The organism is Streptomyces sp. 3-6, from assembly GCF_056323165.1.
Genome location: NZ_JBWHZP010000005.1, coordinates 214,563 through 269,099, shown reverse-complemented (window position 1 = coordinate 269,099; position 54,537 = coordinate 214,563). Strand labels below are relative to the sequence as shown.

The window sequence follows — 54,537 nt, the reverse complement described above, 5'->3', positions numbered from 1 at the left end:
CCGGGCATGGAGCTCACGGGCGCCGATCCGGAGCGACCGTCCTCCGAGGTCATCACGGAGTACTTCGACCGCTACGAGCACACCTTCGGCCTGCGGGTGCGGCGCCCGGTGGACGTCCGGGCCGTGCGGGAGGGGCGGGACGGACGGCTGCTGGTCGAGACGTCGGACGGCACCTGGTCGACCCGGGCGCTGATCAACGCCACCGGGACCTGGGACCGCCCGTTCTGGCCACGCTACCCGGGCCAGGAGACGTTCCGGGGCCGCCAGTTGCACACGGCCCAGTACCCGGGGCCGGAGCCGTTCGCAGGGCTGCGGGTGGTGGTCGTCGGCGGGGGCGCTTCGGGCACCCAGCACCTGCTGGAGATCGCGCCCCTCGCGGCGGAGACCACCTGGGTGACGCGGCGGCCGCCGGTTTTCGTCGAGGGCCCCTTCGACGAGGAGGCGGGGCGTGCCGCCGTCGCCCTCGTGGAGGAGCGGGTGCGGCAGGGCCTGCCGCCGCGCAGCGTCGTCTCCGTGACGGGGCTCCCCCTGAACGACGCGATCCGCCGGGGCCTGGCCGACGGCGTGCTGGACCGGCAGCCCATGTTCGACCGGATCACCCCGGACGGGGTGGCCTGGACGGACGGGCGGCGGGTGGCGGCCGACGTCATCCTGTGGGCGACCGGGTTCCGTCCCGCGGTCGAGCACCTGACCCCCTTGCGGCTGCGGGAGCCGGGCGGCGGGATCCGCGTCGAGGGGACCCGGACGGTCGCCGACCCCCGTGTCCGCCTGGTCGGCTACGGCCCGTCCGCCAGCACCGTGGGCGCCAACCGGGCCGGGCGCGCGGCCGTGCGGGACATCCGGCGGCTGCTGGAACGGGAGCGGGCCGCCGCGTGACGCCCGTCGGGGGAACGTCGGAGCGGGAGCCGTTCACGGCCTGAAGGCCCGCCGGACAACCGTCGGACGACCGCCGGAAGCAGGAGCCGGTCCCGCCCTCACGACCGCACCGCCGGACACGCGCCGGACAACCGCCGGACAACCGCCGACCACCCACCGAACGACCGCCCGATGCCGGAGCCGGCCGTGGCCCGAGCGGCTCCGGCGGCCGGTCCGCTGCTCAGCTCTTCTTCTGCTCGGCCGCCTTCTTCTGCTCGGCGTTGAACTCCGCGACGTTGCGCTGGTGTTCCGCGTAGTCGGCGGTGAAGCGGGTCTCACCGGGCCGCACGGTGACGAAGTACAGCCAGTCCCCCGGCGTGGGATTGATCGCGGCGCGCACCGCCTCCTCCCCCGGGTTGTCGATCGGGGTGGGCGGCAGCCCCATGCGCTCGTAGGAGTTGTAGGGGCTGTCGATCTTGGTGTCGGTCGCCGTGGTGCGCAGTGAGGACCTGTTGAGGGCGTAGTTGATGGTGGAGTCCATCTGCAGCGGCATGCCGCGCTCCAGCCGGTTGAAGATCACCCGGGCCACCTTGCCCATGTCCGCCTCGGTGGCCGCCTCCGCCTGGACGATGCTGGCGATGGTGACCGCCTGGTAGACGTTCATCGCGTTGCGCTGGGCGCCGGCGGCGATGGGGGCGCCGTTGAACTTCTTGTTGGCCGTGTCGACCATCGTGGACAGCAGCTTCTCCGGGGTGGCCTTCTCGCCCAGCGGATAGGTGGCCGGGAAGAGGTAGCCCTCCGGATTTCCCTCGGCCTCCTCCGGGAGGCTGAGCTTCGCCTTCGGCAGGGCCTTGCGCGTCGTGCCGGCGGGGAGGGCGAGGGCCTTGTCGACGGCCGCGTACACCTGGCTCGCGCGCCGGCCCTCCGGGATCACCAGGGTCGTGGGCCGGGATTCCCCGTCGTCGCCCAGGGTCAGCAGCGGCACCGCCACGGCGGTGCCGGCCACGACGGCCCCGGTCACGACGAGGGCGAGACGGCCCCGGCGCGTCAGTCGGATCGTGCTCCGTGGCGGAGTGTTCGTCTGCATGCGGGCACGGTAACCCGCGAATCTCCGCAAACCTGGCATATCGTCATCTTGTCGGCTCCAGTTGGGCATCCCGGCGTACCAGGGCGGCGTAGCGCCCGTCCCGCTCCAGGAGTTCGCGGTGGGTCCCGCGTTCGACGACGCGTCCGGCGTCGAGCACCACGATCTGGTCGGCGCCCCGGACGGTGGACAGCCGGTGGGCGATCGTGAGCGTGGTGCGGTTGGCCGACAGCGCGTCGATGGCCTTCTGCACGGCGGCCTCGGTGCGGGTGTCGAGGGCGCTGGTGGCCTCGTCGAGGACCAGCACGGGCGGATCGCGCAGGATGGTGCGCGCGATCGCGAGGCGCTGCTTCTCACCGCCGGAGAACCGGTGGCCCCGTTCCCCGACGATCGTGTCGTACCCGTCGGGCAGGGCGGCGATGTGGTCGTGGATCTGGGCGGCCTCGGCGGCGGCGCGCAGTTCCTCGTCGGTGGCGTCCGGCTTGGCGAAGCGGAGGTTGTCGGCGACCGAGGCGTGGAAGAGGTACGTCTCCTGGGACACCACACCGACCGCGCGGGCCAGCGTGTCGAAGTCGAGGTCGCGGACGTCGACGCCGTCGAGGGTGACCCGGCCGCCGGTCACGTCGTACAGCCGGGGCACGAGATGGCCGAGTGTGGACTTGCCCGCCCCGGTGGAGCCGACGACCGCGAGGCCGGAGCCCGCGGGGACGGTGATGTCGACGCCGTCGAGCACCGGGCCGCCCTTGCCGTCGTAGCCGAAGGTGACGTTCTCGAAGCGGACCTCGCCCTTGACGCGGTCGAGGCGGACCGGGTCCTCGCGCTCGGTGATGTCGACGGGGAGGTCGAGGTACTCGAAGATGCGCTGGAACAGCGCGAGCGAGGTCTGGATCTGCACGCCGGTGGACAGCAGGCTGACGGCCGGCCGGAACAGGCCCTGCTGGAGCGAGACGAAGGCGACGATGGTGCCGATCGACACCTGCGGCCCCCCGGCCTGCAGGGCGATGCCCGCGGTCCAGTAGATGACGGCGGGCATGGCGGCCATGACGATGGTGATGACGGCCATGCGCCAGCGGCCGGCCATGTTCGACCGCACCTCCAGGTCCACCAGCCGCTCGGACTCGTCCGAGAAGGCCCGGGTCAGGGAGTCGGAGCGGCCCATGGTGCGGCCCAGCAGAATGCCGCTGACGGAGAGCGACTCGGTGACCGTGGCGGCCATCGCCGCCATCTGCTTCTGGCGCCGCGTGGTGATCTTCCGGCGTTCGTCGCCGACCCGGCGGCTGATCCACACGAACAGCGGCAGCAGCACCAGGGTGACCACGGTCAGCCGCCAGTCGAGGGCGAGCATCGCGACGACGGTGGCGACCACGCTGGTCACGTTGGACACCAGCGAGGTGGCGGTGGACGTCACGGTGGCCTGCATGCCGCCGATGTCGTTGGCGATGCGCGACTGCACCTCGCCGGTGCGGGTGCGGGTGAAGAAGGCGAGCGACATCCGCTGCAGCCGCCCGTAGACAGCCGTGCGCAGGTCGTGCATGACCCGCTGGCCGACCGTCGTGGAGATCAGCGTCTGCAGCACCCCGAAGACGCTGGTGAGGACGGCGCCGGCGATCATGCCGAGGGCGAGCAGGCTGAGCAGCCCGGTGCGGCCCTGCGGGAGGGCCACGTCGAGGATCGCCTTCAGCAGGAACGGGGTGGCGACCGAGACCAGCGACGCCGCCCCGACCAGCAGGCCGACGACGGCGAGACGGCCGCGGTAGGGCCGGAACAGCCGCAGGATGCGGCGCACCTGCCGGGGCTGCTGCCCGCCGTCGGCGGGTGGGGTCCAGGCGGGCTGGTGGTCGGGGTACATGGTCTCCTTTCCCCGTCTCTCTCCTCGGTGGTGGCCGTCCCGAGGCGCTTCCGCAGCCGCGTCACCGGGCCCGTTCATTGTTACCACGTTCATTGTTACCTGTATTCACAATGAACGACGTCCTGATAATGTTCCCGCATGACCACCCCCGACCCCGACGCCCGACTGGCCGAGCAGTTGCTGCGGCTCACCCGTCGGGTCCACCGCATCCAGAAACGCCATCTGGAGCGGCGCGAGGTCGGCGTCACGCCGGCCCAGTCCCGGTTGCTGCGGACGCTCGCCCACTACGACGCTCCGCCCCGGATGGCCGACCTGGCCGAGCGGCTGGAGGTGGTGCCCCGCGCGGTCACGACGCTGGTCGACGGGCTGGAGGCGGCCGGCAAGGCGCGACGGGTACCCGATCCGGCCAATCGCCGGGTGACCCGCATCGAACTCACCGACGCGGGCCGGGCCGCACTGCGCGAACTGCACGCGGCCCGCCGGGCCGCCGCCGAGGAGATCCTCGCGCCGCTGGACGACGGGCAGCGCGCGGTCCTCGGCCACCTGCTCGACGCCCTGGTCGACGGAGCCGTCACCCCACCCTGCCACGACACCGCGGGCTGACCGCCGCTCGCTGCCCCGAGGGAGACGGGCACGCGGCCCGCCGGTTCCGGACGGTGCCGCGCAAAACCGCTTGCCCCGCCGCACGCTGCGGGGTCAACCTGTCACGGTTTGCTGCCGCCCTTCCGGACGGCGGGCGCTCCTGTCCACCACGACCGACGCACGTCGTCCGGTTGCCTCACCCGCACCCTTCGTCCACCCGCACCCGCACCCGCACGGGTCCTTCACGCCGGTCGGCACCCGTGTGCCGCCTCGGCCAGGCCCCAGCGCCACGGCCCGACCCCGACCGCCTCCCCGCTACCCACCGCCACAACCCGACCGCGTCGACCGTCGGCTCCCGACCGTCGACCCCCTACCGCTGACCGCCGACCGCCCCGAGACGAGCCACTGACGACGTCATGCAGATCCACGACCTCCCCTATCGCGATCCCGGTGTGCCCGACGCACGCTCGGGTCCCCGTTTCCTGTGGTGGCTCTTCCGCAACCAACTGGCCGGGCAGGTGAAGGCCCTCGCCTGGGGGCTGATGCACTTCGCCGCCGTGGCCTCGCTGCCGTTCGGTGTCGGCCTCGCCGTCCAGGCCGCCGTCGACCGCTCGGGCACCGGGCTCGCACGAGCGGGCGGCCTGCTGGCGCTGGCCGGGATCGGACTGGCGGTCGGCGACACCTTCCTGCACCGCGCCGCCGTCACCAACTGGATCACCGCCGCCGCCCGTGTCCAGCAGCTGCTGGCCCGCAGGGCCGCGGACCTCGGCGCCGCTCTGACCCGGCGGGTCGCCGCCGGTGAAGTGGTCGCGGTGTCCACGGGCGACGTCGAGAAGATCGGCTGGTTCGTGGAGGCGCTGTCCCGGTTCACCGCGGCGGCCGTGACCATCGTGGCCGTCTGCGTCGGCCTGGTCGTCCACCAGCCGGCACTCGGCGTCGTCGTCGCCGTCGGACTGCCGGTCATGGCGCTGGCGGTGCTGCCGCTCCTGCCCCACGCCACCCGGCGGGCCGACGTCCAGCGGGAGAAGTCCGGCCGGGCCACCGAACTCGCCTCGGACACCGTGGCCGGACTGCGCGTGCTGCGCGGGATCGGCGGCGAGGAACTGTTCCTCGACCGGTACCGCCACGCCTCCCAGGAGGTCCGGCACGCCGCCGTGCGCAGCGCCCGGATGTGGTCGCTGATCGCCGCGGTCCAGGTCCTGCTGCCCGGGCTGCTGCTGATCGCCGTCGTCCTGTACGGCATCCACCTGGCCCGTCAGGGACGCCTCGCCGTCGGCGAACTGATCACCGTGTACAGCTCCGTGATGCTCCTGGCGTACCCGCTGCGCCACTTCGAGGAGATCGCCATGGCCTACTCCTTCTCCCGGCCGTCGGCCGACCGTGCGGCGCGGGTGCTGTCCCTCCGGCGGCCCACCGACACCGCGGGGACACGGCCGGCCGAGTCCCCGTCCGGCGACCTGTACGACCCGGAGACCGGGCTGCTCGCGCCCGAGGGCCTGCTGACGGCCGTGGTGTGCGGGGACCCGGACGCCGCGGGACGGCTGGCCGAACGGCTGGGCGGCCACGCCGCTCAGGACGGTGCCTCGGTGCTGCTGGGCGAGGTCCCTCTCGACGACCTGCCGCTGGACGCGGCGCGGGCCGCCGTCCTGGTCCAGGACAAGGACCCGGTGCTCCTCTCGGGGAGCCTGCGGGACCTCCTCGACGTGCCGGCGGGCGGCCGGGTCGCGCCGTCGGCGGCCCTGGACGCGGCGCAGTGCGCGGACGTCCTGGCGGCCCTGGCTCAGGGATCGCACGGCGTCGAGGATCCGTTGGAGACGCGGATCACCGAGCGCGGACGGTCTCTGTCGGGCGGCCAGCGGCAGCGGCTCGCGCTGGCCCGCTCCCTGGTCGCCGACCCGGAGGTGCTCGTGCTGGACGAGCCGACGTCGGCCGTGGACTCGCACACCGAGTCCCGGGTCGCCCGGGGCGTGCGCGGCCTGCGGTCCGGGCGCACCACGGTGGTGTTCGCCTCCTCCCCGCTGCTGCTGGACCGGGCGGACCGGGTGGTGTTCCTGCACGAGGGGGCCGTGATCGCCTCGGGCCGCCACCGCGAACTGCTCGGCGCCGAGCCCCGGTACCGGGCCGTGGTCACCCGGGAGACGGAGCACCAGGCGGGGGCCGGGGTGCAGCCCGGGACGCGGGGCCGGGACACGGCCGGCCTCCGGGCCTGCGACGCCGGGGAGGCCGGCCGTCCGGTGGGCCCGCGTGCGGAGACCGGCGGGGCCGGGGTGGCGCGTGCGGAAACCGTCCGGAGCGGGGACGCGGTGGCGCGTGCGGAAACCGCCCGGGGCGGGGGCGGGGGCGGGGGCGGGGACGTCGACGTCGAGCCGCCGCGGCCGGACCGGCTGCGCGAACCGCACGGGCCGGCAGAACGGGAAGAGGGGCCAGCAGAACGGGAAGAGATCGAGGAGACGGCATGATCGGCGTCGCACCCCCCGCCCACGACCCGGCGGCCCCCGCCACGGCGGGCACCCTGCCGGTGGGCGCCCCGGCCACCGTCCGCGCCTACGTGGGCGAGCTGCTGCGCCGGCACCGGCGGGCCTTCGTGGCACTGATCACCGTGAACACCGTCGCCGTGCTCGCCTCCATGGTGGGGCCCTACCTCCTGGGGCGGCTCGTCGAACGCGTCCCGGACCCGGCCCTCGATCTGCACCTGGAACGCACCGCCGCGCTGTTCGTGACGGCGCTGCTGGTGCAGGCGTTCTTCGTCCGGCAGGTGCGGTTGCGCGGGGCCGTGCTCGGCGAACGGATGCTGGCCGATCTGCGCGAGGACTTCCTGGTGCGGTCCGTCGGCCTGCCGCCCGGCGTGCTCGAACGGGCCGGCACCGGCGACCTGCTGTCCCGGATCACCACCGACATCGACCGGCTCGGCAACGCCATGCGCGAGGCCGTGCCGCAGCTGGCGATCGGCGTGGTGTGGGCGGTGCTGCTGGGCGGCCTGGTCGTCACGGCGCCCGAACTCGCGCCGGCCGTCCTGTTGGCCGTGCCGCTGCTGGTGGCGGGCTGCCGCTGGTACTTCCGGCGCGCACCGGCCGCGTACCGGTCCGAGGCCGCCGGGTACGCCGCCGTGGCCGCGGCGCTCACCGAGACGGTGGACGCGGGACGGACCGTCGAGGCGCACCGGCTCGGGGAGCGGCGGGTCGCGCTGTCGGACCAGCGGGTCAGGGAGTGGACCGCCTGGGAGCGCTACACCCTCTGGCTGCGGTCGGTGCTCTTCCCCGTGGTCAGTCTCACCCACGTGACCGTGCTCGCCTCGGTCCTGATGGTCGGCGGGGTGCTCGTCCTGTGGGGCTGGATCGGTGTGGGCCAGCTGACGACGGGCGCGCTCATCGCGCAGATGCTGGTGGATCCGGTCGGGCTGATCCTGCGGTGGTACGACGAGCTGCAGGTCGCGCAGGTGTCGCTGGCCCGGCTGGTCGGCGTGCGGGACATCGAGCCCGCCGCCGGCGACGCCGGGCTCGTTCCGGAGGGACGTCACGTCAGCGCGGACCGGGTGCATTTCGGGTACCGGGAAGGCGTCGACGTGCTGCGCGAGGTCTCCCTGGAGGTGCCGCCGGGCACGAGACTGGCGCTGGTCGGCCCGTCGGGCGCCGGCAAGTCCACCCTGGGCCGGCTGCTGGCCGGGGTCTACGCGCCCCGGGACGGTCGGGTCACTCTCGGCAGCGCCGAGCTGGCCGGCATGACCGCCGAGCGGGTCCGGACGCACGTGGCACTGGTCAACCAGGAGCACCACGTCTTCGTGGGGTCGCTGCGCGACAACCTGCGGCTGGCCCGCGCGGGTGCCGGGGACGCGGAGCTGTGGGCGGCGCTCGGCGCGGTGGACGCGGACGGCTGGGCCCGTGCGCTGGACGACGGCCTGGACACCGAGGTCGGCTCGGGCGGGTCGGCGCTCACGCCCGCCCAGGCCCAGCAGATCGCGCTGGCGCGGCTGGTGCTGGCGGATCCGCACACCCTGGTGCTGGACGAGGCGACGTCGCTGCTCGACCCGCGCGCGGCCCGACACCTGGAACGGTCCCTGGCCCGGGTCCTGGACGGCCGGACGGTGATCGCCATCGCGCACCGCCTGCACACCGCCCACGACGCGGACGTCATCGCCGTGGTGGAGGACGGCCGGATCAGCGAGCTGGGCAGCCATGACGAGCTGGTCGCGGCGGACGGCGCCTACGCGGCGCTGTGGCGGTCCTGGCACGGGTGACCGCCGGGGGCGGGGGCGATGCGGGACGGGGGGGGGCTACGGGGCGGGGGCCATCCGGGACGGGGAGGTTCCGGACCGGGTCGCTCCGGAGCCGGGGCAAGGGCACTCCGGGGCAGCGGTCCCGGAGTGCCCCTGGGGCCGGGACGGGAAGGCCGGTACGGGGAGGGGCCCTGGGCCGAGCACCCGGCCCGGCCGGGTGTGGGCGCTGTCCGGGGGCGGCCCGGCCCGGAGGTGGGCGGTGACCGGGAACGGCTCGGGCGGTGGGGCCCGCCGGCGCGTGCCGCTGTGCGCGCGGTCAGGGGCGGCGGCGCGGCCCCGCGGGCCGGGGGACGCTGCCGCCGGGCCTCGCGCGGTCCCGGATGACGATGCGGCAGGCGGGCTCGATGGCGGTGCCGAACCGGTGAGGCCACAGCCGACACGGCACGGTTCCGGAGCGGGGCAGGGCCGCCGCTGCCGTTGCGCGGTCCCGGAGCGGGGTGAAGGCTGGAGACAGGAGTCGGGCACCGGCTCGGGGAACACCCTGGATCCCGGCGGATCCGGGAAGGGTGGCACCGGTGTCCCGTACGAGGGCGGTCCGGTGCGGCCGCGGCGGGAACGCGGGCGGCCCGTCCCCACCCCTGGAGGTACCCGTGAGAAGCGCCGAAGGATGGGGAGACGACGTCTACCAGCCGGACGCGTCCGACATCCAGGACGACGCCGGACTCCTCGACGCCGAGGACACCCTGGTGGACGACGGTGTCGACGACCCCCTGGACCGTGGCTGGTCACCGCCCGAGCGGCCCTGGGCCGTGGAGCAGAACGGCGTGACGGCGGAGGAACGCCGCCGGGGCGAGACCCTCGACCAACGGCTCGCCGAGGAGCTGCCGGAACCGGCCCCGCCCGGCGGCGACGGTCTCGGTGACTGGGAGGACGGCGACGGGGAACTCCTGGACGACGAGGTCGGCGCGGTCCGCTCCGGCCGGCTGGTGGCCCCCGACGAAGGGGCCCACGAGGACGAGGAGGAGGCCCTGGTCGCCACGGACGTCGGCATCGACGGCGGGGCCGCGTCCGCCGAGGAGGCCGCCATGCACGTCGTGGACGAGGACGCCCTGCCCGGCTGATCCGTCCCCGGTTCCGGCCCTCCGCCGTCACCGACTGCCCACCGCACGTCGACCGCACGTCGACCGCTCGCTTCGTACCCGTACCTCTCTCCCGGACCGGCCGAGCGCCTGTCCGCGACGCCCGAGGAGCATCCATGCAGCAGGACAAGCACCCCGACTACCACCCCGTCGTCTTCCGCGACCGGGCCGCCGGGTACGCCTTCCTGACCCGGTCGACCGCGACCAGCGAGCAGACCATCGACTGGGACGACGGCCAGACCTATCCGGTGGTGGACGTGGAGATCTCCTCGGAGAGCCACCCCTTCTACACCGGCAAGGCCAGGACGGTGGACACGGAAGGGCGCGTCGCCGCCTTCGAACGCCGCTACGGCGGCGGCCAAGGCACCGGCTGAGCGGCGGCTCGCCACCCGGAACACCGCCCCGCCCGGGACAGCCAGGTGCCCCGCCCGGGACAGTGCCTCCTGCGGGCCCCTCCGCGCCCAGCACCCTCCGTGCGGGACCCCACGCGTTACGTCCCGCGTGGGTCCGGGCCGCCCGTCTGGTCCGGGCCGGGCGTGTGGTCCTGGCCGGGCGCCGTTCCGCGCGGGGCAGGTCCGGCCCGGGTGGTTGCCGTCCGTCGTGGGCCGCCGCCCACGACGAGTCCGTGGGGCCCGCGGGTTCCCGGAGGGCGGACGGACGGGCGGGCGGACGGGGAGCGTCGGATGACGGCGGCGGCGTCGGGAACGTCGGGGAGGTCAGATGAAGTTGAGTGCCGCCGCACCGCCCACGCCGCCGAGCAGCATGAACGCGGGCATCAGCACCTTCAGCTCCACCCAGCTGCCGGCCCGGAACCTGAGCGCCTTGGGCGGGCCGACCGGGTACCAGCGCTTGCGGCCCACGGGTATGGGCCACAGGATCGGGCAGCCCGAGACGGTGAGCGCGTCGCCGATGTCGTGCACGAGCGCGCCCAGCACGATCGGCAGGCCGAGCCACAGGTACTCCTGGCCGGGTGCCGTGAACAGCCAGGCGGCGCCGTTGCCCGGCTGGTCCAGGATGTCCGCGATGATCCACGCGCTGGTCCCGGCCAGCAGCCACACCAGGACGTCGCTGCTGGAGCCCCGGGTGGCCCGCCACAGCAGGCCCTCGATGGCCAGCACCATGTGCACGAACAGGATCGCCAGCACCGCCCAGCGGCCGCCGTAGATCGCCAGGGCCGAGGTGCCGGTGCCGATCAGGACGGCCCACAGCCAGGTGTGGGTGAGGGTCCGGTGTCCGCCGGTACGGCGGGGGTCGCCCTGTTTCTTCGTCGCTTTGTAGACGGCGAAGGACAGTTTGTCGACGATCTCGCAGAGCCATCGCGACAGCGGTCCGAACGCCCGCGAGATGGTGGCCGCCTTGTGGTCGAGGTCGGGGGCGAGTGCGGCTCCCGCGCAGATCAGCGCACCGGCCAGCAGCACCGGCCAGGGCATGGGCCTCCCGGCCGCGGCGGTGGCCGCGCCGACACCGAGCCAGGCAGCGGCGCCCGACAGTGAGTGTGCTGGTCCCATCATCGCCGTGGCCCGCCCCATTTCTTGTACTGTGCCGCCCCGTTGACCCGGTGCGTCGACGTCCCCTCGGCGGAACAGCGTAGCCTTCGCGATCTTCGGTCCCGCATCCGATTCCCGCATCGGGTGACCGGGCAGGCAAGATGGGTGCGTGACCCTCATCGATCAGCTGCCGACGACCGCCGACCCCGACGCCCTGTACGAAGCCTTCGAGTCGTGGGCCGTCGAGCGCGGTCTCACGCTCTATCCGCACCAGGAGGAGGCGCTGATCGAGGTGGTCTCCGGGGCGAACGTGATCGTCTCGACGCCCACCGGCTCCGGCAAGAGCATGATCGCGGCAGCCGCGCACTTCGCCGCTCTGGCGCGCGACGAGGTGACCTTCTACACGGCGCCGATCAAAGCGCTGGTGTCGGAGAAGTTCTTCGAACTGTGCAAGATCTTCGGCACGGAGAACGTGGGCATGCTGACCGGCGACGCGTCCGTGAACGCGGACGCCCCGGTCATCTGCTGCACCGCCGAGGTGCTGGCGTCCATCGCGCTGCGGGACGGCCGCCAGGCGGACGTGGGCCAGGTCGTCATGGACGAGTTCCACTTCTACGCGGAGCCGGACCGCGGCTGGGCCTGGCAGATCCCGCTGCTGGAACTGCCGCAGGCGCAGTTCGTGCTGATGTCGGCGACGCTCGGTGACGTCTCCTTCTTCGAGAAGGACCTCGCCCGGCGCACCGGCCGCCCGACCGCGGTGGTCAGGTCGGCGACCCGCCCGGTCCCGCTGTCGTACGAGTACCGCTACACACCCCTCACCGAGACGCTCACCGACCTGCTGGCGGCCCGGCAGGCACCGGTGTACATCGTGCACTTCACCCAGGCGCAGGCCGTGGAGCGGGCGCAGGCGCTGATGAGCATCAACATGTGCACCCGGGAGGAGAAGGACCGGATCGCCGAGCTGATCGGCAACTTCCGTTTCACCACCCGCTTCGGCCGCAACCTCTCGCGGTACGTCCGGCACGGCATCGGCGTCCACCACGCCGGGATGCTGCCCAAGTACCGGCGGCTGGTGGAGAAGCTGGCGCAGGCCGGCCTGCTGAAGGTGATCTGCGGTACCGACACGCTCGGCGTGGGGGTCAACGTGCCGATCCGCACGGTGCTGTTCACCGCGCTGACGAAGTACGACGGGAGCCGGGTGCGCACCCTGCGGGCCCGGGAGTTCCACCAGATCGCCGGGCGGGCCGGACGCGCCGGCTTCGACACGGAGGGTTTCGTCGTCGCCCAGGCGCCGGAGCACGTCGTGGAGAACGAGAAGGCGCTGGCCAAGGCGGGCGACGACCCGAAGAAGCGCCGCAAGGTGGTGCGCAAGAAAGCGCCCGAGGGTTTCGTGGGGTGGACGGAGCAGACCTTCGAGAAGCTGATCGCCTCTGAGCCGGAGCCGCTGACGTCCCGGTTCCGCGTGACGCACACGATGCTCCTGTCGGTGATCGCCCGCCCCGGCAACGCCTTCGAGGCGATGCGCCGGCTGCTGGAGGACAACCACGAGCCGCGCAAGCAGCAGGTGCGGCACATCCGGCGGGCCATCGCCATCTACCGCTCGCTGCTGGACGGCGGCATCGTCGAGAAGCTGGACACGCCGGACGCCGAGGGCCGGATCGTGCGCCTCACCGTGGACCTGCAGCAGGACTTCGCGCTGAACCAGCCGCTGTCCACGTTCGCCCTGGCGGCGTTCGAACTGCTGGACCCGGAGTCGCCGTCGTACGCCCTGGACATGGTGTCGGTGGTGGAGTCCACGCTGGACGACCCGCGTCAGATCCTGGCCGCCCAGCAGAACAAGGCGCGCGGTGAGGCCGTCGCCGCGATGAAGGCGGACGGCGTCGAGTACGAGGAGCGCATGGAGCGCCTCCAGGACATCACGTACCCGAAGCCGCTGGAGGAGTTGCTCTTCCACGCGTACAACACCTACCGCAAGAGTCACCCCTGGGTCGGCGACCACCCGCTCTCGCCGAAGTCCGTGGTACGGGACATGTACGAACGGGCCCTGTCCTTCACCGAGTTGGTGTCGCACTACGAGCTGGCCCGCACCGAGGGCATCGTGTTGCGCTACCTCGCCAGTGCCTACAAGGCGCTGGACCACACCGTGCCGGACGACCTCAAGTCGGAGGACCTGCAGGACCTGATCGCCTGGCTGGGCGAGATGGTGCGCCAGGTGGACTCCAGTCTGCTGGACGAGTGGGAGCAGCTGGCCAACCCGGAGACGATGACCGCCGAGGAGGCGCAGGAGAAGGCCGACCAGGTCAAGCCCGTCACGGCCAACGCGCGGGCCTTCCGGGTGCTGGTGCGCAACGCGATGTTCCGCCGGGTGGAGCTGGCGGCGCTGGACCGGGTGGACGAACTGGGCGAGCTGGACGCCGAGTCCGGCTGGGACGCCGACGCCTGGGGCGAGGCCATGGACGCCTACTGGGACGAGTACGAGGAGCTCGGCACCGGGCCCGACGCGCGCGGCCCCAAGCTGCTGCTGATCGAGGAGGAGCCGGAGCACGGGCTGTGGCGGGTCCGGCAGATCTTCGACGATCCCAACGGCGACCACGACTGGGGCATCAGCGCCGAGGTCGACCTGTCCGCCTCCGACGCGGAGGGCCGCGCGGTCGTGCGGGTCACCGCCGTCGGCCAGCTGTGAGCGCGGGGGCACACCACCGATGACGAATCCTGCCGACAGCCTCGTCGCCCTGCTCGACCTGGAGCGGATCGAGGTCGACATCTTCCGGGGCCGCAGTCCCGAGGAGTCGCTCCAGCGGGTCTTCGGCGGCCAGGTGGCGGGCCAGGCGCTGGTCGCCGCGGGCCGCACCACGGACGGCGACCGTCCGGTGCACTCGCTGCACGCGTACTTCCTGCGCCCGGGCCGTCCGGGGGTGCCGATCGTGTACCAGGTGGAACGGGTGCGGGACGGCCGGTCGTTCACCACCCGCCGGGTCACCGCGGTGCAGCAGGGCCGCACGATCTTCAATCTGACCGCCTCCTTCCACCGGCCGGAGCCGGCCGCCTTCGAGCATCAGGTGCCGCCCGCCCGGGAGCTTCCGGAGCCCGAGTCGTTGCCCACGCTGGCGGACGAGCTGCGCGAGCACCTGGGCGAACTGCCGGAGCAGTGGGAGCGCATGGCCCGCCGTCAGCCCTTCGACATCCGTTACGTGGACCGGCTGCGCTGGGACCCGGACGAGGTCAGGGACGCGGAGCCGCGCAGCGCCGTGTGGATGCGGGCGGTCGGCCCGCTCGGCGACGACCCGCTGGTGCACACCTGCGCCCTGACCTACGCCAGCGACATGACACTGCTGGACGCCGTGCGCATCCCGGTCGAGCCGCTGTGGGGGCCGCGCGGCTTCGACATGGCGTCGCTGGACCACGCCATGTGGTTCCACCGCCCGTTCCGCGCGGACGAGTGGTTCCTGTACGACCAGGAGTCACCGGTGGCCACGGGTGGACGCGGGCTGGCCCGCGGCCGGATCTACGACCGGCGGGGACAACTGCTGGTCTCGGTGGTGCAGGAGGGTCTGTTCCGCGCGGTGTAGGCCGACCGCGGGGCGACGGTCCCCGGTCCCGTCCGGTCCGGGCGTCGGGTGTCCGGCGTACGCCTCCGGTGCCGCGGCGGACGGTGCAGCGCAGCGGCCCGCCGGCCGGGGTCCGCCGGCACCGAGCGGCCGGTTCCGTGCGTGAGGCGCGGGGCGGGGCGCCGGCCGGTGGGCGCGAGCCTCGGCCACCAGCCGGGCCAGTTCGGCCCGCAGCCAGGCGATCTCGTCCGGGTCCTGCGCCGTCACCACCTCCCGCGCCAGGGCGGCGGACGGAGAGTCGGGGGCGCCGTGGACCGGCGATCCGGGCCGGGAGAGGATCACCCGCCATCGCTCGTGGGGGTCCGGGACGACCCTGGAGAGGTGGAGCGGGGCGAGCAGCGCCGCCACGGCCCCGGCCCGCACCCAGGGGTCGTTGCCCGCCCGGCGGAGCAGGAGGCCCAGATGCCGTTGGCGCCAGTTGCGGGGCCTCGGGTCGAGGCCGGCGTCGAGACGGCCGCGCGGTGCTCCGGCGGTCCGGCCGGTGAGCAGGTGGGCGTTGCGCGGATCGTCGGCGAACTGCCGCACCTCGTCGGCAGGGTAGAACCAGACCACGGTGCGGTGGCGGGTCGGGCGGAACGCCACCGGCACCAGCATCCCGAGCCGGGCGAGCCGGGTGAACCTCTCCTTCGGCACGCCCATCAGCGCGGCGCCTTCCGCGGTGTCCACGACGGACGTCCCGTCCGGCAAGATCCGAGGCCCGTCGGCCCGGGACCGGGGCAGGGGCGGCGTGTCGGGGCAGGCCCCGGGCAGGGGCGGCCCGTCGGGACAGGACCGGGGCAGGGGCGGCGCCGACCGGTCGGGACGCGGCCGTTCCGCCCGGCGCTCCCCTGCCCGGTGCGCTCCTCCCCGGTCCCGGTCCCCGATGCGATCGCGGTCCGCGTCTCCGCCTCGGTCGCGGTTTCGATCCCCGTCTCGGTCGCGGTCTCGGTTTCCGCCTCGGTCGCGGTCTCGAACGCGGCCTCGGTCGCGGTCGCCGCACGTCGGCAGGTCTGCTCCGGGTGACGTCCCCTCGTGGGCGAGGCCCCGGTGGTGTGCGGCGCGTCCGCCCTGGGTGTCCCGGCACGCCGCGGGTGGCGGGCCGGCACACGCACCCCCGTCACCGAAGCCCGTCGTGGGCGACGCGTCGGTGAGCGTGCCCGGGCGCGTGATGGCGGCGTGTGCGAGGTGCGTGGCGTGGCCGGCGTATGCGGTGTGCTCGGCGTATGCGGTGTGTTCGGCCTGCTCGGCGTATGCGGTGTGTGCGGTGTGTGCGGTCATGGCCGTCTCCCCCGTGAGGCGTGCGGCGGACGCCGAGTGCGCCCGCCAGGAAGACGGTATCCGCTCGGTGACTCTCCGTGGCGACCTTGTGGATAACTGCCACGTCGTCACCTGCCGTACGGGAACGCCCAGGTCAGAGCTGGGTGCCGGGATCGTTACCGGGACGCCGGGGGTCGACGCCGAGGTGTTCGCCCACCCGGCTGACGAGAAGGGTCATCTCGTAGCCGACGCGACCCAGGTCGGCTTCGGCACCGCTCAGGACGCAGAGGCAACTGCCGTCACCGGCGGCGGTGACGAAGAGGACCGCGTCGTCGAACTCGACGAGCGTCTGGCGCACCTCACCCGCACCGAAGTGCCGGCCCGAGCCCTTGGCGAGACTGTGCAGTCCGGAGGAGACGGCGGCGAGGTACTCGGCGTCCTCCCGGCGCAGCCCGGTGCTCGTCCCCGTCACCAGGCCGTCGTTGGACAGGACCAGCGCATGCCGTATGTGCTCGACGCGCTGGGTGAGATCGTCCAGCAGCCACTCGAGACCCTGGTTCTGCGCCATGTCGTGCCTCTCCCCCTGCACTTCGCTGTACTCCGCTGCACCTGGCCGTACTTCGCTGTACGTCGCTGTACTTCGCGGGGAACGTTCCCCGCCGCTTCCCCCATGCGGGCTTCCCCCCGGGTCAGCCTTCCCCACGATCGGACGCCGGGCAAGAAGAATGGGCATCATGGGACAGAAGATGACCGACGAGGAGTGGCGGGAATTCGTCTCGTACGGGACCCGCACCGGCAAGCTGTGCACCGTTCGCGCCGACGGGAGCCCTCATGTGGCGCCCGTCTGGTTCCTGATCGACGGTGACGAGGTGGTGTTCAACACCGGCAGCGGCACCGTCAAGGGGCGCAATCTGGCCCGGGACGGCCGGGTCGCCCTCTGTGTGGACGACGACCGCCCCCCGTTCCACTACGTCGTGTTGCAGGGCCGGGCCCGGCTGTCGGAGGATCCGGCCGAACTGCGGCACTGGGCCGCCCGGATCGGCGCGCGGTACATGGGTGAGGAGCGTGCCGAGGAGTTCGGCCGCCGCAACGGCGTGCCCGGCGAACTCCTCGTCCGGGTCGTCATCGACAAGGTGGTGGCGGAGAAGGGTGTCGCGGACTGAGCCCGGCGGGTGCGACGGAGCGGATACGGGACCATGCGTCCATGAGCGATCACCACAGCCACGTGCAGGAGTTCTTCGCGGCCCGGGCCGCGGACTGGGACCGCCGGTTCCCCGACGACGGCCCCGCCTACGCCGCGGCCGTCGCCGCGCTCGGGCTGCGCCGGGGAGACCGGGTGCTGGACGCCGGGTGCGGCACCGGGCGTGCCCTGCCGCCGCTCCGCGCGGCCGTGGGTGCCTCCGGGACGGTGATCGGCGCCGACCTGACTCCGGCCATGCTGCACGAGGCCGCACGGGCGGGCCGTGACCGGGACGCGGCGCTGCTGCTCACCGACGCGGCGGCGCTTCCGCTGCGCGCGGGTGTGCTGGACGCCGTGTTCGCCGCCGGTCTGATCGCCCATCTGCCACACCCCGCGCAGGCGTTGCGGGAGCTGGCCCGGGTGGTGCGGCCCGGCGGGACGCTCGCGCTCTTCCATCCCGTCGGTCGTGCTGCGCTCGCCGCGCGCCAGGGCCGCCGACTGACCGCGGACGATCTGCGCGCCGAACCCAACCTCCGCCCTCTGCTGGCCGGTTCGGGGTGGTGGATGACCTCGTACGCGGACGAGGACGCCCGGTTCCTGGTGCTGGCATCTCGTGTGCGCTGACGGCCGTCCGGAGGGCGGCGGCTTCCGGACGGCGTGAGCGCCCGGCCGTACGGCCCTCTTCTGCCGCCGGTCCGTCCGACCGTACGTTGAATGACAGGGGGCGAGGGGCTGGCAGGACGCGAACGGTCGGCGGCAGGAACCGTACGGGGGACGGTGGACCGTATGGGGGACAGGATCCGGGACGGGTTCGACGGGTTCGGCAGGCTCGTCGCTGGCGGACGCACCGCGGAGAGGACCGAGGCGGCACCGCGGGAACGTCCGCACAACCTCTTCGAGGCGGCCTCGGCCTACGTCACGGTCCGTGTCGAGGACGACCGGGACGGGATCGAGGAGGCGCGCCCGGCTGGGTGTCGCCCGAGGCGCTGCCCTTCGGGGTGAACGAGCCGGCCGGCCGGGCCGTCGTGGCGCCGGCCCGGGAACGCGGCGAGTCACCGGGGGGCCGTCGCGCGGGCGCTGCTGAGGCTCCCGGCGGCCCGACCTGCCTGCCCGGAGGGACGATTCGTCCCCGTCCGGCCGGAAAGCTGCAGCTCGGCAGGCTCCTGCCGGGTCGTGACAAGGCCCGCGGAGTCGGTCTAGTGTGCGCGCCGAAGGACGAACCGACGGGGAGGCTGGGATGGCCGGGACGGACGAGGAAGCCGTCGCCGCCGCGGAGGACGCGCTCTATGTGCTGACGGCCGTGCTGCTGACGCCGGCGAAGTTCCCGAGCGTGCTGGGCGACGACTATCCGGAAGCGTGCGCGGCGCTCGGTCTCGCGCCGGTCGCCGACGGGTACGGGCTGGTGCTCGGCCAGGACGGCGAGGGCGCCCGGTGGACCGTCGTCGTGGACGACGTGTCACTGGTCGCCGTGGCGATCGCCTCCTGGGACTGCGGCATGGAGCACGATCTCTCGCCGGACGAGCGCACGGTCGTCGCCGCGCTGCCCGGCTGGCCGCTGGCGGTCGCCGTGGCGGCGCCGAACGTCCCGGCGCCGCACGACCCCGACCCGGAGATCGCCGGGCCGGCGTTGACGCCGCCGGACACGAGCGTCTGGGGACCGGCACAGCGTCGCCTGGGTGCCGACGAGATCGCCCTCCAGTGGGCGACCTGGCGGGACCAGATCGACGACGCCGCGTTCGTCACCCCGGCCTCCGGAGCCACCGCCGGTGGCGACGGCAGCAGCACAGAAGCGGGCGCGAGCCCAGGCACGGACAGAGGCCCAGGCCCAACGGACACAGGCCAAGGCCCAGACGCAGACGCAGTCGCAGCCGCAGCCGCAGGTCAGCCTGACGCGAGTGGTTCCGGCGGAGGCACGGCCGGCGGCTCGGGTGCTGAGGGCGCGGCGGAGCAGCGGCACCTGGGTTCGGGAACGGACACGGATACGGCCCGCCGCTCCGGCGAGGCGCGGGACCTGAGCACCCCAGGCGGTCCACCCGCTTCGGGCGACTCGCGCACTGCGGACGTCGGGGACGGGCAGCCGAAGCACAGCGGTATCCGCCGCGTCCTGGCGGAGGCCCGCGCGTACGTCGACTCGCCGCCGCCGCTCGGCCGCGTGCGGTCGTCGTTCGCCTCCGGCGAGGCGCGCACGCTGCGCGCCGACGGCCCCGGCTGGTCGATGGTGGCACGGACCGACGACATCGCCTTCGTCCTGCTGGACGACGAACCCGGCGAGGTACTGCCGGTGGGCCGGGGTCCGGAACTCCCCGGCCTCCTCCAGGCCCTCGACGCGATGGCCGTGCGCCCGCTCTGACCCGCCGGCCGCTCCCTCCTCCGCCTCACGGGCGGCGGCCGGCAGCCGGGCGGGACCCGGTCATGGGCCTGGACGGGCGGGAACCGGTCCTGGGCCTGGACGGGCGGGATCCGGTCCTGGGCCTGGACGGGCGGGATCCGGTCCTGGGCAGGGAAGCGGCGCTCCCCTGCCCGCCCGGTGATGCGCCCGGTCACGCCCGGCAAGGGCAGCTCGGCGAGTCGGCCCGACGGCGCCCCTCCCTCGGTCGGGCGCGGGGAGTGTCCGGCCCGGCGCCGCCCCTCGGGTCGGTGTGACGATCGCGGTGTCAGCGGTTCAGCGGCCCAGCTCCTTACGGGAGACACGGCGCAGCCTGCGCCGCTGTGCGGGGTCCAGGGTGAGGTACGCGGCGGCCGGGACCCCCAGAATGATCAGCACCGCGGCCCACCAGGGCAGCCAGATGAGCAGGATGAGCCCGGCTGCCACACCCCCCGCGGCAATCTTGGCGTTGTTCGACATGAGTGTCGCCTCCTTCGCGGCCACTGCCGCTCTCTGTCGTGAAAACGGGCCCGCGCCACCGACGGTTCCTGACCGCGACCCTGAAACGACCCTGACGTGCGCCCCTTAGGGCCTGTCACCACCTTCCCGTCTCCGCCCGAAGGGCGGGCCGTGCGCGTCCCGAAGGCCAGGCCGTCGGCACCTCGGTGCGTGCACTGCCCCGCACGGCAGACGGGAACGTGACGACCAAGGCCCAGCGTCCTCCCCCAGCGGGCAGCGGGCCAGTGGTCGGGTCCGCCCCGTTGAACGCGACCCGGTACCGCCCCGGCGACACCCGTACCGTCCCCTACCCTCCGGACGCCCCGCACACCGACCGACCCGTACCGTCCCAGCCACCCGAAGACCGCCCCGCCTCGTCCCGGCGACCCGGCGACCCGGCGCCCTGCGGGCGACGCACCCCGAACGCCCCACATCACCATCACGGACCCCGCGCCGGCCGGGACCGCACCCCCGCCCCGGAGCGCGGTGTATCCTCGGCGACCCGGCTCCCACTAGTCAAACTTGAGGACTCACCATCACCGCAGACGCCGCACCGGTCTCCCCGTCGTCCTCCGGTCCTTTCGCACCCGCCTGTCATTCCGCCCTGTTCCTGCCCGGCACTCCCGCCCGCACCGGCCGGTTCGCCTTCTGGTGCCCGGGCTGTCACAGCTGCTCCGACGCCCCCGAGGGGTCTCAGGGACCGGAGGGGCCCCACGGCGTACCGGCGGCGTACGGAGCGACGGTCGAGGACATCACGGTCGCCGTTCCCCGGGACACCGGCATCATGCTGGTCCGTCTTCCTGCCGTACTGGTGCCCGTCCGCACGGCGCTGCCGATCCTCACCCGCGCGCGGACCGGCGGGGACGGGAACGGCTACCGGGACGGAGACGGGGCCCGGCTCCCGTCCCGGTCCACGCTGTTCTGGGGATCCGCCGCCGTGCACGCCCTGCACCTGGTGGCACGCGGTCTGCTGCTGCCCGGGCTGACCGCCGACGACGAGGATGCCTGGCGGATCGGCCCCCTGGGCGCGGACGATCTCGAGGCGCTGAGCCGGCTGGCAGCCGCGATGCCGCCCGAGGCGCACGCCGCGCCGCTGGACGGCGCCGCTCCTCCCCGCCTGCCCGAGCCCGGGCACCTGCTGCGCGCCTTCCTCGACGCGGTCGCCGACTCCCTGCCCCGCTCCCCCGCCGCTCGCCTGGTCACCGGCAGTCCCGCCTACGCCGTGCCGGAGCCCCAGCACCTGCCCGAGCTGCGCGCCTGGGCCGCCGATGTCGCCGCGGGGCACGACGCGGGCGTCCGGCTGTCGCTGCGGATCGAGCTCCGCCACCCGGCACCGGAGTCGCCGGACCTCGCGGTAAACACCGCCGCCCGCGCTCCCGGCGACGTCCCCGGCGGAGGTGCCGGCACCCACGGCGCCGACCCTGACGAGGCCCCCGACGACGTCACCGTCCGGGCCGTGCTCCAGGTGCACAGCGTGAGCGACCCGGCGCTCGTCGCCGACGCCGCCGACGTGTGGACCGGGGCGTCGTCCGGCGCCGCCGTCGGCCGCCGGGCCACGCACGACACGCTGCTCGCCCTGCGCCGCGCCTGCCGGGCCTGGCCACCGCTGTCGCCGCTGCTGTCGGCCGCCGTACCGGACGCGGTCGACCTGGCCGACGAGGACGTCACCGACCTGCTCGGGGACGGCGCCCGCGCGCTGGCCGGCGCGGGGGTCGAGGTGCACTGGCCGAAGGAGGTGACCCGCGGTCCGACCGCGCGGGCGCGGATCGGTCCCCCCGCCGGGGCCCCGGCGGCCGGCACCGGTGCGGGGCCGCCGCTCCTGTCGGCGGACATGCTGCTCTCCTTCGACTGGTGGATGGCCCCCGGTGACGAGCGGCGGCTCACCCGCGACGAGCTGGACCGGCTCGCCGAGGCGCGCCGGCCCGTCGTCCGGCTGCGCGACCGGTGGGTCCTGGTCGACCCCCGCTCCGTGCGGCGCGCCCGCGCGAGCCGGGACCGCGAGGTCGCTCCCCTCGACGCGCTCGGCGCGGCCCTCACCGGATCGATGGAGGTGGACGGCCGGCGGATCGAGGTGCGTCCCACCGGCCGGCTCGCGACACTCCGGGACCGGATCGCGGACCCGGCCGCCCATGACCCCGTGGAGCCGCCGGCCGCGCTCGCCGCCACCCTGCGTGACTACCAGCGGCGCGGCCTGACGTGGCTGGCGCGGACGACCTCACTGGGACTGGGCTGCTGCCTCGCCGACGACATGGGGCTGGGCAAGACGGTCACCCTGATCGCCCTGCACCTGCACCGGCAGACCGATCCCGAGAGCGCGGGCCCCACTCTCGTGGTCTGCCCGGCCTCGCTGACGGGCAACTGGCAGCGGGAGATCGAGCGGTTCGCGCCGGGCACCCCGGTGCGCCGCTTCCACGGCCCCCGGCGCGCCCTGGACGACCTCGCCGACGACGAATTCGTCCTCACCACGTACGGCACCATGCGCCTGGACGCGGAACGGCTGGCCGCCGTCGACTGGGGCCTGGTCGTGGCCGACGAGGCCCAGCACGTCAAGAACCCCCACGCGTCGACGGCACGCCGGCTGCGGACCATCGGGGCACGGGCCCGGGTCGCCCTCACCGGCACGCCGGTGGAGAACAACCTGTCCGAGCTGTGGGCCGTCCTCGACTGGACGACGCCCGGGCTGCTGGGCCCGCTCCCCGCGTTCCGCAGGCGGTACGCGGACGCCGTCGAGGGCGGGCAGGACCCGGCCGCGGCGGACCGGCTGGCCCGGCTGGTGCGGCCCTTCCTGCTGCGCCGCCGCAAGACGGACCCGGGCATCGCGCCGGAACTGCCGCCCAAGACGGAGACCGACCACGCCGTGTCGCTCACCGAGGAGCAGGCGGCCCTGTACGAAGCGGTGGTGCGCGAGGCCCTGGAGGAGATCTCCGGAGCGGACGGCATGGAGCGGCGCGGCATGATCGTGAAGCTGCTGACCGGGCTGAAGCAGATCTGCAACCACCCCGCGCAGTTCCTGAAGGAGGACCGTCCGGTGCTCACGGGCCGCTCCGGGAAGCTGGACCTGCTCGACGAACTCCTCTCCACCGTCCTCGCCGAGGGGGCGGGCGTCCTGGTCTTCACCCAGTACGTGCGGATGGCCCGGCTCCTGGAGCGGCATCTGGCCGCGCGGGGAGTGCCGACGCTGCTCCTGCACGGCGGCACGCCGGTCACCGCGCGCGACGCGCTGGTGCGGCGCTTCCAGGACGGCGAAGTGCCGGTGTTCCTGCTGTCGTTGAAGGCCGCGGGTACGGGACTGAACCTCACCCGGGCCGAGCACGTCGTGCACTACGACCGCTGGTGGAACCCGGCCGTCGAGGCCCAGGCGACCGACCGCGCGTACCGCATCGGGCAGACGCGGCCCGTGCAGGTGCACCGGATCGTCACCGAGGGGACGGTCGAGGACCGGATCGCCGCGTTGCTGCGGCGCAAGCAGGAGTTGGCCGACGCCGTGCTGGGCTCGGGCGAGGCCGCGCTGACGGAGCTGACGGACGCGGAGCTGACGGATCTGGTGGAACTGCGGGAGGAGCTGCGATGAGCCGGTACGACGGTAGCCGGTACGACGGTGCGGACACCGAACCGGTACGCACGTTCGCGGCGCTGCCGCCCGCGCACGGGCGGGCCTTCACCCGGTCGTGGTGGGGCCGGGCGTGGGTGTCCGCCCTGGAGGCGACGGCACTGGACGCCGGGCAGGTGAAGGCGGGGCGCCGGCTCGCACGGTCCGGGGCGGTCGGCGCGGTGTCGGTGCGACCGGGCCGGCTGACGGCCGTGGTCCGGGAGCGGGACGGAACCGCCCACCGCGCGGACGTGCTGGTACGGGAGCTGTCCGACGAGCAGTGGGACCGCTTCGTGTCGATGGCCGCGGCGCGGTCCGGGCACGTGGCCGCGCTGCTCGACCGGGAGGTGCCGACACATCTGGTGGAGGACGCCGAACTGGCGGGCGTGGACCTGCTGCCCGGACTCGGCGAGCTGGAGGCGGCGTGCGACTGCGGGGCGTGGGACCACTGCGGGCACACGGCGGCGCTGTGCTATCAGGTGGCGCGGCTGCTGGACGAGGATCCCTTCGTGCTGTTGCTGCTCCGGGGGCGAGACGAACCCACCCTGCTCGAAGCATTGCGGGCGGAGAACACCGCCCCCGCCGCGCGGGCCGACAGCGCACCGGAGGGGGTGGACGCGGCCGACGCGTACGCGACCGGGCACATCCTGCCGCCGCTCCCGGACCCGCCTGCGCTCCCCGACGCCCCGGGGTCACCGCCGTCCCTGGACACGGAGACCGCACCGGCGGCCGGCGTCGATCCACGGGCCCTGGAGTTCCTCGCGGCACGGACCGCCGCGCACGCCCACCGGCTGCTCGCGGAGGCGCTCCGGGGCGGGCACGCGCTTCGGCCGGCGCCTGCGGAACCGACGGCGGCCCAGGACGCGGTGCGCCTGGCGGCCGGGGACCCTCCGCCCCCGGTGGCGGCCCGTCTCGCCGAAGGGTCGGGGCGGGACCGGGCGGGGCTGGCGACGGCCGTGGCGGCCTGGCGGCTGGGCGGGGCGGAGGCCCTGGCCGTCCTGGAGGAGGAGTGGACCGTCGAGGGCGGGACGGCCGCCCGCGCGCGGGAGGCCCTCGACACGGCCTGGGAGGAGCACGAACGGCCCGTGCTGCGCGCCCGCGCGAACCGGTGGACGGTCGTCGGGTCGCCCCTCCAACTGCGCCTGGACCGGGCCGGGCGCTGGTGGCCGTACAGGGAGCAGGACGGCCGCTGGATCCCCGCGGGGGACGCCGACCGGGATCCGGCGACGGCCCTGGCCACCGCCGAGCGGGCGGCCGACGACGACCGGGAGGGCCGGACCTGACGCTCGGGCCTCCCGGCCCGGTCCCGATGGAATCAACGGACGGGGCTGGGTTACGGAATACGGAACCGGGAACAGGCATGGCCGCTACCGGGACCCCGGACCGGGGCTGGGCCGTACCGGGACCCAGGACCGGGGGCAGGGCGTACCGGGACCCGGGACCCGGGACCGGAAGCGGGACCCGAGACTGGTCCGGGGCCGTGACCGGGGCAGGCTGCTACTCCGGGGCGGGCAGCAGTGACTCCAGGCCGCTCGGGAGGTTGCTGGGCAGACCACTCGGCAGCTCCGTCGGGAAACCGGACGGCAGCTCGGTGGGCAGTTCCGACGGCAGTTCGGTGGGCAGCCCGGACGGCAGCCGGCTCTCCAGGCCGCTCGGCAGCTCGGACGGGATGCCGAGCGACGGGTCCGGGGAGCCCCGGGTGCCCGTGCTGCTCTCACCCGGCTCCCGCTCCGGACCGTCATCGCCGTCCGTGGCCATGAACACCAGCAGCGACACGGCGGCGACGCCCACCATGACGGCGAGCAGGATCAGCACGAGTCTGCGCCCTCCGCCGGGTCCTCGCCCGGGACCGCCGGAACCGTCGTCGTACGGCTGCTCCGGCGGACCGGGAGGACCAGGCGGGCCGGGCGGCGGGGCCCCGCCGTCGGAAGGCGGCCCGCCGTAGGAGGGAGGCCCGCCGTAGGAAGGAGGCCCGCCGTAGGAGGGCGGACCGCCCCGGGAAGGTGGCCCGGAGCCACCGCCCGGCGGGGGCGTGTCGTCCGGCGGGCCGGAGGGCGGCTGGGGCGGTACGGGAGGCATGGCCATACCTGTCATCGTCGCCGCCGCGACGCCCGGGAGCGAGGGTTTCGCACGGCGTGGACGGAGTTGACGGACACTCGGGGCGCGTGCGCCGGCTGCCCGGCCTGCCCGTGCCGACCCCACGTGCGCGGGCGCCGCCGGTAGGGCCGCGCGCGCCCTCTGCCCCGGCGCGGACACGGCCACCCCGCGCCGAGGACAACGTGAGAACAACAGGGTGTCGGTCCCGGACTGCTCGGCCGTTGCCTGGCGTTGATGCGCCGCCGTCCGGAAGCAGAGGGGAGCGGGCCGGAGCGGGGAGAACCTGACGGGATGATCGCTCCTGCCTGTGCGCCGATTCACGACCGCGGGGCCGGGTACCAGTTCCCGCCCGGGACCGGGCGGGGCCGACCCGAGCCGACCAAGCCGATCCTGTCCGGTCGGTCAAGCCCGGACCGGGCCGGATCACCCGCTCCCGGCAGGACCGGACCGGATCACCCGCCCCCGGCAGGACCCGACGCACCTCGACCGCGATCACCCGTCCCCGCGCCCGTCCCGGCCGAGCGGCCCACCGCACGTGTCCGTGGGTGACCGTGAGTGAGAAGCCGCACGGGGCGGTGGGCAAGCGCGGGACGGAGCCCTGAGCGGACCACCGCACGTGGCCGCGGACGCGTCGCCGTGGCCGCACGTGAACCGTGTACGGGGCGCCGCGCCGCCGCCGCGCGGCGCCCTCCGGGGGCTCAGCCCCGGGCGCCCAGCAGGTGGTCCATCGCCAGCTGGTCCAGACGCTCGAACGCCATGCCGCGCGCCCCCGCCGCCTCGGGGTCGAAGTCCTCGAAGGCGGACCGGTCGTCGAGCAGGGCCCGCAGCCCGTCGGCGGCGGTCGGTTCGGCCAGCTGGTCCAGGCGGGACGCGCGCAGCGCCTCCTGGACCTCCGGGTCGGCGCGGAAGGCGGCGGCGCGGTCCTTGAGGATCAGGTAGTTGCGCATGCAGCCGGCCGCGGACGCCCACACGCCGTCCAGGTCCTCGGTGCGCGGCGGCTTGAAGTCGAAGTGCCGCGGGCCGCTGTAGCCGGCCGACTCCAGCAGGTCCACCAGCCAGAACGCGGCCCGCAGGTCGCCGGCGCCGAAGCGGAGGTCCTGGTCGTACTTGATGCCGGACTGGCCGTTGAGGTCGATGTGGAACAGCTTGTCCGCCCACAGCGCCTGCGCGATGCCGTGCGGGAAGTTCAGCCCGGCCATCTGCTCGTGGCCGACCTCCGGGTTGACACCGAACAGCTCCGGGCGCTCCAGCTTCTCGATGAACGCCAGGGCGTGGCCGACGGTGGGCAGGAGGATGTCGCCGCGCGGCTCGTTGGGCTTGGGCTCCAGGGCGAAGCGGAGGTCGTAGCCCTGCTCGGTCACGTACTCGGCGAGCAGGTCGAAGGCCTCCTTCATGCGGTCCAGGGCGACCCGCACGTCCTTGGCGGCGCCCGACTCGGCGCCCTCGCGGCCGCCCCAGGCGACGTAGACCTGCGCGCCGAGCTCGACCGCGAGGTCGATGTTGCGGATGGTCTTGCGCAGCGCGTAGCGGCGTACGTCCCGGTCGTTGGCGGTGAAGGCGCCGTCCTTGAAGACCGGGTGGGTGAAGAGGTTGGTGGTGGCCATCGGCACCTTCATGCCGGTGGCGTCCAGCGCCTGCCGGAAGCGCTTGATGTGCCCCTCCCGCTCGCTGTCGCTCGCGCCGAACGGGATCAGGTCGTCGTCGTGGAAGGTGACGCCGTGGGCACCCAGTTCGGCCAGGCGCCGTACCGACTCGGCGGGGTCGAGGGCACGCCGGGTGGCGTCACCGAAGGGGTCCCGTCCCTGCCAGCCGACGGTCCACAGGCCGAAGGTGAACCTGTCCTCGGGGGTGGGCTGGTAGCTCATACCGCGGCTCCTTGCTCGCTGAGGCAACGCCGAGACTATTTCGTCATGGCGGTTTACAAATTAGTATGCGGGAGCATTCCTGGGAAGAGTCACCCGCCGAGCCGCGGAAGAGGGAGTTACCGATGTCAGCAGCCGAGGGTCCGCTCGTCGTCGGCGTGGACACGTCCACGCAGTCCACCAAGGCGCTGGTCGTCGACGTGGCCACCGGCAGGATCGTGGCGAGCGGCCAGGCCCCGCACACGGTGACCACGGGGGCCGGCCGGGAGAGCGACCCGCGTCAGTGGTGGGACGCCCTGGTCGAGGCGCTGAGCCAGTGCGGGCAGCCCGCGCACGAGGCCGCCGCGGTCTCCGTCGGCGGCCAGCAGCACGGTCTGGTGACCCTCGACGCCCACGGGGAGCCGGTGCGCCCGGCGCTGCTGTGGAACGACGTGCGGTCGGCGCCGCAGGCCCGGCGGCTCACCGAGGAGATGGGCGGCGCCGAGAACTGGGCGGAGCGCACGGGCAGCGTGCCCACCGCGTCCTTCACGGTCACCAAGTGGGCCTGGCTCGCCGAGCACGAGCCCGACGCGGTGCGGGCCACCAGGGCCGTGCGGCTGCCCCACGACTACCTCACCGAGCGGCTCACCGGGCAGGGCACGACCGACCGCGGCGACGCCTCCGGCACCGGCTGGTGGTCCTCCGGCAGCGAGGCGTACGACGAGGAGATCCTCGCCCACGTGGGGCTCGACCCGGCGCTGCTGCCCCGCGTGGTGCGGCCCGGCGAGGTGGCCGGAACCGTGCGCGACGGCCACGGCCTGCCGTTCTCCAAGGGCACCCTGGTCGCCTGCGGCACCGGCGACAACGCGGCCGCCGCCCTGGGGCTCGGCGTGCGGCCCGGGGTGCCGGTGATGAGTCTGGGCACCTCGGGCACCGTGTACGCGGTCTCGCGGCGGCGGACGGCGGACCCGACCGGCACGGTCGCCGGTTTCGCCGACGCACGGGGCGACTGGCTGCCGCTGGCCTGCACCCTCAACTGCACGCTCGCCGTGGACCGGGTCGCCGCGCTGCTGGGCTTGGACCGGGAGGCGGTGGAGCCCGGCCGGGGCGTGACGTTCCTGCCGTTCCTGGACGGTGAGCGGACCCCCAACCTCCCGAACGCCTCGGGGCTCCTGCACGGCCTGCGGCACGACACCACCGGCGGTCAACTGCTCCAGGCCGCCTACGACGGAGCCGTGCACTCCCTGCTGGGCGCCCTCGACCTGGTGCTGGAGGAGGACGCGGACCCGTCGGCGCCGCTGCTGCTGATCGGCGGCGGGGCCCGGGGCAGGGCCTGGCAGCAGACCGTACGGCGGCTGTCCGGGCGGCCGGTGCAGGTGCCGGAGGCCAAGGAACTGGTGGCGCTCGGTGCCGCGGCCCAGGCGGCCGGCCTGCTCACCGGGGAGGACCCGGCCGCGGTCGCCCGCCGTTGGAACACGACGGCGGGGCCGGTGCTGGAGGCCGTGGAACGGGACGAGGAGGCCCTGGCCCGGATCTCCGGGGTACTCTCCGACGCGGCCCCGCTCCTGGACGCCGACCACGGCAAGCGGACCGGCTGACGGACACGCTGGCCTGACGGACGTATGGGCCTGGCGACCACGTCACGCCGCGTCCGTCACCCGACGGCACGCCACGCGGGGCGCGTCACCCGTGGCACGCCGCCCGCCCGCCGCACATGCCCGTCCCGCCGGACCGGCGCCGCGCGCGGCGGAACCGCAGGCGCGTCGCACCCACGATCCGCGGGCGGCACCCACCGGAGCCCCGAGCCACGCCCCGCAAACCGTCCGCCACCCGCCCGTCACCGCGCGCGACGGCGCCACGACCGAGGACTGACTCACGCATGACCGCACCACCGCACCGGACCCGCGCGAGCGGCCCCGGGACCGCGCTGCCCGACACCCAGCAGGGCATGCGCCGCCGCAACCTCTCCCGCGTGCTGCACACCGTGCGCGCCGAGGGCCCGCTGTCCCGGGCCGCCGTCGCCTCCCGCATCGGCCTCACCCGGGCGGCGGTGTCCACCCTCGTCGACGAGTTGATCCGCTCCGGGCTCCTGGACGAGCTGGGCCCCGAGCGGCCCGGCCGGGTCGGCCGTCCCGGGTCGGCGCTCGCCGTCAGCGGCCGGGGCCCCGCCGGGATCGGTGCCGAGGTCGGTGTGGACCACCTGGCGGTGTGCGCGGTCGACCTGCGGGGCGAGGTCCGGGCACGCACCGTGCGGCAGGCGCCGAACCGGGGCCGTTCCCCCGAAGAGGTGCTCGGGGAGCTCGCCGGGGTGATAGGCCGGGTCATCGCCGAGGCCGAGGGCCAGGGCCTGTGGCCGGCCGGGCTCGCCGTGGCCGTGCCGGGTCTGGTCGCGCGCGACGCCCGCACCGTCGTGCGGGCACCGAACCTGGGCTGGCAGGACACCGACCTGGCCGCCCTGCTGCCGGAGCGGTTGCCGCTCACGGTGGCCAACGAGGCGAACTTCGGTGCGCTCGCCGAGCTGTGGCTCGGTGAGGACACCCCACGCGACTTCCTCCACGTGTCCGCCGAGATCGGCATCGGCGCCGCCCTCGTCGTGGACGGCCGCCTGTTGCACGGCAACCGCGGCTTCGCGGGCGAGCTGGGCCACGTGCCCGTCCATCCGGACGGGCCGGAGTGCCCCTGCGGCGGGCGCGGCTGCCTGGAGCAGTACGCGGGCGAGGATGCGGTGCTGCGCGCGGCCGGTCTGGCGCCGGGCGAGGACCGGGTCGGTCTGCTCGCGGGCCGCGCCGACCGGGGCGACACCGCCGTCCGGCGGGCACTGCACGACGCGGGCACGGCGCTCGGCATCGCGCTCACCGGAGCCGTGAACCTGCTCGACCCCGAGTCGGTCGTGCTGGGCGGCGCGCTCGCCGGACTCGCCCCGTGGCTGCTCCCGTCACTGCGCGCGGAGCTGGCCGGCCGCACGGCGGGCCCCGCGTGCCCGGTCACCGTCTCGCCGCTGGGCCCGGAAGGCCCCCTGCTCGGGGCGGCCCACTCGGTGGTGCGGTCCGTGCTCGACGACCCGGCGGGCGTGACCGCCCGCACGGCCTGACCCGACGTCGACGGCCTGACGTGGCGTCGACGGGCGGTCGACGGGCTGACCTGACATCGGCAAACGGCGGACGGCCCGCGCCCCTTCACGGAACCTTCGCGCAGCGAACGACGGACGCTCGGCGGCCCGGTGGCTCGGTGGCTCGGTGGCTCGGTGGCTCGGCCAAAGACAGTCGACCAGCGGTCGACCGGCGGAACCGGCCGTCGGCGGCGAACGATCGGCCGTCCCGTCGGTTCCGGTCTGCCGTTCCGTCGGGTGTCCGGTCAGACCGTCCCGTCGGCCGTCCGCTCGCACCCCCACCCGAGTGCCTTTCCCCGCCGTTGCCGTGCCGAGCGTGTCCCGCCCCCCGTCGGCTCCCCCGACCTGGTGGACTGCCCCCTGTCCTGGGACAGTTGACGCGACATCAGGGGGCGGGTGCCGGTGAGACCTCGTGGCGGGCGGTTCGGGGCGGGCAGGCCGGTCCTCACGGTGCTCACGGCCCTCGGGCTGCTGGCCGGGGCGGGTCTGGCCGGGGCGCCGCCCGCCGAGGCCCTGCGGGCGGGGGCGGTCGACGTCGCGCCGGGCGTCACGTACCGGGAGTTCGACCTCCCGGCCGCGCACGGAACGGCGCACGCGCACCTCCTCACCGTCGACCTGCGTGATCCGCGCGTGCGGGTCGGCCTGCTGCACCCGGGCGCGGTGGCCGCGCGGGCCCGGGTGTCGCTGATGGCGGACCTGCGGGGCGCCGTCGCCGGGATCAACGGGGACTTCTTCAACCTCACCGAGACCCAGCACCCCGGGGTCGCGGCGACCGGCGCGAGCGTGGGGCCGGCGGTCGCGGACGGACGGGCGATGAAGGCGGCGGTCCCGGACGGGCAGCGGTTCGGCCCGGCGCTGCCGCCGGGCACGACGGCCGAGGACGTGTTCGGGGTGGGCGTGGACCGGCGGGCCCGCAGGGACCGGCTCACCCTGGACGGCTCGGTCCGCACCCCGACGGCCCGGCTGCCGCTCGGCGGGCTCAACCAGTACGCGCTGCCCGTCGGGTCCGTCGGGGCGTTCACGCAGGCGTGGGGCAGCGTGTCCCGGGTGCGCGCCACCTGCGGCACGGACACCGACCGGGCCGCCCCGTGCAGCACCGACACGCACGAGGTGACGGTGCGCGGCGGACGGGTCGTGTCCGTCTCCGGCACGCCGGGGAGCGGCCCGGTCGCGCCGGGCACCACAGTGCTGCTGGGGCGTGAGGAGGGGGCTCGCCACCTGCGGGCACTGAACGTCGGTGACCGGGTCCGGGTGAGGCACCGGCTGGTTCCGGCGGTGAGCCGCGTCCCGTACCGCCTGGCCGTCGGGGGCTACCCCGTGCTGGCGGGCGGGCTGCCGCTGCCGGGGCTGGACGACACCGCCTCGGCGGTGCGCACGGCGGTGGGCACCGCGGGCGGCGGCCGGCGTCTGCTGCTGCTCGCGCTGGACGGCGCGCCCGAGCACCGCGCCGGGCTGACCGTCGCGGAACTCGCCGCCGCGCTGCGGGACCTGGGAGCCGTCGACGGCTTCAACCTGGACGGCGGCGGTTCGTCGACGCTGGTCGCCCGTGCCCCCGGGGCGTCCGCCGTCTCCGTGCTGAACCGTCCCACCGGGGGTGCCGAGCGTCCGGTGCCCAACGGGATCGGGGTCTTCGCCACGGGCTGACACCGGCCCGCCCGCAGCGGAGCGTGCGTCAGGGCCGCAGGCTGCCGACGATGTCGGCGGTGGCCGTCAGCCCGCTGTGGATCGTCGGGGCGATGTTCGTGCCGGCCAGGTAGAACCCGAGCAGCAGACAGACCAGCGCGTGGGAGACCTTCAGGCCGCCGTTGCGCAGGAAGATCACCGCCAGGACCGCCAGGAGCAGCACCACAGAGATGGAAACGGCCATCGTCAACCTCCTCCGCCACGTCCGCTTTCGTGGCGTTCGGCCGCAAGTGTGGCGTAGCGGAGGGTTCGTCCGGGTGGCTGAGGTGTCCGCCGAACGTGTGGTGTCTACCGGGGGCGGTAGCGGTCGAGGAAGGACCGCAGGCCCGCGAGGTCGTCGGTGTTGAGGTGGTCCACTCCGGCGTCGGCGAGGGCACGCCACAGCGCGTCGCGGGCGGGGCCGGGCTGGTCCGGGGTGGCCCAGAACCGCACGCGCCGGCCGCGCGTGTGCGCGGCGTGGACGATCGCGCGCAGCCTGCGCCGCTCGGCCGCCGGGAAGGGTCCGGTCCCCTGCCAGGTGAAGTGCAGGTTCCAGTTGTCGCTGATCAGCGGGATGAAGGAGGCGGGGGCACGACCGTCGAGGTCGCTCAGCCGGCCGTCGTAGAAGGCGTGCCGCACCCGCTGTGCCGCCAGGGGTTCCCGGGCCCCGCGGTCTCCGGACACGACGGCGGTGACCGGGCCGGGCAGGACCCTGCCGTGCGCGAAGGTGGTGAACAGGTGCCGGTGGCGGCGCAGTCGGCGGTGCAGGGCGTGGTAGGTGGACGCGCCCTCGGTCTTGAGGTCGATGAGCAGCTGGAACGGCCTGTGGTGCCCGCGGTGGACGGAGCCGCCCTGGGCGCGGACCCGGGCGGCGAGCGGTTCGAGGTAGAGGGATTCCAGGGTGCGGGACGGATCGAGGTCCTCGGGGTCGTGGGCGACGAGGAGCCGGCCGTCGACGAGGAAGACGTCGGCCTCGACGCTGCCGAAGCGGTGGTCGAGGGCGTCGAACAGGGGGCGCGGGTGCTCGTAGTCGTTGTGGGCGTGGGCGCGCCACAACGGGCGTGGACGGTGCCGGTGTTCGCCGGCCAGCGCCTGGCCGGCGGGCAGGGCGACGCCGGCGGCGACGGCCGCGCCGAGGGTGGTGAGGGCTCTGCGACGGGTGGTGAGGTGCATGCTCCGCCTCCCGGGGAGTTCCGTACCGGACCCGGCGAGTATGGAGCCCACGGAGCGTCAGGAGGCAGGTGCGGGCGAGGAGTTGGCTGAACGTCCCCGGGCTGTTCACCTGTGCGGGCCGCGCGGTGAGCGGGCGGGCGAGGAGGGCGGGGTGGACGACGGACGCACCCCGCCCCAGCCGCCGCTCGGCGGTCGGTGCGCCGTGCGCCGTGCGGACCCCCGCGGTTCATGCGGACCCCCGCGGACCCCGCAGACCCCCGCGGACCGTGGATCCACGGAGGTGGACCCGCCTCCGACACATGGACCGGACCCACCCCCGCGAGGGGCGGGCCCGGTCCGTGTGCGGGGCGGCCGGCCGGGCACAGGGGCGAACGGCCGGCCGGGGGTCGGTCAGGGGGCCGGCAGGTCCACCAGCCCGGCCAGGGCCTCCCGGTGGGCCCCCGCCGTGCCGAGGGCGAGCGCGTCGGCCTTGGCGCGCTTCAGACGCAGGTGCGCCGGGTGCTCCCAGGTCATGCCGATGCCCCCGTGCAGTTGCAGCGCCTCCTCGGCCGCGTGCACGGCCGTCGGCGCGGCGTACGCCTGGGCGACGGCGACCGCCACGTCGGTGTCCTCCCCGGTGGCCAGGGCGTCGGCGGCGTTGCGGGCGGCGGCGCGGAGACCGGCCACCTCCAGCCAGAGCTGGGCGAGCCGGTGCTTGAGCGCCTGGAACCCGCCGACCGGGCGGTTGAACTGCGTGCGTTCCTTGAGGTACCGCACGGTGTCGGTCAGTGCCCCGTCGGCGAGGCCGAGCTGTTCGGAGGCGAGCAGGCCGGCTCCGGCGCGCAGGGCGCGGCGCACAGCGGGTGCCGCGTCGCCGAGGCGGCGGCCCGGCGCACCGTCCAGGACGACGGTGGCCACCGGCCGGGTCGCGTCGAGGGAGACCTGCGGGGTGACGGTCGCGGCGGTGGCCTCGACGGCGTACAGGCCGCCGTCGTCGGCGGGGACCAGCAGCACGTCGGCCGCGGAGGCGTCGGCGACCCCGGTGACCTCGCCGGTGAGCCGGCCGTCCGCGGCGCGCACGGTGCGGTGGGTGCCGCCGGGCGGGACGTGCAGGGCGACCGCGAGCGCGGCGGTCACGGTGGCGGACGCCAGCTGCCTCAGCAGGTCGTCGGCGCCGCACTCCAGCAGGGCTTCGGTGGCGACGACGGCGCTGGTCAGGTACGGGACCGGGGCGACGGCCCGTCCCAGTTCCTCCAGGACGACGGCGGCCTCGCGGTGGGTGGCGCCCTGACCGTCCAGTTCCTCGGGGATCAGCAGGCCGGCCAGGCCGATGTCCTGGGCGAGGGCCTTCCACAGGGCGGGGTCGTGCGGGGTGGCCGACTCGGTGCGGGCGATGACGTCCGCCGGGTCGCAGCGGTCGGTGAGCAGGTCGCGGACGGCGGCGCGCAGCGCCTCCTCCTCCTGCGTGTACAGCAGGTCGCTCATCGGGCCAGGTCCTTCCAGGCGACGTCCTTGTCGGTGCGCGGCTCGGGCGGCAGTCCCAGGACGCGCTCGGCGACGATGTTCAGCAGGACCTCGCTGGTCCCGCCCTCGATGCTGTTGCCCTTGGCCCGCAGATAGCGGTACCCGGCTCCGCGTCCGGTGAAGTCGACGTGCTCGGGGCGGCGCATGGTCCAGTCGTCGTACAACAGGCCTTCCTCGCCGAGGAGTTCCACTTCCAGGCCGCTGATCTCCTGGTTGAGGCGGGCGAAGTTGAGCTTCATGCCGGCGCCCTCGGGGCCGGGCTGGCCGGCGGCGAGCTGCTGGCGCAGGCGTTCGCCGGTGAGCCGGGCGACCTCGGCGTCGACCCAGAGGGTGAGCAGCCGCTGGTGCAGGTCGTGGGTGCGCAGGTCGGGCCGCTCGCGCCAGGTGCGCGCGGCCGGGCCGATCATGCCGCCCTCGCGGGGCAGCCGCATGCCGCCGATGGCGACGCGTTCGTTGTTCAGCGTGGTCTGGGCGACCCGCCAGCCGTCCCCGGTCTCCCCCAGGCGGTGGGCGTCGGGGATGCGGACGTCGGTCAGGAAGACCTCGTTGAACTCGGCCTCGCCGGTGATCTGGCGCAGCGGGCGGACCTCGACGCCGGGGTCGGTCATGTCGCAGAGGAAGTAGGTGATGCCGCGGTGCTTGGGCACGTCCGGGTCGGTCCGGGCGATGAGGATGGCCCAGCGGGCCAGGTGGGCGCTGGACGTCCACACCTTCTGCCCGTTGACGACCCAGGTGTCGCCGTCGCGGACGGCGCGGGTGCCGAGGGCGGCCAGGTCGGAGCCGGCGCCCGGCTCGCTGAACAGCTGGCACCACACCTCCTCGCCGGTCCACAGGGGGCGCAGGAAGCGGCGTTTCTGGTCGTCGGTGCCGTACTGGAGGATGGTCGGCGCGGCCATGCCGAGGCCGATGCCGATGCGCCGGGGGTCGTTGTCGGGAGCGCCGGCGGCCTCCAGTTCGGCGTCCACGACGGCCTGGAGGGCGCGGGGGGCGCCGAGACCGCCGAGGCCCTGGGGGTAGTGCACCCAGGCGAGTCCGGCGTCGAAGCGGGCGCGGAGGAAGTCGAGGCGGGCGGCGCGGGCCGCCTCGGTGCCGTCGGCCGGGATGCGGGCGGGGGGGTGCGCGGCCAGGAAGTCCCGGGTGCGGCGGCGCAGTTCGGCGGCGTGGGTCATGCCGCTGCTCCTTCCGTCGAGGGCGAGGGCAGCACGGCGACCCGTCCGGTGGTGACGCCGTCGGCGACCCGCTGCACGGCGGCCGCCGCCCCGGTGAGGGGGACGCGCTCGCTGACCAGGGGCTTGATCGCGCCCCGGGCGGCCAGGCCGGTGAGCTGCTCGTGGCAGTGCTGGACCAGCTTGGGGTTCCTGGTGTTGTACAGGCCCCAGTGCAGTCCGAGGATGGAGTAGTTCTTCACCAGGGCGTGGTTCAGGCCCGGGCTGGGGATCGTGCCGCTGGCGAAGCCGACGACGACGATCCGGCCCTCGAAGGCGACGACCTTGGTGGACTGGGTGTAGGCGGGGCCGCCGACCGGGTCGTAGATCACGTCGGCGCCGCGGCCGTCGGTGGCCTCCTTGACGGCGGCGATGACGTCCTGCTCGCGCCGGTCGACGACGACGTCGCAGCCGAGCCCGCGCGCGACCTCGGCCTTCTCCGCGCCGCCGACCACGCCGATGACGGTGGCTCCGGCGGCCTTGCCGAGCTGGACGGCCGCGCTGCCGACGCCGCCCGCCGCGGCGTGCACCAGCAGGGTCTCCCCGGCCTCCAGACGGGCCCGGCGGTGCAGGCCGAACCACCCGGTCTGGTAGCCGATGTGCAGGGCGGCGGCCTCGGCGTCGTCGAGGGTGTCGGGGGCCGGCAGCAGCGCGGCGGTGTCCGCGAGGGCGTACTCGGCGAAGCCGCCGTGCGGCAGGGCCGGGGTGGCGAGCACGCGACGGCCGTCCTCCGTCTCGCCGCAGATCTCCACGCCGGGGGTGAAGGGCAGCGGCGGCCGGACCTGGTAGTGGCCCCGGCACATCAGCGCGTCGGGGAAGTTGATGTTGGCGGCGCGGACCTTCAGCAGCACCTGGCCGTCCCCGGGCGTCGGTATCGCCGTGTCCGTCAGGCGCATCACCTCGCCCGGCTCGCCCAGCTCGTGTACCTGCCATGCCTGCATACGGAGCCTCCACGGGGTGCGTCGTCGTGTTCCCCTGACCGGGTCCACCGCATACTAAGCGGTCGCTTGCCGGGTGGGAACCGTCCGGTGCCGGTCCGGTGCCGCCCGGACACCGTTGCCGCCGGTCACACGCCCTCCGGACGGACCCTCACCGGTGTCCGCCCCGGTCCCCTGCCCTCCGGACCAGACCCTCACGGGTGTCCGCCGCCCGGTCACGCGCCCTTCGGGCGGGCCCGGACGTGCATCCGCTCACCCTGCGGGCCGAACAGGCTGAGGAACTCCACCGGCCCCTCCCCCGTCGAGCCGAACCAGTGCGGCACCCGGGTGTCGAACTCGGCCGCCTCCCCCGCCGTCAGCACCACGTCGTGCTCGCCGAGCACCAGCCGCAGCCGGCCGGACAGCACGTACAGCCACTCGTAGCCCTCGTGGGTGCGCGGCTCCGGTTCCAGCGTCCGCTGCGGTTCCAGCACCTTGTAGGCCTGGAGGCCACCGGGCTGGCGGGTGAGGGGCCAGTGGGTGCGCCCGCCCCACACGATCGGCCGGGACCGCACCCGCGGGTCACCCACCGGCGGCGCGCCCACCAGTTCGTCCAGCGGCACCTGATGGGCCTGCGCGATCGGCAGGAGCAGTTCCAGACTGGGCCGGCGCAGGCCCGACTCCAGGCGGGAGAGGGTGCTGACCGAGATGCCCGTCGCCTCCGACAGCGCGGCCAGCGTCACCTCCCGGTCCTTCCTGATCCGCCGCAGCCGGGGACCCACTTCCGAGAGAACGTCGTCCGTATTCGTGGAATCCATACTCATGGAATCCATTGCAGAATCGGCAAAGTTGTTTGTCAATCCCGCAGGATCGGCGGAAGGTCGGTCGTGGAGGTGGTCACCATGACCGAGACACACGCACACACGAGCCACGACGTGGTCGTCGTCGGGGGCGGCGCGGCCGGCCTGTCCGCCGCGCTGGTGCTGGGCCGGGCCCGGCTGCGCACCCTGGTGGTGGACGCCGGCGAACCCCGCAACGCGCCGTCGTCCCACCTGCAGGGGTACCTCTCCCGGGACGGCATGGCCCCCGCGGACTTCCTGGCCGTCGGCCGTGAGGAGATCGCCCGCTACGGCGTCCAACTGGCCGAGGACCGGGTGACGGACGTGACCCGGGACGACGGCTTCACCGTCACCCTGGCCGGCGGTGGCACCGCCCGGGCCCGGCGGCTGGTCGTCGCGACGGGACTGAAGGACGAGCTGCCCGAGGTCCCCGGCGTCGCCGAGCGGTTCGGACGGGACGTGCTGCACTGCCCCTTCTGCCACGGCTGGGAGGTGCGGGACCGGGCCTTCGGCGTGCTGGCGTCCAGCGCGGCGAGCGTGCACCAGGCGCTGCTGGTCTCGCGCTGGTCGAAGGACGTGACCCTCTTCCCGCACACGGTCGCGGAGGCGGACCTGTCCGACCTCGACCTGCGCCGCCTGGCCGCGGCCGGGGTCGACGTGGTGCCGGGCGAGGTCGCCGCACTGGTGGTCGAGGACGACCGGCTCACCGGCGTCCGGCTCGCCGACGGGTCCGTGCACGCCCGCGAGGTGCTCTTCGTCGGCCCGCGCCCGCTGCCGCGGACGGGACTGCTGGAGCGGCTGGGGGCCGATCTGGAGGAGACCCCGTTCGGCGCGTACCCGGTGGTCGACGCGACGGGCCTGACGTCGGTGCCGGGGGTGTGGGCGGCGGGCAACGCGATCGGCTTCTCCGAGCAGGTGATCCACGCGGCGAGCGGCGGCTACCGCGCGGCGGCGGCGATCGTCGGCGACCTCCTCATGGAGGACCTGGACGCGGCGGTCACGCCGTAGGGCGACCGGTCGCCGGGCGTGTCCACCGCCGTCCCGGCGCCGGTCCCTCGCGGGGACGCGCGCCCACCGAGGACGCGTCACGCGGCGTCCGCACCCGACGCCGCGCGGCCGGAGTGCGCAGAACCCCCGCACGTTCCGGCCCGGTCCGGGTGTGCGGCGCGGGCCCGCGTAGCACCATGGCTGCATGCTGCTGACCCGGCTGGCCCACGTGTCCCGGGAGGTCGCCGCCACCTCGGCGCGGTCCCGGAAGATCGACCTGCTCGCCGAGCTGTTCCGGGAGGCGGAGCCGGACGACGTGCCGATCGTCATCCCCTACCTGGCGGGACGCCTGCCGCAGGGCAGGATCGGCGTCGGCTGGAAGGTGCTGGGCACCCCGGTCGACCCGGCCGGTGAGCCCACGCTGACCGTGCGGGAGGTGGACGCGGCGCTCACCCGGCTCGGCGCGGTCTCCGGACCGGGGTCGCAGGCCGAGCGGGCGCGGCTGGTCGGCGCGCTGCTGGGTGCCGCCACCGCCGAGGAGCAGCGGTTCCTGACCGGGCTGCTGACCGGCGAGGTCCGCCAGGGCGCGCTGGACGCCGTCGCGGTGGAGGGGCTGGCGCGGGCCACCGGGGCGCCCGCACCGGACGTGCGGCGCGCGGTGATGCTCGCGGGCTCGCTGCAGACGGTCGCGGAGGCCCTGCTGGCGGACGGCCCGGGGGCGCTGGAGGAGTTCCGGCTCACCGTCGGGCGTCCGGTGCAGCCGATGCTGGCGCACAGCGCGTCCTCGGTGGCGGAGGCCGTCGGGAAGCTGGGCGCCTGCGCGGTGGAGGAGAAGCTGGACGGCATCCGGGTCCAGGTGCACCGCGACGGCGACACCGTGCGGGTGCACACCCGCACGCTCGACGACATCACCGACCGGCTGCCCGAGGTGACCGCGGCGGCCCGGGAGCTGCCCGGTGAGCGGTTCATCCTGGACGGGGAGGTCATCTCCTTCGACGGGGACGGCCGCCCGCGTTCGTTCCAGGAGACCGCGGGCCGGGTCGGCTCCCGGACCGACGTGACGGCGGCCGCCCGGGACGTGCCGGTCTCCCCCGTCTTCTTCGACGCGCTGTCCGTGGACGGGCGCGACCTGCTCGACCTGCCGTTCACGGAGCGGCACGCGGAGCTGGCCCGGCTGGTCCCGGAGCCGATGCGGGTCCGACGCACCCTGGTGTCGGGCCCCGAGGACACGGCGCGGGCCGAGGAGTTCCTCGGGGAGACGCTCGGGCGCGGCCACGAGGGCGTGGTCGCCAAGGCGCTCGACGCGCCCTACAGCGCGGGGCGGCGGGGCGCGTCGTGGCTGAAGGTGAAGCCGGTGCACACGCTGGACCTCGTGGTGCTCGCCGCCGAGTGGGGGCACGGCCGCCGCACCGGCAAGCTGTCCAACCTGCACCTGGGGGCCCGCACCGCCGACGGCGGCTTCGCGATGCTCGGCAAGACGTTCAAGGGCATGACCGACGCGATGCTGGCGTGGCAGACCGAGCGGCTGCGCGAGCTGGCCGTCGAGGAGAGCGGGTTCGTCGTCACCGTCCGGCCCGAACTGGTGGTGGAGATCGCCTACGACGGCCTGCAGCGTTCCACCCGCTACCCGGCCGGGGTGACGCTGCGCTTCGCGCGGGTGGTCCGCTACCGGGAGGACAAGCGCCCGGAGGAGGCGGACACCGTGGAGGCGCTGCTGGCGGCGCACCCGGGGGTGCGGCCGTGAGCGGTGTCCGCAGCGCCGGCCTGCTGCTGTTCCGGCGCACCGGCCCGGAGCTGGAGGTGCTGCTCGGGCACATGGGCGGCCCCTACTTCGCGCGCCGGGACGCCGGGGCGTGGACGGTGCCCAAGGGCGAGTACGGCCCGGACGAGCCGGCCCGGGAGGCGGCCCGGCGGGAGTTCGAGGAGGAGCTGGGGGTGGCGCCGCCGGACGGGGAGGAGGTGCCGCTGGGCGAGGTGCGGCAGGCCGGGGGCAAGACCGTCACCGTGTGGGCGGTCCGGGGCGACCTGGACCCGGCGGCGGTGGTGCCGGGGACGTTCACCATGGAGTGGCCGCCGAAGTCGGGGCGGATGCGCGAGTTCCCCGAGCTGGACCGGGTGGCGTGGCTGTCCCTGGAGCGGGCCCGGGCGGTGATCGTCTCCGCGCAGGCGGCGTTTCTCGACCGTCTCGCGGAGCACTCGCCCTGAGAGCCCTCCCGCGTTGCGGGGCCCACCGGCGCGCGGGAAGGTCGATACGCGAAGCCCGTCCCCAGGGAGGTCAGCCATGCCCATCGCAACGGTGAATCCGGCGAACGGCGAGACGCTCAAGACGTACCAGGCCATGGGCGAGGAGGAGATCGAGCGGCGCCTGCAACTCGCGGAGGCCACCTTCCGCACCTACCGGACGACCTCCTTCGACGAGCGGGCCCGCCTGCTGCGTCACGCCGCCGACCTCCTGGACGAGGACCGGGAGGACGTCGCGCGGATGCTGACCACCGAGATGGGCAAGCCGCTCGCGCAGGCGCGCGCCGAGGCCGCCAAGTGCGCCAAGGCGATGCGCTGGTACGCCGATCACGCGGCGGAACTCCTCGCCGACGAGGAGCCCGGCGCCGCGGACGTGAAGGACTCCGGGGCCTCCCGGGCGCTGGTGCGGTACCGGCCGCTGGGCCCGGTGCTGGCGGTGATGCCGTGGAACTTCCCGCTGTGGCAGGTGGTCCGGTTCGCCGCGCCCGCGCTGATGGCGGGGAACGTGGGCCTGCTCAAGCACGCTTCGAACGTGCCGCAGACCGCGCTGTACCTGGAGGACCTGTTCCACCGGGCCGGTTTCACCGAGGGGACCTTCCAGACGCTGCTCATCGGGTCGGCCGCGGTCGACGACGTGCTGCGGGACGAGCGGGTGCGGGCGGCCACCCTCACCGGCAGCGAGCCGGCCGGCCGGGCGGTGGCGTCCACCGCCGGGGAGATGATCAAGAAGACGGTGCTGGAGCTGGGCGGCAGCGACCCGTTCGTGGTGATGCCGTCCGCCGACCTGGACCGGGCCGCGGAGGTCGCGGTGACCGCGCGGGTGCAGAACAACGGGCAGTCCTGCATCGCCGCCAAGCGGTTCATCGTGCACGCGGACGTCTACGACGCGTTCGCGGAGCGCTTCACCGCCGGGATGAAGGCGTTGACGGTGGGCGATCCGATGGACGACGGCACGGACGTCGGGCCGCTCGCCAGTGAGCGGGGGCGGGCGGACCTGGAGGAACTGGTGGACGACGCGGTGCGCTCCGGGGCCACGGTCCTGTGCGGCGGTGAGCGGCCCGACGGGCCCGGCTGGTTCTATCCGCCGACGGTGCTGGCGGACATCGACCGGGAGATGCGCATCCACCGCGAGGAGGCGTTCGGCCCGGTCGCCACCCTGTACCGGGCGGCGGACCTGGACGAGGCCGTGCTGATCGCCAACGACTCGCCGTTCGGCCTCAGTTCGAACGTGTGGACGCGGGACGAGGACGAGGTGGACCGGTTCGTCCGGGACCTGGAGGCGGGCGGGGTGTTCGTGAACGGGATGACGGCGTCCCATCCGGCGCTCCCGTTCGGCGGGGTGAAGCGCTCCGGCTACGGGCGTGAGCTGTCCGGGCACGGAATCCGCGAGTTCTGCAACATCACCACGGTATGGCACGGTGCGTGACGCTTCCGCGACTACGATCCGGTCTGTGAACCGCGAAGTGACCCTGCCTCTGATCGTCGACGACAGCGGGACCCTGCAGGTGGCCGCCTCCGACGTCAGCAAGCTGCTGCGCACGGTGGGCGGGCGGTGGCTGCGCCTGGTGGAGAGCGGTGAGCAGGACCTGGACGAGGACACCGTGGCGGCGCTCACCATCGAGCTGGCCAAGCTGGCCGACCGCATCGACGTGGCGTGCATCGCGCACAGCAGCGGGACCTGACCGGCCCTCAGGGCCCGACGCGACGGCCCGGCGGTGCTCCCCGCACCGCCGGGCCGTCGTGCGTCCGGCTTCCGCGGGTCAGCGGATGGGCATGCCCGACAGGGTGCGGGCGATCACCAGGCGCTGGATCTCGCTCGTGCCCTCGAAGATCGTGTAGATGGCGGCATCCCGGTGGGTGACCTGCCGCGTAGGCGGGTTCGCCCTGCACTGCGCGGGTTCGGGGTGTTGCTGCTCCGGGTTGCTGGGGTGTTGCTCTGGCTTCCTCGGGGAAGATCATCGCCCATTCGTCTCCCAAAATTGAGAGTGCCCGCCCCCGGCCGTGAGGCCGGGGGCGGGCGAGTGCCGGTGCCCACAATGGGGGGCGCCCGGTCGGAGCACCGGCACGTCTTGGGTGTTCTCTCTTCGGGTTACCGGCCGACTGCTGAGGAATTCCTGGTTTCACCCGAAAGAGCGAACTGGTGTTCGAGTGGGGACATTACCTGTGGCCCTGCGGCATATGCCAGTCCGCAGGGCTTGGGGGTCGATCAGGGCCACCGGCCCATGATCGAATAATGCCTCAGATCTGCTGCTGACTTATGATCATGATCGGTAAACGGTTGGCCGTGTGCCAGCCGATCTGCCCGAGTGGGTCCCCGCGGCCCGCCGTGCAGTCGGCGACCGCATCCGCGTCCGACGCCTGCACCAGGGCCTCACCCAGGAGTCCCTCGCGCACGAGGCCGGTATCGACCGGTCGACGATCCAGCGCATGGAGGCGGGGCAGGAGATGAAGCTCAGCCACCTGCTGCTTGTGGCTCACGCGCTGCGTGTTCACGTGGTCGACCTCCTGCACGGCTGAGTCCCGTCGCGGCCGATTCCTGACCGTGCTGACGCAGATTCAACAACACGTTGATCGCCGTGTGAAGTGGGTGTCAGCACCCAATCACCGGTTGTGCATGTCATGGCCTGAGGTGGGGTGCGCGGCGAGCCGGACCGGCTGCCCCCGGTGACAGGAGTGCTGGCAGCGCAGCAGCGGCACCGCCGGCCCCGGCCCCACCTGGAGCGCAACGTTGCCGTGGCAGAAGCCGCACTCCCCCAACGAGCACTCGCCGGAGACGTCGTCAGCCCGCCGCGTCCTGCCGTTCACAGGGCGCCGCTCAAGCCGGCGGGGGACTGGGCGGGGCACACATAGACGGGCCCGATGACGCCTCCGCTGGGCGACAACTTCTCCCCGATCTTCAGCGGCGGGTGCTCCAGACTGCCGCACTGGCATGGTCTGGCGACTTGGGGGGTGGGCTGGGTGTCCGTAGGCTCGTCCACGCTGACGGCTCCTTCGTCGGCCATGCCCCCGGACCGTTGACGGCGGTCGCGGGGGTCCTGCAATTGCAGGGTAGACCTAGCTAGCTAGGCTCACTAGGCGAGTCAATCTATCTCGCCTCGCTGGGCGGGATAGGCGCGCTTAGCGTCAGGATCATGGAGTGGGAGCCGGACGTGCCGAGGTGGCGTCAGATCTTTGCGGTGGTTGAGGAGCGGATCGCGGACGGAACGTATCCGCCGGGGTCGCAGCTGCCGGGTGTGCTTGCGCTCCAGGCCGAGTTCGGGGTGGCGCAGATGACGGCCCGCCGGGTGTTGACGGAGCTACGGGCGGCCGGCTTGGCACAGATGCAGCCGGGCGTTGGCACGTTCGTCACTGAGTTGCCGCAGCCGCCGTCCTCGTAGCCGCCTGTCGGACCTGGCGACTAGGCTGGTCGGCATGTCTCCCTCTTTCCCGTGTGCGGGCCCGTCGCGGCCGTCTGCGGTGGTGAATGCGGAGATTCGCGCGCTGTTGGAGCGGACGCGGCGGCGGCTGTCGGATGTGGAGCGGGGCGAGTATGAGGCGCTGCTGCGGGAGTACGCGGACGCGGTCCGCGCCGAAGTGACCACCGCGGCTTAGACCATCGCGAGGTACGTCAAACCGCCGAACAGTCCCATGCCGCTGACCGCCCACAGCAGGGCCATGAACGCCTGGAAGAGGCCGTACCGGACTCCGTACTGCTGCCAGTACTCGCGCCATACTCGCATGGGCCCAGCATGACAGACGGACCCGCCGCGTAGGCTCCTCGCGTGAGCACCTTCGACTTCCCCGACACACTGATCGCCGCCGAGCGCGCCGCGTGGTCCGCCATCCAAGCGGGCACCCTCACCCCCGACCTCGCCGACCAGGTACAAGCCGGGATCACCGCCTACGCGGTCGAGGGCGGACACGACCGGCACACGGTCGAGATGGCGCTCAAGCGGGCCGTCCGGCACGGGGAACAGGCGCCTTGATCACTCTGCGGGTGGCCGCAAAGTGATGCCGGACAGCAGACCGCCCCGGCTGCGTGACCAGTCGGGGCGGCTTCAGCACTGCGCCAGCAAGGGCTGATAGTGCCACCAGTCTACGAACCGCCGCCGACAACACCGGGATCAGACGTAGCTGCCCGGCTTCCAGTCGAGAGGTTGTCCGGGGCACGGTCCGCCAGACCATTGCGCGTGCGGCAGGCGGCAGCGGGTGCAGCGCTGGACATGGTCGTCGCCATACTCGAAGGCGTGCTCACCACGGGTCGACAGGCGGTACTCCCCCACCGGGAAGCCGCCAGCCGCACGGCCGACCTGCGCGCGGGCGCGGGCGGCGTTCGGGTACGGGCGGTAAGCCATGACGTCTCCTCTGCTCCCCGCCAGGATGGCAGACCGGAGCAGCCGGGCGCGCGGCCCGCGTCAACACGGTGCACGCTGGGGGCATGACCTCTGGACCGCCCGTGGTGATCTACCCGCCCGACGAGGACGGCGGCCGGCGCGTGCGCATCGACGGGTCGATCCGGGGCCGGGCCTTCTCGGTCCAGGACGTCGCCCGGTTCATGCAGGAGGCCGGCCTGCAGGAGTTCGACGAGATGGACGTGGTGCGGTCGCTGTTGATCGAGTGGCGTGGTGGCGGGCCGGACGCGTGGGCGCACTGACAGCGCGAGCGCCCGACCATCAGGCCGGGCGCTCGGGGTTCGGCGACCACGCCAGGCTGTCGCCACTGGGCACCCACAGGGGCGCGTCAGGTGGGGCCGTTCGGAGTCTCAACGCCTCGCGATGGTCTGCCTACCGGACACCCACCAGGCGCTGCGCCAGAGCAGCGAACAGCCCCACAGCCAGGATGCCAGAAACCCCGCCTCGACGGGGGATGCGAGACGGGGCTCCAAGCAGTGTGGCACGCGGCGCACGGTCAGTCGGCGGTGTCGACAGATTCGACCGGCTGCACCCGCAGCATGCTGAGTGCTCGAGCGCGGGTCCCGTCGTCGGTGCGTTTCCCGGCTCGTCGCAGTCCGACCTTGCGGTACTTCTCGACCATCTCCGTGCTGGACCAGTCGCCGGTGATCTCCTTGATCTCGCCTGCGGTGTAGCCGGCCGCCCCGAGGTCGGTGGGGACTCCGGCGCGGAGGCCGTGGGCGGTGATGGTGTCGGCGACGTCGACTTCGGCGGCCTGGGCGATGGACTTGACCAGGTTGTTGACGGCCTGCCGGGTCAGTCCCTGCCCGCGGGTGTTGACGGGTCCGATGTTCCCCCACATGTCGACGTTGCGAAGCAGGGGCAGGTGTTGGCCGGCCTGCCCCGCGGCGCCAAGGGAGTCCAGCCACGCGTGGAGCGCGGCGAGGCATGCCGGGTCGTCGACCTCGTATTCGCGGCCCTCGCTGTCTTTGTCGTTCTTGCTGACGCGCTTGCGGACGACGACCAGCTCGGCGGCGACGAACTCCAGGTCGCTGATGCGCAGGGCAGCCAACTCGGAGGCTCGGCCGCGGATGTAGTAGCCGAGTAGCAGCAGGACGCGGTTGCGTTGCCCGGCGAGGGTGTCGGGTGGGCAGACGGCGAGCATCTGCCGGAGCCGTTCGAGGTCGACGGGTGCGGAGGACTTCTGTGTCTTGCCGGTGGCTGCCCAGGTGTAGCGGTGGTCGGCGTAGATCTTCAGGGCGGGTGCGGTGTCGGGGGTGTCCTCGTGTCCGGCGCGGGCGTTCATGTGGCGGATGGCGGCGATGGCCAGGCGCAGCGTTCCGGGCGGGGCGTTCTTGCGGCGCAGGTGTGAGATGTAGGAGGTGAGGTTCTTGGCCGTGGTGGGGGTGCCGGGGGCGCGTCCGTTGGCGGCGCACCAGCGGGCGAAGGCGTCCCACTGGTCTTGGTAGGTCTGGCGGGTGTTGGCGCGTCCGCTGTTGGCGAGGTCTTCGGCGGCTTCGGGTGTGAGGGTGTCGTTGATGTTGACGGGCTCAGGGATGGCGGGTGGGTGGTTGTCGGTGTCGACGAGTTCGGCGTCGAGGATGGGTTCGAGTTCGGATCCGGTCATCGGTTCAGGCTAGCCGAATCACTTTCCATAAGTGGAGTTATGGAAAGTGATTCGTTTGTTCGATGTACAGAAAGGGCAAAACAACCCCCCTCCCTGCCTCGCTCCGAGGGTGGGGCGCTGTCGTGTCACGACCCGGTGACAGCCCGGCCCGCTCCCTCGCCACGGCCCTACCGTGGTCCGCCTACAACCTGAGGGGGGCTCATGCGGATTCGTGCTGTGATCGTGGCTGCCGTGCTGGCGGCCGGACTGACCGCGTGCGGTGGAGGGGACGACGGGGCGGCGACACCGGCCGCGGCGAACTCGGCGTCCAGTAAGAAGAAGGTCGACTGCTTGGATGAGTCGCTGGCCCAGGCGGAGTGGATGGAGCACTGCGCCGACAAGGCCGGCACTGGCGGAGACGGGACCGAGGGCATGGCGACGGGCCTGAAGTTCGGGGAGTCGTACACGTGGCCTGACGGGCTGACAGTCACCGTGGTCGGCGCGAAGGTGTTCACGGACTACGACCCGGAGTACGAGTCGGCGGATCCCGGTGAGACGGACTTCCGGGTGACAATGAAGCTGACCAACGGCGGCAAGGAGCCGGTGGACCTCGGCGGCCTGTCGACGATTGTCGAGGGTGCGACGAGCGGCGGTGAGGCTGCGGGGACTTCGTTCGAGCGTGGGTCGCTGCCGCTCGATGGCCGGCTCGCTCCGGGTGTGACGGTGACGAAGAACGACGACAACGTCCTCGAGACCCGCTACGGCAAGAAGGTTGTGGTCATCGTGCAGCGGAGCAGCGACGACTTTGACCTGGAGTTCCCGGAGTTCACAGGCGACATCACTAGCTGACGGCACTACGACTGCGTCCCGCCCCCCAGAACAGGGGCGGGACGCAGTCGTGTCAGGTGCCGTTTGGCGTCCAGCCGTGAGGCATGCCCTGATAGACGGGTTCCTGGAAGGGGTGGGTTGCTGGCCGCGGGGCCTGCGGTGACTCCTGGGGTCTGGTCTCGGCTTCGTCGGGCGGTTGGGTGTGCTGTCCGGCCTGCGGCATGTCTGCTCCTAGGCTGTCGTGCTGTCGGTGATCAGTCCGAGGTTGGCGAGTGCGGCTAGTAGGGAGGCGAGGGCCGCGTTGCCGCCTCGGGACCCGGTGACGGCCGGTTTGGTGACGGCGGTCGCGCCGTAGAAGCCGAGCGTCGTCCCCAGGTGGCGGAACATCAGTGACACGACGAGCGCGTCGTCGGTCGTGAGCTCGTTCGCCGCGGACCGCCGCAGATTGGTGTCGCGGGCGCCGGTGCCCGGCCCCCACTCGATCCGGTCCGTCAGCACCCGTGCCCGGTCGAAGACCTCAGCTCCCGCGTGCAGGGCGAGGAGGGCGTCGCCGGCGGCCGGGGTGTTGATTGTGAGCCCGCCGGTGAGGGTGCCGCCCGCCTTGTCGAGCTTTCCGCTCTCCAGGGCCGCACCGGAGACGGCGGGGTAGGCGCCGATCGCTGCGGGGGTGATCGGGTCGGTGCCTGCGGTGGCGTGGCTGGCGGCGTGCGCGGTGGGGGTGCGGGGGTTGATGGTCGTTGGGTCGTCGGAGCGGAGCGCGATGTCTGGGCCTTCGCCTGCTGCTCCGAGTGGCGGCTGCGGTCCGGGGTCGCCCTGGTCGCCTTTCGGGCCTGGCTCTCCGGGTGCGCCGTCTTGTCCTGGGGGGCCGGGTTCCCCTTGGTCGCCTTTGGGGCCTGGTTCTCCCTGGGGGCCGTCCTGTCCGGGAGGGCCGGGCTCTCCGGGGTCTCCCTTCGGTCCGGGTGCACCGTCCGTGCCCGCTGTCCCGGGTTCCCCCGGGTCGCCCTTGGGGCCCGGGGGTCCTTGGGGTCCCGGCTCGCCGTCCGCGCCTGCGGGTCCGGTGTCTCCTTGGGGGCCTTGGAGGGAGGCGAGGAAGTCCGCCTGACTGCCGGCGTTGCCAGCGGCGATCCAGAGTTCGTAGGCCGATGCGCCGTCGCTGCCGGGTGGCCCACTGGGACCCGGCTCGCCGGGCTCTCCTGGCGGCCCTGGGGGGCCGTCTGCTCCAGCAGGCCCGGGTTGGCCGTCTGTTCCGGCAGGGCCCGGGGGGCCTGGCGGTCCGGGTACGGGCACGTATTCCGGGGCGTCGGGGTCGAGTTGCTGGAGCTGGTCGAGGTAGACCTCGTCGGGTGCGCCTTCGAGCGTGAAGTAGAAGGCCCGCGCCTGTCTGCCGACTGTGACGATGGCTTGCCATAGCCATCCGGCAGGGGTCATGCCGGGGGCGGAGTTGTCGAGGAGCTCCACCCCCGGCGTGTCCCCGTCGGTGAGCTGTCCGTCGGTGAGCTGGTATGTGCCGCTGCCGGTCCACGTTGCGTGGGCCCCGTCGAGGACGATGGCTGGCACGTTGGGGGAGAGGCGGACGGTGCCGGTGGCGGGTGTGCCGCCGGCCGGGTTGGCGACAGTGAGGTGTACCCGCTTTGTGGGGGTGCCTTCCGGGAATGGCATCGTCAGACTCCAGTTCGGTTGTACTCGTCCACCAGGGGGTGCGGGGGTTCCGGCTCGATGCCGGCCCGGTGCATCTGGCGGGCCCACCGGTCCGTTGTCCAGGCGAAGGCGCGCAGCATGGTTTCCAGCCGCGACATCTTGCCGCGGAGTTGCCCGTTCTCTTCGTCGACGCGGCGCACGGTCGCCTCAAGGACGGCCAGGTTTGCTGCCTGTTGGGCGGGGGCGGCGTTGGCTCGGGCGGCGGCTTCGGTGGCCGCGGCGGTTGCTCGGGCCGCGTCCCTGGTGGCGCGGGAGACGAACCAGCCGCCGCCTCCGAGGACACTGCCTGCGGCGGTGATGATGCCCGCCCATTCGCCGACGTTCATGCGGCCTTGCCTCTCCGGGGCGTGCGTGGCGGAGGGGGGACCGAATGCTCGGGCACCGTGCTCGCCCACCAGATGACCCCGACGTGCGAGGTGAGGTACCAGATGGCGACGAATCCGCCGCGTGAGTATTCGCCGGTGAGGACGGCGTGTGTGTAGGCGATGGCCCACACGGTGGGGGGTATGAAGGCGGCGATGTAGCCTGCCCAGTCGCGTCCGATACGGACGAACGCGCAGCCGAGGGTGGCGAGTCCGCAGACGATCCACAGCCATGACCAGTGCCGTAGCTCGCAGAACTGGGTGAGTAGCTGGAGGCCGTGGTCTTCGGGCGGGTCGACGAGGAAGCTGACGCCCCAGCAGGTTTTGCCGACGCCGAGGATCGCGAGGAAGGCGCCGCGGCGGCCCAAGCGGCTACGCAGCCGCCGGGCCGCACGGCACCGCATCAGACCGCCCGGGGCGGCTCGGCCGTGGCCGGCGCGGACGACGCCGGGGACACCTGGCCGCGGGTGAGAAGCGCCAGCCCGGCGAGGACGACGGCGTTGATCGCGCCCACCTTCTCCGCCGACAGCTCCAGGCCGTAGGCGGCGAGGAGCGCGGCGACCGCGGCGACCAGGCCGGTGAACGCGCTGGGGGCGATGGGGCGGGTGACGGCTGCGGTCGCCGCGGCGAACACGGCGGAGATGACGGCGACGATCGCGCCCGCCTGCTCCGCCGACAGGCCGAACCCGAACGTCACCAGTAGCGACAGGCCGGCGGACACCGACGCGATGAGGAGAGCAGGCTCTCTACCGAAGATCTTCATGAGGTTCTCGCTTCCTGTTCGGCGAGCCAGCGCCGGACGGTCTGGTTGTGGCGGGCGTCCGCGAGGGCGTTGTGCTCTCCGGACTCCTGCTTGGGGAGGTCGTCCCAGGCGAGGCCGAGGCGGGATCGTTCCTGCTGGATGTCATGGGTGAACATGGGGACGCCTTCGGGGAGGTCGATCATGCGGCCCCAGAGTTGGGCGAGGCAGACATGGTCGTAGGCGCCGTAGTTGGCCCACAGTTCAACGTCGGGTCCGGCGGCGCGGATGAAGTCCATGACCTCGTCGGCGATCCGCTCCCGGCGCTTCACCCGGTGGTCGCCGTAGTGGAGCAGCCACCGCTTGGGCATGGTGATTCGCTGGTCGCCGTGGCCCTTGGGCAGGTGCGGGACTACGTTCTCCATCAGCCACTTGTGCTTGCGGATCTTCCGCACAGGCATGTCCCGGTTGACCGCGTAGTACTCGCGGCCGTCGTCGCACACCATGCCGATGGAGATCAGCTCGATGTGGCGGCCGTCCTCGAGGAATTCGAGGTCGTAGTCGATGGCGGTCATGTCACGCCTTCCCGACGGCCGCGCGGAGCTGCGCTACCTCGGTACGCAGCGCTTCGAGCTGCCGCAGGATCTCGTCGGTGGCTTCGGCGGCGCGCCTGCTGTGGGCGTAGCCAGAGCCGAGGGCCGTATTCACGGCGATCTTTCCGTCCTGGAGGCCCTTGTCGGCGGGCCACTGCTTCTTCACCCAGTCGCCGAGGGTGACCTGGTCGCTGAGCTTCATGTCGCTCTCCGTGGGAGTGGTGGACGGCTTCGACGGCGCGGGCGCGCTGGCCGCCTTGGGGATGGTGAGCTTCTGGCCGGGGGTGATCCGGTACGGGCTCGTGATCCGGTTGGCCGTGGCGATGTCGGGCCAGGGCACGCCCAGCGCGTCCCCGATGCGGGACAGGGTGTCGCCGGACTTCACGGTGTAGGTGCCGCCCGCTGCGGGCTTGGGCTCCGGGGTGCCGCCGCCGGACCGGGGGGCGCCCTTCTTCACCCATGCGTAGATGGCGTCGCCGGGGCAGGCGGTGGCGTAGCCGTCGCGGTGGCCGCCGAGCCACGTTCCGGCGGGGCCGTTCTTGCGGCAGTAGTCGATGGCGTCGCGGGCGCCGTCGAGTTGGGTGTCTGTGGGCTTGGCCAGGCCGGATGAGCCGACGAGCAGGCACACGGCGTAGTCCTGCTCGTTGAGCGCCGTGTTGCCGTTCGCCGAGTTCCGGCGGCGGAGGCCGCGGCCTTCGTACACGTAGCCGTGCGTGCACACGAGGAAGGAGTAGCCGATGTCGGACCAGCCGTTGCCGTCCATGTGCTGCGCCTGCAACTGCCGGATGTAGGCCGCGCACTTGTCGTGCGGGCGGTCGCTGTAGGCGGTGCCGAGGTAGTGGAGTTTGACGCCGCGGCGGGCTCGCCCGTAGGGGGTGGCGCCGTTGGGGGTGCGGTAGGCGCGGGCGCCCCATTGGGTGCGGGTGACGAGCTTCATCGGCCCTCCGAGTCTGTGGGCGACTCTCTTAGGATCAGCCGCTTCACCTTCGAATCATAGGCCAATGCCTGCATCAAGCCTACGATTCGAAGGGATCGGGGTATGGTGCGGGTGTGAGGCCGACTTCACCGGTCCCGGCCTCCGGTGGCGGGTCTCTTCTGGCAAGGGGCAGGCCCGCCGCCACCCTTGCCAACGCCCTTGCCGCAGGAGATCGCGATGACTAACCCCAAGCAGGTCCGTTTCACCCCGGAGCAGCGTGAGGCTAAGCGCGCCGAAGCAGCCAAGCTCTACGAAGGTGGGGCTTCCGTTCGAGAAATCGCCGCCGCCATAGCCTGCTCATCGGCCACGGTCTACAACTTCCTCGCGGAGTCGGGTATGCACTCGCGAGGTCGCAGGACGCACCCGCTCGACCTTCCCGAGGGCTTGCTGACGTCAGCTGAGGCGGCGGCACTCATCGGAGTCGGCCATCAAGCCCTCAATGTCATGCACTCCCGAGGCGACGCGCCGCCGCGAGCCGAACGCCCGAAGGGTGCCCACGGCCACTACTCGTATTACTGGCGCAGCGACGTGGAGAAGTGGCTTGCTGGCCGCGCGGACCGTCGGCTACAGCGTGTGCGAGCGCGCGAATCGGCGAAAGAAGCGCGTTCCCGCGCAATGCTGGCGAACGCGATCCCCGGGCATGCCCCCAACTGGGAAGCACTCATGGCAGCTTGCGAGGCCAAACGGGCGGCCAACCAGTTCAGCTGGAACGATGTGAGTCGCCTGGCAGGGATCAACCCGGCTCACATCAGCAGGATTCGGCATGGCTACGCTCCCGAGCGCAGCCTTGGGGCTTTCTTCCGACTCACTTTCTGGGTACTGGGGCACGTGCCTGCCGAGGTGCAGCAGTTCATGCTGTCGTCCGCGAGTGAGGACTCGTGCGATGCCTGAACCGATCGTCGGCCCTGTCGGACTGCTCGTAGCCAGCAACGTGCGCCGCTTCCGAGAGGCCCAACGCCTCACTAAGCAAGCCCTATCGGACAAGGTGGGCGAGCTGGGAACACCGATCCCCCCGCTAGGGATCGCCCGGATCGAGGCAGGCACCCGGCGCGTCGATGTGGACGACCTCCTCGCGCTAGCCAATGCACTCGGAGTGCAGCCCTACCAGTTCCTCAGCGAGCCGGAGACCGTCTGCGAGACGTGCCACGGACGGCCGCCCGCCGGATTCACGTGCATGGCCTGCTTCACCATCGGCGCCCTGCCCGACTGGAGTCGCAATGGATGACCGTCGCGAGGAGATCACCGCACGCAGGCAGGCCATGGCCGATCAGCTCATTCCGATCATCGACGAGATCCGAGACAGGCTCCGTAAGCCCGCTCCCTTCGACGACTGCTGCGGCTCCGAACCGCCCACCGACGGCAAGTGGGGCGACTGCTGGTGCACCCTCCCGACCGGCCACGACGGCGAGCACTACTGCCAGCCCTGCACCGAACGGCACGGCGCACCCGGATGGGGCGACGAACCCGCCACCCGACCCGCACCGGAGAAGCCCATGACTGACGTTCAGGGCCGCTGCCCTGCCTGTGGCGGTAGCAGCCTCTTCCTCGGCGAGGGCGGGCACGTCACCTGCCGCCGTCTCGACTGCCCCGACCCTTCTGCCGCCGATGACATGCTCGGCGAAGGCGCCCCGATGCTGCACCGCGTCGCCGTCCTCGCCAGCGACCTGTTCATGGCGGGCAAGCCAGGCCCCGAACGGGAGACCGCGCGCAAGTTCCTGGAAGCGCTCCAGCGCCCCGAACCCCGCCTCCTCGACTGCGGGCTCTGCTACGAGGAGCAGGGCGAGGAAGCCCACCCGCACCCCGAATGCTCCGTGGGCGCGGCGGCCCGTTGCTCGTGCGGCTCGACCACTCAGCTGCTGCTGGTCGCCCCGGACGGCGGGCACTGGCACGACAGCTCGCAGGCCCCGACCGTGGGCACGGCGCGCATTGTGCTGGAGGTGTCAGCGCCGGAAGCGTCGGCGGCACTCACCGACGCCGTCCGCACCGTCCTCGATCGGGAGGCCCGGCGCGCTCGACGGGGGGCCACCGATGTCTGAGCCTGCCCGCCCGCTCGCGGTCGGCGACGCCATCCACGGCTACGCTTACGGGGCGTTCGGCCGCGACCAC

The 54,537-nt window shown here is 73.6% G+C and carries 55 protein-coding genes and 2 pseudogenes (2 of these 57 running past the window's edge); 32 read left to right on the top strand and 25 right to left on the bottom strand.

Features of this window, described 5'->3' with window-relative positions; translation table 11 throughout:
- On the top strand, positions 1–876 hold the 3' portion of the coding sequence (locus tag AC02VZ_RS10370; protein ID WP_476475212.1) for an NAD(P)-binding domain-containing protein. Its footprint begins 201 nt before the window's first position; the window shows 876 of its 1,077 coding nt (coding positions 202–1,077); its start codon lies off the left edge, out of view; its stop codon occupies positions 874–876.
- A gap of 220 nt (positions 877–1,096) precedes the next feature.
- Here AC02VZ_RS10370 and mltG read toward each other — a convergent pair whose 3' ends face one another.
- Complete coding sequence (gene mltG / locus AC02VZ_RS10365; RefSeq protein ID WP_432053813.1) at positions 1,097–1,942, bottom strand: endolytic transglycosylase MltG; 846 nt, start codon at positions 1,940–1,942, stop codon at positions 1,097–1,099.
- A 43-nt stretch (positions 1,943–1,985) separates the two neighbouring features.
- Positions 1,986–3,788, bottom strand: a complete 1,803-nt coding sequence (locus tag AC02VZ_RS10360) for an ABC transporter ATP-binding protein (protein WP_476475211.1) — start codon at positions 3,786–3,788, stop codon at positions 1,986–1,988.
- Between the two features lie 138 nt (positions 3,789–3,926).
- Here AC02VZ_RS10360 and AC02VZ_RS10355 point away from each other — a divergent pair, with 138 nt between their 5' ends.
- The 5 genes from AC02VZ_RS10355 to AC02VZ_RS10335 all read left to right on the top strand — a co-directional run bounded on the left by AC02VZ_RS10355 (position 3,927) and on the right by AC02VZ_RS10335 (position 10,096).
- On the top strand, positions 3,927–4,391 hold the full coding sequence (locus tag AC02VZ_RS10355; protein WP_432053811.1) for a MarR family winged helix-turn-helix transcriptional regulator: 465 nt from the start codon (positions 3,927–3,929) through the stop codon (positions 4,389–4,391).
- A gap of 395 nt (positions 4,392–4,786) precedes the next feature.
- Positions 4,787–6,829, top strand: a complete 2,043-nt coding sequence (locus AC02VZ_RS10350; RefSeq protein WP_476475210.1) for an ABC transporter ATP-binding protein — start codon at positions 4,787–4,789, stop codon at positions 6,827–6,829.
- Positions 6,826–8,604: an ABC transporter ATP-binding protein gene (locus AC02VZ_RS10345; RefSeq protein WP_476475209.1), complete on the top strand. Its 1,779-nt coding sequence runs from the start codon at positions 6,826–6,828 to the stop codon at positions 8,602–8,604. Before AC02VZ_RS10350 ends, AC02VZ_RS10345 begins: the two co-directional genes overlap by 4 nt.
- Before the next feature lie 629 nt (positions 8,605–9,233).
- Entirely contained in the window at positions 9,234–9,704 is a 471-nt protein-coding gene (locus AC02VZ_RS10340) for a DUF5709 domain-containing protein (RefSeq protein ID WP_476475208.1), read from the top strand.
- A 134-nt stretch (positions 9,705–9,838) separates the two neighbouring features.
- On the top strand, positions 9,839–10,096 hold the full coding sequence (locus AC02VZ_RS10335; protein ID WP_362099248.1) for a type B 50S ribosomal protein L31: 258 nt from the start codon (positions 9,839–9,841) through the stop codon (positions 10,094–10,096).
- 342 nt (positions 10,097–10,438) lie between these two features.
- Here the strand turns inward: AC02VZ_RS10335 and AC02VZ_RS10330 are convergent, their stop codons facing one another.
- Positions 10,439–11,233, bottom strand: a complete 795-nt coding sequence (locus AC02VZ_RS10330; protein WP_476475217.1) for a metal-dependent hydrolase — start codon at positions 11,231–11,233, stop codon at positions 10,439–10,441.
- A 145-nt stretch (positions 11,234–11,378) separates the two neighbouring features.
- Between AC02VZ_RS10330 and AC02VZ_RS10325 the strand changes: the two genes are divergently transcribed.
- Complete coding sequence (locus AC02VZ_RS10325) at positions 11,379–13,892, top strand: DEAD/DEAH box helicase (RefSeq protein ID WP_476475207.1); 2,514 nt, start codon at positions 11,379–11,381, stop codon at positions 13,890–13,892.
- A gap of 19 nt (positions 13,893–13,911) precedes the next feature.
- On the top strand, positions 13,912–14,778 hold the full coding sequence (locus AC02VZ_RS10320; protein ID WP_476475206.1) for an acyl-CoA thioesterase: 867 nt from the start codon (positions 13,912–13,914) through the stop codon (positions 14,776–14,778).
- Here the strand turns inward: AC02VZ_RS10320 and AC02VZ_RS10315 are convergent.
- On the bottom strand, positions 14,671–15,483 hold the full coding sequence (locus AC02VZ_RS10315) for a DUF6397 family protein (RefSeq protein ID WP_476475205.1): 813 nt from the start codon (positions 15,481–15,483) through the stop codon (positions 14,671–14,673). The genes AC02VZ_RS10320 and AC02VZ_RS10315 overlap by 108 nt on opposite strands.
- Positions 15,484–16,207: 724 nt before the next feature.
- Complete coding sequence (locus tag AC02VZ_RS10310) at positions 16,208–16,621, bottom strand: roadblock/LC7 domain-containing protein (RefSeq protein WP_432053804.1); 414 nt, start codon at positions 16,619–16,621, stop codon at positions 16,208–16,210.
- A 166-nt stretch (positions 16,622–16,787) separates the two neighbouring features.
- On the opposite strand from AC02VZ_RS10310, the gene AC02VZ_RS10305 reads away from it, so the two are divergent.
- The 4 genes and pseudogenes from AC02VZ_RS10305 (at position 16,788) to AC02VZ_RS10290 (ending at position 19,583) form a co-directional block, all read left to right on the top strand.
- Positions 16,788–17,216: a PPOX class F420-dependent oxidoreductase gene (locus AC02VZ_RS10305; RefSeq protein ID WP_432053803.1), complete on the top strand. Its 429-nt coding sequence runs from the start codon at positions 16,788–16,790 to the stop codon at positions 17,214–17,216.
- 41 nt (positions 17,217–17,257) lie between these two features.
- Entirely contained in the window at positions 17,258–17,857 is a 600-nt protein-coding gene (locus tag AC02VZ_RS10300; RefSeq protein WP_432053802.1) for a class I SAM-dependent methyltransferase, read from the top strand.
- 162 nt (positions 17,858–18,019) lie between these two features.
- Positions 18,020–18,331: pseudogene (locus tag AC02VZ_RS10295) on the top strand (hypothetical protein); the annotation flags it as partial.
- A 139-nt stretch (positions 18,332–18,470) separates the two neighbouring features.
- Positions 18,471–19,583 (top strand): hypothetical protein, encoded by a 1,113-nt coding sequence (locus AC02VZ_RS10290; protein ID WP_476475204.1) that lies wholly within the window; start codon positions 18,471–18,473, stop codon positions 19,581–19,583.
- A 312-nt stretch (positions 19,584–19,895) separates the two neighbouring features.
- Here the strand turns inward: AC02VZ_RS10290 and AC02VZ_RS10285 are convergent, their stop codons facing one another.
- Positions 19,896–20,078: a hypothetical protein gene (locus tag AC02VZ_RS10285; protein ID WP_432053800.1), complete on the bottom strand. Its 183-nt coding sequence runs from the start codon at positions 20,076–20,078 to the stop codon at positions 19,896–19,898.
- 802 nt (positions 20,079–20,880) lie between these two features.
- On the opposite strand from AC02VZ_RS10285, the gene AC02VZ_RS10280 reads away from it, so the two are divergent.
- Together AC02VZ_RS10280 and AC02VZ_RS10275 are read left to right on the top strand one after the other, a co-directional pair.
- Positions 20,881–23,667 (top strand): SNF2-related protein, encoded by a 2,787-nt coding sequence (locus tag AC02VZ_RS10280; RefSeq protein WP_476475203.1) that lies wholly within the window; start codon positions 20,881–20,883, stop codon positions 23,665–23,667.
- Entirely contained in the window at positions 23,664–24,968 is a 1,305-nt protein-coding gene (locus AC02VZ_RS10275; protein WP_476475202.1) for an SWF or SNF family helicase, read from the top strand. The genes AC02VZ_RS10280 and AC02VZ_RS10275 overlap by 4 nt, the downstream gene beginning before the upstream one ends.
- A 214-nt stretch (positions 24,969–25,182) precedes the next feature.
- Here the strand turns inward: AC02VZ_RS10275 and AC02VZ_RS10270 are convergent, their stop codons facing one another.
- Together AC02VZ_RS10270 and xylA are read right to left on the bottom strand one after the other, a co-directional pair.
- On the bottom strand, positions 25,183–25,500 hold the full coding sequence (locus AC02VZ_RS10270) for a hypothetical protein (protein ID WP_432053798.1): 318 nt from the start codon (positions 25,498–25,500) through the stop codon (positions 25,183–25,185).
- 980 nt (positions 25,501–26,480) lie between these two features.
- A complete protein-coding gene (xylA, locus tag AC02VZ_RS10265; protein ID WP_432053797.1) occupies positions 26,481–27,647 on the bottom strand; it encodes a xylose isomerase in 1,167 nt (388 codons plus the stop codon).
- A gap of 122 nt (positions 27,648–27,769) precedes the next feature.
- Here xylA and xylB point away from each other — a divergent pair, with 122 nt between their 5' ends.
- The 3 genes from xylB (at position 27,770) to AC02VZ_RS10250 (ending at position 32,376) form a co-directional block, all read left to right on the top strand.
- Complete coding sequence (gene xylB, locus AC02VZ_RS10260) at positions 27,770–29,221, top strand: xylulokinase (protein WP_432053796.1); 1,452 nt, start codon at positions 27,770–27,772, stop codon at positions 29,219–29,221.
- 281 nt (positions 29,222–29,502) lie between these two features.
- The gene (locus tag AC02VZ_RS10255) at positions 29,503–30,714 is read left to right on the top strand and encodes an ROK family protein (RefSeq protein ID WP_476475201.1); all 1,212 of its coding nucleotides are present in this window, start codon (positions 29,503–29,505) and stop codon (positions 30,712–30,714) included.
- Between the two features lie 420 nt (positions 30,715–31,134).
- Positions 31,135–32,376: a phosphodiester glycosidase family protein gene (locus tag AC02VZ_RS10250; RefSeq protein WP_432053794.1), complete on the top strand. Its 1,242-nt coding sequence runs from the start codon at positions 31,135–31,137 to the stop codon at positions 32,374–32,376.
- A 28-nt stretch (positions 32,377–32,404) separates the two neighbouring features.
- Here the strand turns inward: AC02VZ_RS10250 and AC02VZ_RS10245 are convergent, their stop codons facing one another.
- The 6 genes from AC02VZ_RS10245 to AC02VZ_RS10220 form a co-directional block, all read right to left on the bottom strand.
- Positions 32,405–32,599, bottom strand: a complete 195-nt coding sequence (locus AC02VZ_RS10245; protein WP_164333472.1) for a hypothetical protein — start codon at positions 32,597–32,599, stop codon at positions 32,405–32,407.
- 104 nt (positions 32,600–32,703) lie between these two features.
- A complete protein-coding gene (locus AC02VZ_RS10240; RefSeq protein ID WP_432053793.1) occupies positions 32,704–33,567 on the bottom strand; it encodes a phosphatidylinositol-specific phospholipase C/glycerophosphodiester phosphodiesterase family protein in 864 nt (287 codons plus the stop codon).
- Positions 33,568–33,957: 390 nt separating this feature from the next.
- Complete coding sequence (locus AC02VZ_RS10235) at positions 33,958–35,031, bottom strand: acyl-CoA dehydrogenase family protein (protein WP_476475200.1); 1,074 nt, start codon at positions 35,029–35,031, stop codon at positions 33,958–33,960.
- Positions 35,028–36,239: an acyl-CoA dehydrogenase family protein gene (locus tag AC02VZ_RS10230; RefSeq protein ID WP_476475199.1), complete on the bottom strand. Its 1,212-nt coding sequence runs from the start codon at positions 36,237–36,239 to the stop codon at positions 35,028–35,030. The genes AC02VZ_RS10235 and AC02VZ_RS10230 overlap by 4 nt, the downstream gene beginning before the upstream one ends.
- Entirely contained in the window at positions 36,236–37,216 is a 981-nt protein-coding gene (locus AC02VZ_RS10225) for an NADPH:quinone oxidoreductase family protein (protein WP_432053790.1), read from the bottom strand. The genes AC02VZ_RS10230 and AC02VZ_RS10225 overlap by 4 nt, the downstream gene beginning before the upstream one ends.
- Positions 37,217–37,428: 212 nt before the next feature.
- Complete coding sequence (locus AC02VZ_RS10220; protein WP_476475198.1) at positions 37,429–38,016, bottom strand: helix-turn-helix domain-containing protein; 588 nt, start codon at positions 38,014–38,016, stop codon at positions 37,429–37,431.
- Positions 38,017–38,094: 78 nt separating this feature from the next.
- Between AC02VZ_RS10220 and AC02VZ_RS10215 the strand changes: the two genes are divergently transcribed.
- The 5 genes from AC02VZ_RS10215 (at position 38,095) to AC02VZ_RS10195 (ending at position 42,941) form a co-directional block, all read left to right on the top strand.
- Positions 38,095–39,039 carry an NAD(P)/FAD-dependent oxidoreductase gene (locus AC02VZ_RS10215; protein ID WP_476475197.1) on the top strand — a complete coding sequence of 315 codons (945 nt, stop codon included), beginning with the start codon at positions 38,095–38,097 and terminating at the stop codon, positions 39,037–39,039.
- A 184-nt stretch (positions 39,040–39,223) separates the two neighbouring features.
- A complete protein-coding gene (locus AC02VZ_RS10210) occupies positions 39,224–40,762 on the top strand; it encodes an ATP-dependent DNA ligase (RefSeq protein WP_476475196.1) in 1,539 nt (512 codons plus the stop codon).
- The gene (locus AC02VZ_RS10205) at positions 40,759–41,223 is read left to right on the top strand and encodes an NUDIX hydrolase (RefSeq protein ID WP_432053786.1); all 465 of its coding nucleotides are present in this window, start codon (positions 40,759–40,761) and stop codon (positions 41,221–41,223) included. Before AC02VZ_RS10210 ends, AC02VZ_RS10205 begins: the two co-directional genes overlap by 4 nt.
- Positions 41,224–41,299: 76 nt before the next feature.
- Positions 41,300–42,685 (top strand): NADP-dependent succinic semialdehyde dehydrogenase, encoded by a 1,386-nt coding sequence (locus AC02VZ_RS10200; RefSeq protein WP_476475195.1) that lies wholly within the window; start codon positions 41,300–41,302, stop codon positions 42,683–42,685.
- Positions 42,686–42,710: 25 nt separating this feature from the next.
- Positions 42,711–42,941 carry a DUF6213 family protein gene (locus AC02VZ_RS10195; RefSeq protein WP_362099182.1) on the top strand — a complete coding sequence of 77 codons (231 nt, stop codon included), beginning with the start codon at positions 42,711–42,713 and terminating at the stop codon, positions 42,939–42,941.
- A 78-nt stretch (positions 42,942–43,019) separates the two neighbouring features.
- On the opposite strand, the pseudogene AC02VZ_RS10190 reads toward AC02VZ_RS10195, so the two are convergent.
- Positions 43,020–43,115, bottom strand: a pseudogene (locus AC02VZ_RS10190) (acyl-CoA dehydrogenase family protein); the annotation flags it as partial.
- 430 nt (positions 43,116–43,545) lie between these two features.
- Here AC02VZ_RS10190 and AC02VZ_RS10185 point away from each other — a divergent pair.
- Entirely contained in the window at positions 43,546–43,776 is a 231-nt protein-coding gene (locus AC02VZ_RS10185; protein WP_432053783.1) for a helix-turn-helix domain-containing protein, read from the top strand.
- Positions 43,777–44,060: 284 nt separating this feature from the next.
- Here AC02VZ_RS10185 and AC02VZ_RS10180 read toward each other — a convergent pair whose 3' ends face one another.
- A complete protein-coding gene (locus tag AC02VZ_RS10180) occupies positions 44,061–44,237 on the bottom strand; it encodes a hypothetical protein (RefSeq protein ID WP_432053782.1) in 177 nt (58 codons plus the stop codon).
- Between the two features lie 153 nt (positions 44,238–44,390).
- On the opposite strand from AC02VZ_RS10180, the gene AC02VZ_RS10175 reads away from it, so the two are divergent.
- A complete protein-coding gene (locus AC02VZ_RS10175; protein ID WP_432053781.1) occupies positions 44,391–44,636 on the top strand; it encodes a GntR family transcriptional regulator in 246 nt (81 codons plus the stop codon).
- An 82-nt stretch (positions 44,637–44,718) separates the two neighbouring features.
- Positions 44,719–44,850 carry a hypothetical protein gene (locus tag AC02VZ_RS10170; RefSeq protein ID WP_432053780.1) on the top strand — a complete coding sequence of 44 codons (132 nt, stop codon included), beginning with the start codon at positions 44,719–44,721 and terminating at the stop codon, positions 44,848–44,850.
- Here AC02VZ_RS10170 and AC02VZ_RS10165 read toward each other — a convergent pair.
- Positions 44,847–44,978 carry a hypothetical protein gene (locus tag AC02VZ_RS10165; protein WP_432053779.1) on the bottom strand — a complete coding sequence of 44 codons (132 nt, stop codon included), beginning with the start codon at positions 44,976–44,978 and terminating at the stop codon, positions 44,847–44,849. The two genes, AC02VZ_RS10170 and AC02VZ_RS10165, sit on opposite strands and share 4 nt — an antisense overlap.
- 42 nt (positions 44,979–45,020) lie before the next feature.
- On the opposite strand from AC02VZ_RS10165, the gene AC02VZ_RS10160 reads away from it, so the two are divergent.
- Entirely contained in the window at positions 45,021–45,224 is a 204-nt protein-coding gene (locus AC02VZ_RS10160; RefSeq protein ID WP_432053778.1) for a hypothetical protein, read from the top strand.
- 138 nt (positions 45,225–45,362) lie between these two features.
- Here AC02VZ_RS10160 and AC02VZ_RS10155 read toward each other — a convergent pair whose 3' ends face one another.
- Positions 45,363–45,593 (bottom strand): hypothetical protein, encoded by a 231-nt coding sequence (locus AC02VZ_RS10155; protein WP_476475194.1) that lies wholly within the window; start codon positions 45,591–45,593, stop codon positions 45,363–45,365.
- An 83-nt stretch (positions 45,594–45,676) separates the two neighbouring features.
- On the opposite strand from AC02VZ_RS10155, the gene AC02VZ_RS10150 reads away from it, so the two are divergent.
- Positions 45,677–45,892 carry a hypothetical protein gene (locus AC02VZ_RS10150; protein WP_476475193.1) on the top strand — a complete coding sequence of 72 codons (216 nt, stop codon included), beginning with the start codon at positions 45,677–45,679 and terminating at the stop codon, positions 45,890–45,892.
- Positions 45,893–46,146: 254 nt separating this feature from the next.
- Here AC02VZ_RS10150 and AC02VZ_RS10145 read toward each other — a convergent pair whose 3' ends face one another.
- A complete protein-coding gene (locus tag AC02VZ_RS10145; protein ID WP_476475192.1) occupies positions 46,147–47,256 on the bottom strand; it encodes a tyrosine-type recombinase/integrase in 1,110 nt (369 codons plus the stop codon).
- Positions 47,257–47,457: 201 nt separating this feature from the next.
- Between AC02VZ_RS10145 and AC02VZ_RS10140 the strand changes: the two genes are divergently transcribed.
- Entirely contained in the window at positions 47,458–48,084 is a 627-nt protein-coding gene (locus AC02VZ_RS10140) for a hypothetical protein (RefSeq protein WP_476475191.1), read from the top strand.
- A gap of 210 nt (positions 48,085–48,294) precedes the next feature.
- On the opposite strand, the gene AC02VZ_RS10135 is transcribed toward AC02VZ_RS10140, so the two are convergent.
- The 6 genes from AC02VZ_RS10135 to AC02VZ_RS10110 all read right to left on the bottom strand — a co-directional run bounded on the left by AC02VZ_RS10135 (position 48,295) and on the right by AC02VZ_RS10110 (position 52,392).
- Positions 48,295–48,561 carry a hypothetical protein gene (locus AC02VZ_RS10135; RefSeq protein ID WP_476475190.1) on the bottom strand — a complete coding sequence of 89 codons (267 nt, stop codon included), beginning with the start codon at positions 48,559–48,561 and terminating at the stop codon, positions 48,295–48,297.
- A 1,163-nt stretch (positions 48,562–49,724) separates the two neighbouring features.
- Positions 49,725–50,087, bottom strand: coding sequence for a hypothetical protein (locus tag AC02VZ_RS10130; RefSeq protein WP_476475189.1), 363 nt, complete (start codon positions 50,085–50,087; stop codon positions 49,725–49,727).
- Positions 50,084–50,491 (bottom strand): hypothetical protein, encoded by a 408-nt coding sequence (locus tag AC02VZ_RS10125; RefSeq protein ID WP_476475188.1) that lies wholly within the window; start codon positions 50,489–50,491, stop codon positions 50,084–50,086. The genes AC02VZ_RS10130 and AC02VZ_RS10125 overlap by 4 nt, the downstream gene beginning before the upstream one ends.
- 35 nt (positions 50,492–50,526) lie before the next feature.
- Entirely contained in the window at positions 50,527–50,886 is a 360-nt protein-coding gene (locus AC02VZ_RS10120; protein ID WP_476475187.1) for a hypothetical protein, read from the bottom strand.
- Positions 50,883–51,437, bottom strand: coding sequence for a 3'-5' exoribonuclease domain-containing protein (locus tag AC02VZ_RS10115; protein WP_476475186.1), 555 nt, complete (start codon positions 51,435–51,437; stop codon positions 50,883–50,885). The genes AC02VZ_RS10120 and AC02VZ_RS10115 overlap by 4 nt, the downstream gene beginning before the upstream one ends.
- Before the next feature lies 1 nt (position 51,438).
- Complete coding sequence (locus tag AC02VZ_RS10110) at positions 51,439–52,392, bottom strand: LysM peptidoglycan-binding domain-containing protein (RefSeq protein ID WP_476475185.1); 954 nt, start codon at positions 52,390–52,392, stop codon at positions 51,439–51,441.
- A 216-nt stretch (positions 52,393–52,608) separates the two neighbouring features.
- On the opposite strand from AC02VZ_RS10110, the gene AC02VZ_RS10105 reads away from it, so the two are divergent.
- The 4 genes in view from AC02VZ_RS10105 to AC02VZ_RS10090 are tightly spaced (each overlapping or abutting the next) and all read left to right on the top strand, a layout consistent with a single transcriptional unit that may run on beyond the window.
- Positions 52,609–53,322 carry a helix-turn-helix domain-containing protein gene (locus AC02VZ_RS10105; protein WP_476475184.1) on the top strand — a complete coding sequence of 238 codons (714 nt, stop codon included), beginning with the start codon at positions 52,609–52,611 and terminating at the stop codon, positions 53,320–53,322.
- Positions 53,315–53,656 carry a helix-turn-helix domain-containing protein gene (locus AC02VZ_RS10100; RefSeq protein WP_476475183.1) on the top strand — a complete coding sequence of 114 codons (342 nt, stop codon included), beginning with the start codon at positions 53,315–53,317 and terminating at the stop codon, positions 53,654–53,656. Before AC02VZ_RS10105 ends, AC02VZ_RS10100 begins: the two co-directional genes overlap by 8 nt.
- A complete protein-coding gene (locus AC02VZ_RS10095) occupies positions 53,649–54,467 on the top strand; it encodes a hypothetical protein (RefSeq protein ID WP_476475182.1) in 819 nt (272 codons plus the stop codon). Before AC02VZ_RS10100 ends, AC02VZ_RS10095 begins: the two co-directional genes overlap by 8 nt.
- Positions 54,460–54,537, top strand: partial view of a hypothetical protein gene (locus tag AC02VZ_RS10090; RefSeq protein ID WP_476475181.1) — the 5' portion only. It continues 222 nt past the right edge of the window; the window shows 78 of its 300 coding nt (coding positions 1–78); it begins with the start codon at positions 54,460–54,462; its stop codon lies beyond the right edge, outside the window. The genes AC02VZ_RS10095 and AC02VZ_RS10090 overlap by 8 nt, the downstream gene beginning before the upstream one ends.

Bases quoted from the DNA above. Each gene is read 5' to 3' on its own strand.
- mltG (WP_432053813.1), bottom strand. From the start codon at position 1,942: ATGCAGACGAACACTCCGCCACGGAGCACGATCCGACTGACGCGCCGG.
- AC02VZ_RS10360 (WP_476475211.1), bottom strand. From the start codon at position 3,788: ATGTACCCCGACCACCAGCCCGCCTGGACCCCACCCGCCGACGGCGGG.
- AC02VZ_RS10355 (WP_432053811.1), top strand. From the start codon at position 3,927: ATGACCACCCCCGACCCCGACGCCCGACTGGCCGAGCAGTTGCTGCGG.
- AC02VZ_RS10350 (WP_476475210.1), top strand. From the start codon at position 4,787: ATGCAGATCCACGACCTCCCCTATCGCGATCCCGGTGTGCCCGACGCA.
- AC02VZ_RS10345 (WP_476475209.1), top strand. From the start codon at position 6,826: ATGATCGGCGTCGCACCCCCCGCCCACGACCCGGCGGCCCCCGCCACG.
- AC02VZ_RS10335 (WP_362099248.1), top strand. From the start codon at position 9,839: ATGCAGCAGGACAAGCACCCCGACTACCACCCCGTCGTCTTCCGCGAC.
- AC02VZ_RS10330 (WP_476475217.1), bottom strand. From the start codon at position 11,233: ATGATGGGACCAGCACACTCACTGTCGGGCGCCGCTGCCTGGCTCGGT.
- AC02VZ_RS10320 (WP_476475206.1), top strand. From the start codon at position 13,912: ATGACGAATCCTGCCGACAGCCTCGTCGCCCTGCTCGACCTGGAGCGG.
- AC02VZ_RS10310 (WP_432053804.1), bottom strand. From the start codon at position 16,621: ATGGCGCAGAACCAGGGTCTCGAGTGGCTGCTGGACGATCTCACCCAG.
- AC02VZ_RS10305 (WP_432053803.1), top strand. From the start codon at position 16,788: ATGGGACAGAAGATGACCGACGAGGAGTGGCGGGAATTCGTCTCGTAC.
- AC02VZ_RS10300 (WP_432053802.1), top strand. From the start codon at position 17,258: ATGAGCGATCACCACAGCCACGTGCAGGAGTTCTTCGCGGCCCGGGCC.
- AC02VZ_RS10290 (WP_476475204.1), top strand. From the start codon at position 18,471: ATGGCCGGGACGGACGAGGAAGCCGTCGCCGCCGCGGAGGACGCGCTC.
- AC02VZ_RS10285 (WP_432053800.1), bottom strand. From the start codon at position 20,078: ATGTCGAACAACGCCAAGATTGCCGCGGGGGGTGTGGCAGCCGGGCTC.
- AC02VZ_RS10280 (WP_476475203.1), top strand. From the start codon at position 20,881: ATGCTGGTCCGTCTTCCTGCCGTACTGGTGCCCGTCCGCACGGCGCTG.
- AC02VZ_RS10275 (WP_476475202.1), top strand. From the start codon at position 23,664: ATGAGCCGGTACGACGGTAGCCGGTACGACGGTGCGGACACCGAACCG.
- xylA (WP_432053797.1), bottom strand. From the start codon at position 27,647: ATGAGCTACCAGCCCACCCCCGAGGACAGGTTCACCTTCGGCCTGTGG.
- xylB (WP_432053796.1), top strand. From the start codon at position 27,770: ATGTCAGCAGCCGAGGGTCCGCTCGTCGTCGGCGTGGACACGTCCACG.
- AC02VZ_RS10255 (WP_476475201.1), top strand. From the start codon at position 29,503: ATGACCGCACCACCGCACCGGACCCGCGCGAGCGGCCCCGGGACCGCG.
- AC02VZ_RS10245 (WP_164333472.1), bottom strand. From the start codon at position 32,599: ATGGCCGTTTCCATCTCTGTGGTGCTGCTCCTGGCGGTCCTGGCGGTG.
- AC02VZ_RS10240 (WP_432053793.1), bottom strand. From the start codon at position 33,567: ATGCACCTCACCACCCGTCGCAGAGCCCTCACCACCCTCGGCGCGGCC.
- AC02VZ_RS10235 (WP_476475200.1), bottom strand. From the start codon at position 35,031: ATGAGCGACCTGCTGTACACGCAGGAGGAGGAGGCGCTGCGCGCCGCC.
- AC02VZ_RS10230 (WP_476475199.1), bottom strand. From the start codon at position 36,239: ATGACCCACGCCGCCGAACTGCGCCGCCGCACCCGGGACTTCCTGGCC.
- AC02VZ_RS10225 (WP_432053790.1), bottom strand. From the start codon at position 37,216: ATGCAGGCATGGCAGGTACACGAGCTGGGCGAGCCGGGCGAGGTGATG.
- AC02VZ_RS10220 (WP_476475198.1), bottom strand. From the start codon at position 38,016: ATGAGTATGGATTCCACGAATACGGACGACGTTCTCTCGGAAGTGGGT.
- AC02VZ_RS10215 (WP_476475197.1), top strand. From the start codon at position 38,095: ATGACCGAGACACACGCACACACGAGCCACGACGTGGTCGTCGTCGGG.
- AC02VZ_RS10210 (WP_476475196.1), top strand. From the start codon at position 39,224: ATGCTGCTGACCCGGCTGGCCCACGTGTCCCGGGAGGTCGCCGCCACC.
- AC02VZ_RS10200 (WP_476475195.1), top strand. From the start codon at position 41,300: ATGCCCATCGCAACGGTGAATCCGGCGAACGGCGAGACGCTCAAGACG.
- AC02VZ_RS10175 (WP_432053781.1), top strand. From the start codon at position 44,391: ATGGAGTGGGAGCCGGACGTGCCGAGGTGGCGTCAGATCTTTGCGGTG.
- AC02VZ_RS10165 (WP_432053779.1), bottom strand. From the start codon at position 44,978: ATGCGAGTATGGCGCGAGTACTGGCAGCAGTACGGAGTCCGGTACGGC.
- AC02VZ_RS10155 (WP_476475194.1), bottom strand. From the start codon at position 45,593: ATGGCTTACCGCCCGTACCCGAACGCCGCCCGCGCCCGCGCGCAGGTC.
- AC02VZ_RS10150 (WP_476475193.1), top strand. From the start codon at position 45,677: ATGACCTCTGGACCGCCCGTGGTGATCTACCCGCCCGACGAGGACGGC.
- AC02VZ_RS10145 (WP_476475192.1), bottom strand. From the start codon at position 47,256: ATGACCGGATCCGAACTCGAACCCATCCTCGACGCCGAACTCGTCGAC.
- AC02VZ_RS10140 (WP_476475191.1), top strand. From the start codon at position 47,458: ATGCGGATTCGTGCTGTGATCGTGGCTGCCGTGCTGGCGGCCGGACTG.
- AC02VZ_RS10130 (WP_476475189.1), bottom strand. From the start codon at position 50,087: ATGAACGTCGGCGAATGGGCGGGCATCATCACCGCCGCAGGCAGTGTC.
- AC02VZ_RS10120 (WP_476475187.1), bottom strand. From the start codon at position 50,886: ATGAAGATCTTCGGTAGAGAGCCTGCTCTCCTCATCGCGTCGGTGTCC.
- AC02VZ_RS10115 (WP_476475186.1), bottom strand. From the start codon at position 51,437: ATGACCGCCATCGACTACGACCTCGAATTCCTCGAGGACGGCCGCCAC.
- AC02VZ_RS10110 (WP_476475185.1), bottom strand. From the start codon at position 52,392: ATGAAGCTCGTCACCCGCACCCAATGGGGCGCCCGCGCCTACCGCACC.
- AC02VZ_RS10105 (WP_476475184.1), top strand. From the start codon at position 52,609: ATGACTAACCCCAAGCAGGTCCGTTTCACCCCGGAGCAGCGTGAGGCT.
- AC02VZ_RS10100 (WP_476475183.1), top strand. From the start codon at position 53,315: ATGCCTGAACCGATCGTCGGCCCTGTCGGACTGCTCGTAGCCAGCAAC.
- AC02VZ_RS10095 (WP_476475182.1), top strand. From the start codon at position 53,649: ATGGATGACCGTCGCGAGGAGATCACCGCACGCAGGCAGGCCATGGCC.